Raw genomic sequence first — 56694 nt, 5'->3', positions numbered from 1 at the left:
ACCCCGGGCTACCAGGCCCGGAACCGGAACGTCGCCCTGTTCACCTCCGCTGGCCGCACGACCGGCTCGGACGCGATCACCGAGTCCTTCGCCGAGATCGAACTGCCGATCCTGCGCGCGGCTCCGTTCGCCGAGGACCTGACCCTGAACCTCTCGGGCCGCCTGTCGAACTACGACAGCTATGGTTCGAGCGAGACCTACAAGATCTCGGCGAACTGGCAGATCACGCCGGAATACCGCATCCGGGCCAGCCACGGCACCTCGTTCCGCGCTCCCGCGCTGTACGAACTCTACCTCGGCGCCCAGGTCGGCTATAGCGGTCAGTCGGCTGTCGACCCCTGCTATGACTACACCGACAGCGGCGTGGACACCGAGATCCAGACGGCTTGCGCGGCCCTCGGCATCCCCGCGCAATACACCGCCGTCGGCGGCAGCAGCGCGGCGGTCTCCTCGATCGGCGGCGCCGGCTACCTCGAGGCCGAAACGGCCGACAGCTTCAACGTCGGCTTCATCTGGACCCCGTCGTTCATCGACCTCAGCGTGGCGGTCGACTACTTCGACATCGCGATCCACGATCAGGTGGACCAGTTCGGCGGCTACAACATCATCGAGCAGTGCCTGCGTGGAAACACCGACTTCTGTTCGCTGTTCACTCGCGACCCGACGAACTTCTACATCCTGACCGTCGACAACAGCTACGTGAACATTGCGGAGCAGACGAGCCGCGGCATCGACCTGGCCTTCCGCTACAACCACGAGCTGCCGTTCGGCGACCTGACCATCGAGAGCCAGCACACCTGGAAGCTCGAGGATCACGTCAACCTGCTGGGCGGCGTCGAGGAAGACTACCTGGGCGACACGTTCAACTACAACGGCCCGGCCTATGCGGGGAACCTGAACTTCACCCTGCAACAGGGCGATCTCACCTGGTTCTACGGCATCGACGCCATCGGTCGCGGTTCGGACGTGGAGGAAGCGGGCGGCCATGTGTTCGCCAACTCGCGCTACGCCGATCTGACCAACGGCATCAGCAGCGCTGACTGCTCGGCGGCCAACAACTACTGCGCCTACTACAAGTACTATACCGAGTTCACGACCATCCACACGGCGTCGGTGCGCATGCGCGTCAACGACTGGACGTTCCGGGCCGGTATCCAGAACCTGTGGGACGAGCGGCCGCCGGCGGTGAACACCGGCGAGTTCCGCCTCGGCACCGCGGCGCTCAGCGGCTACGACATGCGCGGCCGTCGGGTGTTCTTCGGGATCGGCCGGACCTTCTGATCCGGACGACAGAACTGACTGGAGGGCGGCCCGCAAGGGCCGCCCTTTTTCTTTGCCTGCACCCCGGGGGCAGCCCGGCCGGAGGCGACGGCGGCCGTGAGGGGACCTCGGGCGAGGCCCCGGCGCAGCCGCTCGACGCGCCCTGCGGCTGTGCCGGCGCCGCCGCGGCCGGAATCTCCGGCCTGCGGGCGGGGCGGGTGCGGCCCCCGGACGAAGGGATTGCCGCCGCCGCGGATGAGGCGGCGCTGCCCGGCGCTGCAGGCGGCGCGAGAGCGGCGCCCTCCGGCGACGGTGACGCCGGGGGCGCAGACGGGCGGCGGGGACCGCCTGGTCGGCAGGCCGGGGCGCGACCGTGGCTGAGGCCCGCGGCGCAAAGAAAAAGGGCCCCGCTCCCGGAGGAGCGAGGCCCTTGTGGCGTTGGTCCGCCCGGGGGATCAGAGCCCGCCGGCGCAGCCCTCGCGGAAGTAGTCGTCGATCAGGCGCAGTTGCTGCGCCATGATCTCGCGGGTCCAGGCGTTGCCGTGGCCGTAGTCGTCCAGCCGGTTGAACTGCACGTCCTGGCCGCTCGCGCGCGCCGCATTGACGAACCACTCGGAGTGCTCGATCCGCGCGGTCTGGTCCCGTTCGCCGTGGTACAGCATGATCGGAATGCTGATCGATCCGGCGGCCTGGGCCGGGCTGAGTCCGGCGATGGTCTCGCGCTGGGCCTCGCGGGCGTAGGGGTTGGACAGGAGCTCGCGCGAAATCCGGCTCAGATCGGACACCCCGGCCCCCGAGATGGCGCACTTGTACAGCCCGTTGGGCCGCACCGCCGCGGCCATGGCCGCGTAGCCGCCGTAGGAGAAGCCGAACATCGCCACCCGCTCGGGCTGGGCGACGCCGTTCTGGATGGCCCAACGCACCGAGTCGTCGAGGTCGTCCTGCATCTTCTGGCCCCACTCGCGGTCGCCGGCCATCCACAGCCGCTTGCCCCAGCCGGAGGACCCGCGGAACTGCGGCTGGATCACCGCGTAGCCGCGGGAGGCGAGCAGCTGGGGCCACATCGAGCCGTCCCACTCGAGGTCGTCGCGCGACCACGGACCGCCGTGGGGCAGGACGACGAGCGGGTGCGGTCCCGGTCCGTACAGCGCCTCGGACGGGCGGGTCAGGAAGGCGGGGAAGCGAAGGCCGTCGCGCGCCTCGACGGTGACGACGGTGCTCGCACCGAGGCTGGCGGGATTGATCTCCTCATGCGGCCGCGCGAGGACGCTCAGATTGGTGCGGTTCTTGAGAAGGTAATAGGCGCCGGGATCGTTCGGGCCGCCGGCCCAGATGATGACGGTGTTCAGGTCGTCGGACGCGGTGACGATCCGGGCGTAGCGCCCGACGTTATAGGGGATCGTCCGCTCCTCGCCGCTCTCCGGGTCGACGATGGCGACCGGCGTCGGGCGGATGCCGAGCGTCCCCTCCACCGCCGTGCGGATCGCCTCCAGCTCGGGCATCACCGCGAAGCTCTCGTTGCGCAGGCCGGCGTACGAGAAGGACGCGACTTCCCCGAAATTCTCTCCGGGAATGCTCCACACCGAGACGCCGGTGGCCTCGAACAGCGGGTGCGAGAAGGCGATCTCGCCAAGCTGGCGCGTGGCGATGTTGTATTCGTAGATCGCCGCCTTGTCCCGTCCGCGGTTCGAGATGACGAAGGCGATGTTCGGATCCGCCGAGAAGCCGGCGACGGAGAAGACTTCCCGATCCTTCACATAGTTCCGGACGTGCTCGGTCCAGTTGCCGGCGCCGTCGCCGAACTCCGTGGCTACGTAGAAGCCCTGGCCGTCGCGGCCGGTCACGGACCGGGCCCGCGGCACGCCCTGCAGGTCGACGTCGTAGTCGTTCACACGGTCGCCGGAGCGCAGGATCCGCTCGGAGCGGTTGGTGCGGACGTTATACTTGTAGACGTCGCCCGCGACCATCATCAGGAAGTGGTCCGGATCGCCGGGGAGGGTGCTCAGGACCCGCGCGCTCGAGCGCTGCAGCTGCTCCTCCTCGCTGCGCGAGCGGGTGGGGACCGAAGTCAGCGGGTCGTTCCAGCCGCCCCGGCTCACATTGGTCAGGTAGAGCTTGCCGAGGAACGTCTTGGTCGAGCCCCAGTCGAACAGCTGGTAGGCCGAAACAGCCAGGATGTCGTTCTTGATGAAGCTGACGCCCTGCAGCTTCATGTGCCGCGAGCCGAGCACGCGCGGCGGCTTGCTCAGGTCCGCGGCGTCCCAGACGACCACGGCCCGCTCCTCGCCCCGCGACTGGATCGCGGCGATCTGGCGACCGTCGGGCGACACGGTGAAGTTGGAGAAGGTCGGGTAGGCCGCCAGCTGTTCGATGGTCGGCGGCGTCGGCGCCCCGGCGGATTGCGCGACGGCGATGGGCGCCGGCAGCGCGGCCAGCAAAGCCGCGGCGGCCACGCCCGCAAGTGTGGACAGTTTCATTGAATTTCCCCCTCCGGCGCGGCCGGTTCCGCGACCGTATGTGTCCCGACTATGAAACAAGAATTCTTCCGTTCTGCAACGGTTTGCAGCGGCGCCGAGGAGATTCCGGGCGGTCGTCCGCGCGCTCCTGCGCAGACGGTCCGCAGCGCCTGCGGGCGCGTCCCGGATCGGTGGCAAAGCTTAATCTTTTCCGTGTCCCGCCGGCCGACTCGGCCTATCCGGTAACACTCCCTTAAGCAGGAAGGGTGTTTCCTTAACGCGCTCATAACCAATGCGATTCGGCGGGGCTTTCGCATCGGTGACTGCAGGGCAGGGTCGGAATTCAAGGTCGGAACGAAATGTCTCTCTCGCTGGTGCGTCCGCAATCCACGGAACTGAAGCCCCGGATCGTCGTCTTCGGGGTCGGCGGCGCCGGCGGCAACGCCGTCAACAACATGATCGACGCCGGCCTTGAAGGGGTCGAGTTCGTCGTCGCCAACACCGACGCCCAGCACCTGTCGTTCGCCAAGACGGACCGCCGCATCCAGCTGGGCGAGACGATCACCCAGGGCCTCGGCGCCGGCGCCCACCCGGAAGTCGGCATGAACGCCGCCGAAGAGTCCGCGGAGGAGATCTTCAGCCACCTCGACGGCGCCCACATGGTGTTCATCACCTGCGGCATGGGCGGCGGCACCGGCACCGGCGCGGCGCCGGTGATCGCCAAGTGCGCCCGCGACCGCGGCATCCTGACCGTCGGCGTGGTCACCAAGCCCTTCACCTTCGAGGGCCGTCACCGCATGCGCCTGGCCGAGGCCGGCATCGCCGAGCTGCAGCGCTATGTCGATACCCTGATCGTCATCCCGAACCAGAACCTGTTCCGCGTCGCCAACGAGCGGACCACCTTCGCCGACGCCTTCGGCATGGCCGACCAGGTCCTGCACTCGGGCGTGCGCTCGATCACCGACCTGATGATCCTGCCGGGCCTGATCAACCTCGACTTCGCCGACGTGCGCGCCGTGATGTCCGAGATGGGCAAGGCGATGATGGGCACCGGCGAAGCCTCGGGCGACGACCGCGCCCTGATGGCGGCCCAGAACGCCATCGCCAACCCGCTGCTGGACGAGACCTCGCTGAAGGGCGCCAAGGCCGTGCTGGTGAACATCACCGGCGGCATGGACATGACCCTGCTCGAGGTCGACGAGGCCGCCAACGCCATCGCCGGCGAGGTGGACGCCGACGCCAACATCATCTTCGGCGCCGCCTTCGACCCGCAGCTCGAGGGCAAGATCCGGGTCTCGGTGGTCGCCACCGGCATGGAAGACCTGGCCGCCGCCAAGACCCCGCCGGTCGCCGGAACCGCCTTCGAGACCCGCCGCCCGGCCCCCGCCCCGCGCGCCGAGGCTCCGGCGCGCGCCGAAGCGCCCCGCGCCGAACCGGTCCGCGCCGAAAGCCCCCGTCCCGCGCCGCGGGTCGAGGAGCCGGCGCCGATCGTTCCGAGCTTCCAGCCCGCCCAGCCGACCTTCGGCGCGCGCACGGCCGCGCCGGAACCGCGCCCCGAGCCGGTGATCCACGTCGCCGAGGAGCGCAAGCTCGAGCCGATCGTCGATCCGTGGGTCGAGGAGTTCGAGGCCGCCCCGCGCCCCGCCGCGCGGACCGCCCTGCCGGAAGCCCAGGGCGAGCTCTATCTCGACCGTCCCGCGGCCGCGGCTCCGGCCCCGACGCCGGCGCGCGACGAGCCGGCGTATGACGAGTACGACGAGCGCGACCACCGCAAGAGCGGCTGGAGCCTGTTCGGCCGCAAGCGCCAGCAGTCCCAGCCGACCTACCCCTCCGCCCCGTCCCGCCAGACGGAGATGCGCTCGACCAGCCAGTATCAGCCGGCGCCGCAGCAGCCGGAGCCCGGCGAGGCCGAAGACGATCTGGAGATTCCTTCATTCCTGCGGCGACTGGCCAACTAGGGCCGACGTAGCCGACAGCCGACGACAGGGAAGGGCGGCCTCCGGGCCGCCCTTTTCGCTGACCGCCGCTCGAGGCGGACGCCGGCCTGCCGCGGGCGCCGGCGAAACAATCCGAAACCCGACTTTCATTTTCCGCTGGCGGACCGGCCGTTAAGGAAACCATGGGGCGAACTCCGCACGCAGAGGCGGGGCGCAAGCTGTAGTGAGTATGAGATTGTCGGTCCGGAACGACCATCACCAGAAGACCACCGTCGCGCCGGCGATCATCGCCGGCGTGGGCGTGCACACGGGCGACCGCGTGCGTCTGGCCGTCCGTCCGGCGCCGGTCGGAACGGGGATCGTCTTCGTCCGCGCCGATGTGACCGATCGCGACAACCGCATTCCGGTGTCCGGCGAGGCTGTGGTCGACGCGCGCCTGAACACCATGATCGAGAACGGCGCCGGGGTGCGCCTCTCCACGATCGAGCACCTGATGGCGGCCTTCGCCGCCCTGGGCGTGTCGAACGCCGTGGTCGAGGTGGACGGGCCGGAGCTGCCGATCCTGGACGGATCGGCCCTGCCGTTCGTCCGGTTGCTGGACCGGGCCGGCTTCCGCCGCCAGGAGGCGCCGGTCCGCTACATCGAGATTCTGGAGCCGATCCGGGTGGAGGAGGGCGACAAGTCGGCCGTCCTGCTGCCCTGCGACCGCTACGAGATGCGGTTCGAGATCGATTTCCCGACCCCCGTCATCGGCAACCAGGTGGTGGACTTCGTCGTCGACGAGCAGACCTTCCGCGACGAGATCATGGCCGCCCGCACCTTCGGTTTCGCCCATGAGGTCGAGGCCCTGCGCAAGGCCGGTCTGGCCCGCGGCGGTTCGCTTGAGAACGCGGTGGTCATCGACGGCGACCAGATCCTCAACCCCGGCGGGCTGCGCATGGAGCGCGAGTTCGTGCGGCACAAGGCGCTGGACGCCATCGGCGACCTGTATGTGCTGGGCGCGCCGCTGCTGGGCCGCTACGAGGGCGTCAAGGCGGGCCACGCCATCAACAACCTGCTGGTCCGCGCGCTGCTGGCCAATCCGCAGGCCTGGCGCGAGGTGACCCGCACGCCGGAGTTTGCCCTGGCCGGCTGATCAGCCCGCCCGGATCGCGCTCATCTGGCGGCCGAAGTCCGGCTCCCCCTCCAGGAAGGCCCGGCGGTTGGAGAAGAACCGCGCCGCGTCGCTCCGCGTGTCCTCGCCCGTCCACGCCGCCTCGCCGACGCCGGCCTGTTCCAGCCGCCACAGCACGAAGCCCGGCAGGTCGAACAGCCGTTTGTCGGCCGACGCCCCGGCTGTGAAGAACCGGCCGCTGCCCGGGGCCTGGTGCTCGAACCGCGCCTCGAAGTCGGCCCCCACCTCATAGCTGTCGCGGGCGATGCAGGGCCCGACGACCGCCGCCATCCGGGCCGGCCGGGCGCCGAGCGCCTCCATGGCCGCAACCGTGGCGGGGATGATCCCGCCCAGCGCCCCCTTCCAGCCGGCGTGCGCCGCGCCGACGACCCCGGCTTCGGGATCCGCCAGCAGGATCGGGGCGCAGTCGGCGGTCAGCACCGCGCAGATCACGCCGGCCGCGGCGGTGACGCTGGCGTCGCCCTCCGGGCGTTCGCCCTTCCAGCCGGTCTTCGCCACCCGCGCGACGGCGGAGTGGACCTGGTAGCAGGCGGCGAGGTCGTCCGCCGTCCCGCCGAGGTGGCCGGCGATCCGGCGACGGTTCTCGGCGACGGCCGCCGGATCGTCGCTGGAGCCGACCCCGGTGTTCAGGCTGTCGTACAGTCCGGTCGAGACGCCGCCGAGGCGGGTGAAGAAGCCGTGCCGGACGCCGGCGCGGTCCAGCAGCGGATGGGTGACGGGTTGGAGCGCCATCTCAGGACTCGAATCCGGGCACGGCCAGGCTGCGCGGGGAGAAGATCGCGCAGGCCTTGAACAGGGTTCCCATCTGGTCGTCCGCGGTCAGGCGGTCCAGCTGGCGGTCGATGACGGGGGCGGCGTCGGGGCGGCCCGCCTTCAGGGCCGCGGCCCGGTGCTCGATGCCCAGCAGCCGCAGGAACGCCCCCTGGTCGAGGCAGCCAGTGACATCCGCACCGGCGTGGAGAGCGGCCTCGAGCACGGTCGGGAAGTCGGCCCACTGGGTCAGATCGGCCTCGCCCGGGCTTTCGAGGGGATCGACCTTCCGGTGCCGGCGCAGGGCCTGCAGGGTGTCGCCGGCCTCGGGCCGCGCGCGGCCGTAGTCGATCAGCAGGGCGGCGCCGGAGGCGGCCTTGACCAGGGCCGCGACCTCGCGCCCGAACACGGCCTGCTGTTCGGAAATCTCCACGGTCCCGCCCGGGTCCACGGGGTAGGCGGGGCGGGTGAAGCCGCCGGTGATCCGGGACAGGCCGAAGACGAGGCCGCCGGCGTCATCGACGCCGACGCGCCGCTCCATCCAGCCGTCGCCGGTCTTCACGAACTGACGGGCCGGCAGGCAGTCGAGCACCTCATTGGCGATCAGGATGACCGGCGCGTCCGTCTCGACCCGGTCCAGGGAGGCCACCCAGCGGGGGTGGACGTCGCTGTCGGCCAGCATCCGGGCCTGGGCCTCGCGCAGGGGCGGGGACGGCTCGATCAGCACCAGGTCGGCGGCGCGCAGGAAGTCCGGGTCCAGCCGGGCCGCCCGCAGGGCGTCCGCCATCAGCGTGCCGTCGCCGGGGCCGACCTCGACCAGCCGCACCCGCTCGGGCGCGCCGAGGCGGCGCCACAGCTCGACCGCCCACAGACCGATCAGCTCGCCGAACATCTGGCTGACCATCGGCGCGGTGATGAAGTCGCCGCCGACTCCGATGGCGGGCCGCGTCGCATAGTAGCCGTCCTGCGGATCATGCAGGCAGCGCGTGACGAAGTCGGCCACGCTCATCGGGCCGGTGAGGGCGATCTCCCGCGCGAGACGCTGCTTCAGGCTCACCGGATCAGCCGCCGGCGCGCACCGGCGGACGGCTCCACGCCCGCCAGACCAGCCAGGCGCCGATCAGCATCATCGGGATGGACAGGATCATGCCCATGGTCAGGCCGAGCGGCAGGTTCTCGAGACCGGCGTCGGGCTGGCGCACGTTCTCGAGCGAGGCCCGGGCCAGGCCGTAGCCGAACAGGAAGATGCCGGTGACGTAGCCCGGCTTGGCCAGCAGCTTCGCCTTGTGGACGGCGAGCCAGAGCACGGCGAACAGGACGATCCCCTCGAGCCCGGCCTCGTAGAGCTGGCTGGGGTGGCGGACCACGTCGCCCGGGCCGACCACGTGGCCGCTGTCGGTGATGAACTGGCAGGTCTGGCCGTAGAGCTCCCGGGCCCGCTGGCTGCAGAAGTTGACGCCCCAGGGCACGGTCGTCTCGCGGCCCCACAGCTCGCCGTTGATGAAGTTGGCGAGCCGGCCGAAGGCGAGGCCGAGCGGCACCACCGGCGCCACCAGGTCGCCGAGGCTGAGCAGGCGAACGCCACTGCGGCGGGCGAACAGGACGATGGCCAGGGAGACGCCGATCAGGCCGCCGTGGAAGGACATGCCGCCGTCCCAGAGGCGGAACAGGGCGAAGCGCTCGGCGAAGCCGTCGCCGGTGAACAGCTGGCCGTACAGCGACGGCTGGTAGAACAGGCCGTAGCCCAGCCGTCCGCCGAGAATGATGCCGAGGGTGATCCACAGCACCAGGTCGTCCAGCTGGCGGGTCGTCACCGGGGGCCGGTTCGGCGCCCAGAGGGCCTCGGCCTTGGCCAGCCGGGCGGCGTACCACCAGCCCAGCACGATGCCGGCGACGTAGGCGAGGGCGTACCAGCGGATGTCCAGCGGACCGATGCTGAACAGCACCGGATCGAACTCGGGGAATTGCACGGGCGCTCCTGCGGCGGGTTCTCACGCGACGTTTAGCAAGCGTCTCTGCTCCAGTCCCCGAAAAATCCGTAGCGTTTCGGCGACGGCGAAGGCATGGACGGCAAGGTTTCGTTCACCATATCCGGCAACCATCCTTAACAGCGCCTTCGCGCGAGTCGGAGTCCCCATGCAGACGCGCAATCCCATCCTCGACGAGTTCGCCAAACTGACCACCGGGGCCATGGGCCTGGCGCAGGCCGCCGGCGAGGAGGCGAAGACGGCGTTCCGCGCCCAGGCCGACCGCTTCGCCGCCGAGATGGATCTGGTGCGCCGCGACGAACTGGACGCCCTGAAGGCCGAGGTCGCGGCGCTGCGCGCGGAGGTGGCGACGCTGAAGGCGGCCAAAACGCCCCGAAAGGGAACGTCCACAGCGGCCGTTCCCCCGCAGGACGCAGCCGGTTGAGCCGAATCTGCGAACCCGCCTACCGTTTAACGAGTGGGCGTGAGTCGCGCCCGGAGACGACTTGATGGACGCCGCCCGGCCCGAGGAAATCGACACGCCCCACGACCCGCTGGACGTGGTCGAGCATGTGCTGGTGGCGGAAAACCTGCCGTTCGACCGCACCGACGAGGGCGATCTCGCCTTCTCGCTGGCCGGGGACTGGAAGGACTATGAGCTGTGGTTCGCCTGGCGGCCCGAGGGGGACTGTCTGCAGCTGTGCTGCGCGCTGGACCTGCAGGCGTCGAAGGCGAAGCGGGCTGCGGCCTATGAACTGGTCGGCCTGATCAACCAGCGCACCTGGATGGGCCATTTCGAGGTGTGGGCCGAGGACGGCGAGATCGTCTTCCGTCACTCGCTGGCCCTGCCGCTCGGCGAGCGCCCGACGCTGGCCCAGGCCGCATCGATGATCGACGCCGCGGTCGAGGCGGCCGATCGCTACTACCCCGCCTTCGACTTCATGATCCGGGGCTCGAAGAGGCCGCAGGAGGCGATCGACGCCTGCCTGTTCGAGACCGTCGGCACGGCCTGATCCGGTGACCCCGTCCCGGAAGCCGCCGGTCGTCGCCCTGGTGGGGTGCGGCCGCCTCGGCTCCGCCATGCTGGAAGGCTGGCTCGCCACCGGCGCGGTCCGGGCCGCCGACCTGATCGTCCTGACGCCGTCGGAGAAGCCGGCCGCCGAAAGGGCGCGGGCCGCCGGCGCGCGGATCAACCCGGATCCGGCGGCTCTCGCCGGCGCGGACGTCGTGGCGCTCGCGGTCAAGCCGGCCGTCTGGGAAGCCGCCCTCGGGCCCCTCGCGCCTCACCTTGGCCCCGACGCCCGGATCGTGTCGGTGATGGCCGGCGTTCCGGCCGCCCGCATCGCCGCGGTCGCGGGTCGCCCGGTCGCGCGCGTGATGCCGACAACGGCCGTGGCGCAGGCGCGGGGCGTCGCCGCCCTCTGGTCCGGGGACGCAGGGGCGTCGGATGCGGCGCGCGCCCTGTTCGGGCCGGTGGCCGCGACGGTCGTCCTCGACGCCGAGGACCAGATGGACGCGGCGACCGCGGTGGCCGGCTCCGGACCCGCCTTCATCTACGCCTTTGTGGAGGCTATGGCTCGCGCCGGCGTCGCCGCCGGTCTCTCTCCCGACGCGGCGGCCGCCCTGGCCGGCGGCGCGCTGCGATCGGCGGGCGCGGGAGTGGAGACCGGGGCGTCGCTCGACCAGCTCATCGGGCGCATCGCTTCGCCCGGCGGGACGACGCGGGCCGGGCTGGACGCGATGCGCGAGTCCGGTGACCTGGAACGGGCGGCCGCCGCCGCGGTCCAGGCGGCCGTCAGCCGCGCCCGCAGCTTCTAGCGCTGGACGTAGCGTCCGGCTTCGAGATTGGCGGCGAGGCCGCGCCAGGCCCGTTCGGCGTCATGCCAGACTCCGACCCCGTAGACGTCCGAGAGACTGTCTGAATACCGCTCGTAGTGGACGGGCAGCTCGCGTCCGTCGGCGGTGACGATGCGGCCGTCGATCGTGGCCCCGCCGGTCGAGATGCTGCGGACCGGGTCCAGACCGGGACGGTCGCGGAGCTGGCCGGTGGTCGGCCGGTTGGGGCGAAGGTCTGTCAGCACCAGTTCGATGCGGGCGCCCGCGAGGTCGGGATCGTCGGCGAGGGCGCGGGTGACGACCTCGGCCAGTCGGTCCATCTGCGCCTGCACGTCGGCGCGGCCGAGGTCCTCGGCCGCGCTCTCGAACTCCGGGGCGAGGGTGACGGTGACGGCGGCCGGCTGCGCCTGAGCGGCGGCGGCCAGGGCGACGGCGAGCGTCAGCGGCGCGAGGAAGGCGAATTTACGCATGAGGCAGTTCCTCCTGACCCCCCGGTCAGGCGGAAAGATATGCCCGCCGCCAGGCTTCGCCAGAGGGGCCGCAAAATGTGATCAGCCGGGCAGGCGGATGATGGCCCGCAGCCCGCCAAGGTCGCTGCGCTCGAGGGTGATGTCGCCGCCGTGGCCGCGGGCGACGTCGCGGGCGATGGCGAGGCCGAGCCCCACGCCCTTGCGGTTCTGGTTGCGGGAGGCGTCCAGCCGGGAGAAGGGGCGGAAGGCCTCGTCGTGCATCTCCTCGGGAATGCCCGGACCGTCATCCTCGACCGCCACCTCGACGCCGCCGGAGGCCAGCGGCCGGGCGCTGAGGCGGACGTGCTCGCCGTGGGCGGCGGCGTTGCCGGCGAGGTTGGTCAGGGCGCGCTTGAAGGCGAGGGGCCGCACTGTGGCGGTCAGGCCGGCGGGAACGGCGACCTCGACCTCGGCGCCGGCGCGGCGGGCGTCGTCACCGGCCTGGGCGAGCAGGTCGGGCAGGGAGACGTCCTGGGCCGGTTCGCCGGCCTCCCCGCGGGCGAAGGCGAGGTACTCGTCGATCATGTGCTCCATCTCGTCGAGGTCGCCGCGCATGGCGGCGGCGCGCTTGAACGGCGGCGCGAGGGCCAGTTCGAGACGGAGACGGGTCAGGGGCGTTCGCAGGTCATGGCTGACCGAGGCGAGCAGGGCGGTGCGCTGGTCGATGTGACGCTGGATGCGGTCCCGCATGTCCATGAAGGCCTTGGCGGCGGCGCGGACCTCGCGGGCGCCGGAGGGCTTGAAGCGCTCCCGGGCCTCGCCGCGGCCGAAGGCTTCGGCGGCCTCGGCGAGGCGTTCGATGGCGCGCACCTGGTTGCGGATGAACAGGATGGCGACGCCCATCAGCAGGACGGTGGCGACGAAGAGCCAGAGCACGAAGATGTGGGCCTGGGTGGCGACGGCGCGCTCGCGCGGGGCGATGATGCGCAGCACCCCCTGGGGCTGCTGGACCCGGATGTCGACGTAGGCGGGATAGCGGGTGGTGTCGAACCAGAACGGCTGGTCCAGCCGGTTGGCGAGCGCCCTCTCCAGGGTGCGGTCGACGACGCCGATGGCGCCGCGGCGGGCCTCCTCCGGCAGCACGTCGCCCTCGCGCAGGTCCACCGACAGGGACATGGAGCGCTGGGCGCGCTCGGCGATGATCGCCAGGTTGGCGGGCGTCGGATCGTCGGCGTAGCTCTCGACCGCCCAGGCGATGTCGCCGGCGAGGCCGTCGGAGAGGCGCGCGGTGACGGTCTGCCAGTGGGCGTCGAAGAAGGCCCAGGTCACCGCCACCTGCATGACCAGCACCGGCAGGACGATGATCAGCAGCGACCGGCCCCAGAGCGAGGTCGGCAGGCGCCGCTTGAGGAACCGCGGCCAGAGGCTGGCGGGGAGCAGCCTCACGGCGGGATCAGTCCGGGGCCAGCATGTAGCCGACGCCGCGCACCGTCTGGAGGTAGCGCGGATTCTTGGGGTCGGCCTCCAGCTTGCGGCGCAGGCGGGTGACCTGGACGTCGACGGCGCGGCCGGTGATGTCGGCGGTGTCCGGCGAGAGGCTCATCCGTTCGACCGGGGCGTGGGCGTGAATCGCCAGGGTCTTCAGCAGCTGGGCCTCGGCTTCGGTGAGGCGCTGCAGCTTGCCGTCGCGGGACAGCTCCAGCCGCTCCATGTCGAACACCGCGTCGCCCAGCTTGATCTCGCGGGGCGTCAGGGGCTTGCCGCCGGTGCGGCGCAGGATCGCGTCGATGCGCAGGGCCAGCTCGCGCGGGTCGAAGGGCTTGGACATGTAGTCGTCGGCCCCGCGGGACAGGCCTTCGATGCGGTCGTCCGGGTCGCCCCGGGCCGTCAGCAGCAGGACCGGGGTCTTCGAGGTCTCGGCCTTGGCGCGGACCCAGCTGGTCAGGTCGAAGCCGCTCTCGCCGGGCATCATCACGTCGAGCACGACGAGGTCGAACTCGATCAGCTCCATCAGCCTCTTGGCCGCCGCGGCGTGGGCCGCGCCGGTGACGCGGTAGCCCTCGCGGGTCAGGAATTCCTTCAGCAGCTCGCGAATGCGGTCGTCGTCGTCGACGACCAGCAGGTGGCGGCCGGCGCCGGGCCCGGCGATCGGGCCGGAGCGGCCCTGCGGACGAACGTCGCTCATCCGGCGTTGACCTGGACGGTTGCGGCGGGTCTAACGCCGGAGATTGCGCGGGAGACGTTCTTCAATGGCCTTCGTTCCTTTCGACGATCGTGACGGCTGGATCTGGATGGATGGCGATTTCGTACCCTGGAGGGACGCGAAAACGCACGTTCTGACCCATGCCCTGCACTACGGCTCGTCGGTGTTCGAGGGTGAGCGTATGTATGGCGGCGAAATCTTCAAGCTGACGCCCCATTCGGAACGCCTCAAGCGGTCGGCGAACCTGCTGGATTTCGACCTTCCGTACAGCGTGGCCGAGATCGACGCCGCCTGCAAGGAAACCTGCGCCCGGATGGGGCTGGCGGACTGCTATGTGCGCCCGGTGGCCTATCTGGGGGCCGAACAGGTCAGCGTCACCGCCCGCAACAGCAAGCCGCATGTGGCCATCGCCGCCTGGGAGTGGCCCAGCTACTTCGACCCCGAAGTCAAGGCGAAGGGAATCCGGCTCGAGTGGGCGAAGTGGCGTCGGCCGGATCCGGCCACGGCGCCGTCGGCGGCCAAGGCGGCCGGCCTGTACATGATCTGCACCATGTCGAAGACGGCGGCCGAGAAGCGCGGCTTCGCGGACGCCATGATGCTGGACTGGCGCGGCTATGTGGCCGAGGCGACCGGCGCCAACGTCTTCTTCGTGCAGGACGGGGTGCTGCACACGCCGCCCGTCGACGCCATCCTCGACGGCATCACCCGTCAGACGGTGATCGAGATGGCGCGCACGAAGGGCATCGAGGTGATCGTGCGCCACATCCGCCCGGAGGAGCTGGCGACCTTCTCCGAGTGCTTCCTGACCGGCACCGCCGCGGAGGTGACGCCGGTGAGCGAGATCGGGGAGTACCGGTTCACGCCGGGAGCCCTGACGCTGGGGCTGATGGAGGACTACGGCCGGCTCGTGCGCGGCGGCTGAGACCGGTCTTCGCCGGGGGAGACGCAGACGCCTGCGTTTGTCCGCTTGCCACGCTTCCGGGGGCGGGTTCAAAGAGGCGGGTGCCGGGGGCGATGCCATCATGTTCAACCTGCTGAATCTCCAGAGCCTGCTCGGGCTGGTCGTGGTCATCGCCGCCTGCTGGGCGCTGTCGGAGAACCGGCGGGCGTTTCCGTGGAAGCTGGCGCTGGGGGCGATCGCGGTGCAGGCGGCGCTGGTGCTGGCGGTGTTCGGGATTCCCGGCTCGGACGTGGTGCTGAACGCCATCAACGGAGCCGTCGACGGGCTGGCGCGGGCGACCAACGAGGGCACGCGCTTCGTCTTCGGCTACCTGGCCGGGGGCGATCAGCCGTATGCGGTGACCAATGACGGGGCGCTGTTCACCTTCGCCTTCCAGGTGTTGCCGCTGATCCTGGTGATCTCGGCGCTGTCGGCCCTGCTGTGGCACTGGAAGGTGCTGAAGTGGATCACCCACGGCTTCGGCATCCTGTTCCAGCGCACCATGGGGCTGGGCGGGGCGTCGGCGCTGGCGGTGGCCGCCAACATCTTCCTCGGCATGATCGAGAGCCCGATCGTGATCCGCGCCTACCTCGACAAGCTGACGCGGTCGGAGCTGTTCCTGCTGATGGTGGTCGGGCTGGCGACGGTGGCCGGGTCGACCATGGTGGCCTATGCGGCGATCCTGTCGCCCGTGCTGACCAACGCCGCCGGGCACGTGCTGGTGGCGTCGATCGTCTCGGCGCCGGCGGGCATCCTGCTGGCGCGGGTGATGGTGCCGGAGAAGCCGGGCGAGGGCGGGGCGCACGCCGATTACGATTCGGCGCTGAAGTACGACAGCGCCATCGACGCCATCGTGAAGGGCACCGCGGATGGGCTGATGGTGGTGCTGAACATCTCGGCGGTGCTGATCGTGTTCGTGGCGCTGGTGGCCCTGGCCAATGTGATGCTGGGCGGCCTGTGGCTGTTCGACGGCCCGGTGACGGTGGAGCGGGTGCTGGGCTGGCTGTTCATGCCGGTGGCCTGGCTGACCGGGGTCGAGTGGTCGGAGGCCGGCCGCGCCGGCTGGCTGCTGGGGGTCAAGCTGACCCTGACCGAGTTCGTCGCCTTCATCGAGCTGGGTCGGGTTCCGGTCGCCGAGATGGGGGAGCGGACGCGGATGCTGATGACCTACGCCCTGTGCGGCTTCGCCAACATCGGCTCGGTCGGCATCACCGTCACCGGCCTGAGCGTGCTGATGCCCGAGCGGCGCGAGGAGGTGCTGGGGCTGGTGTGGAAGGCGCTGTTCGCCGGCTTCCTGGCCACCATCATGACCGCCTGCGTGGTCGGGGCCTTGCCGTCGGCGATCTACCGCTGATAGCGTTGCGATAAGCAACGGAGGCCGGAATGAAGCTCTACACCTCGAACCGCGCGCCCAACCCGCGGCGGGTCCGCTGGGTGATGGCGGAGAAGGGCGTCGAGGGGGTGGAGATCGTCGAGATCGACCTGCTCGCGGGGGAGCACCGCACGCCGGAGTACCGCGCCAGGGTGGGCGTGCCGCACGTGCCGGCGCTGGAGCTGGACGACGGCACGACGATCTCGGAGTCGCTGGCTATCTGCCGCTACCTGGAGTCGCTGCATCCGGAGCCGAACCTGTTTGGCCGGGACGCGCGCGAGCAGGCGGTGATCGAGATGTGGACCCGCCGCTGCGAGTTCTACCTCGCCAATCCGATCATGCTGAACGTGCGCCACTCGCACCCGGCGCTGGCGGCGCTGGAGGCGACGCAGCTGCCCCAGGTGGCGGAGTACAACCGGGTGTCGGCGGAGAAGTTCATGAAGTCGCTGGACCGGCGGTTGTCGGACCGGGAGTTCATCGCGGCCGAGCGCTTCACCATCGCCGACGTGGTGGCGGTGGTCGGGCTCGATTTCGCCCGGCTGATCCGCTACCGGCCGCCGGAGGAGCTGACCCATCTGGCGCGCTGGCTCGAGGCCAGCCGCGCCCGCCCCGCCGCCGCCGCGGGGGTCTGACGCCCGGGCGGCGGGGCGGGCCGCGCCTCAGTGCGCGGCCGAACCGCTGCGGGGCAGGCTCGCCAGGACGTCGCGGCAGGCGCGCTCGCACTCGCGGCAGGCCTCGGCGCAAATCCGGCAGTGCTCGTGCTTCTCCGCATGCTGCTCGCACTCGGCGGCGCAGCGGGCGCAGGCCAGTTCGCAGGCGCGCAGCTGGGCCTCGATCAGCGGCACGTCGCCGCCCGAACGGCGGGTGGCGATCAGGCCGGTGGTCAGGCAGACGTCGGCGCAGTCCATGTTCAGGCGGATGCACTGGACCAGTTCGGCGACCATTTCCTCGCCCAGACAGGCGTCGGCGCAGGAGGCGCAGACCTGGGCGCAGTCGAAGCAGGCCTCGACGCAGCGGGCGAGGGCGGTGTTGACCTCGCCGCGGACGTGGGGGTGGCTGGCGATCATCTGTTCGGCGCGCATGGCGATCTCCGGAGTTGAAGGGACGGGGCCCGCCGGGGCGGGCGCTCCTTCAACCGGGCGCGGGCGTCAAGGTTCGCGCCGGAGCCGGAATCGCCCTCGCAAGGAACCTTGGCCGCGCCTCGGCCCTTTCCCAAGAACGGCGAAATGGAGGCGAAGATGGCGACGCGAACCGGCGCGGGCGGCTGGGCGGTGCGGATTCTGGCCGTGGTGTTCCTGCTCATCGGCGTGGTGCTGACGGGCGGCGGGGCCTGGCTCGCGGCCCTGGGAGGCTCGCTTTACTACGTGCTGGCCGGGCTGGGGCTGATCGCCACCGGCGTCATGCTGTTCCGGCTGAAGCTGCTCGGGGCGTGGATCTACGGCGCGGTCTTCGTGCTGACGGTGCTGTGGGCGCTGTGGGAGGTCGGGCTGGATGGCTGGGCCCTGGTCCCGCGCGTGGTGGCCCCGGCGGTATTGCTGGTGCTGGTCATCGCCGCCCTGCCGGTGCTGGACCGCCGGCGCGGGGGCCGTCTGGCCCTGATCGGCGGCGGGGTGTTCGTGGCGCTGGCGGGAGTGTTCGGCTTCGCCGTGGCCCAGGCCAACCGGCCGATGACGCCGCGCGCGCCGGAGACAGCGACCGTGGCCGGAATGTCCGAACCGTCGCTGCGCGACGTAGGCGCGGACTGGCCGGCCTACGGCGGGACCCACAGCGCCCGGCGATGGTCGCCGCTGAGCCAGATCAACCGCGACAACGTCGACCAGCTGGAGCGGGTGTGGCTGTACCGCACCGGGGATCTGCCCGAGGACAAGTGGGGGGCCGAGACCACCCCGCTGAAGGTCGGCGACACCATCTACCTGTGCAGCGCCCGCAATGTGCTGATCGCCCTGGACGCGCGCACGGGCGAACAGCGCTGGCGCTACGACCCGCAGGTGTCCGACGAGTGGATCCCCTACACCGCCGCCTGCCGCGGCGTGGCCTATTACGACGTCGCGGACGCCCGCGCCGCGGCTCCGGAGCCGGCGAGCGCCGCCGGCCGCGCCGCGCCCGCCCGTCCGCAACCCCGGTCCGTCGCGGCCCCGGCGGCCGGGGCGACTGCGGCCTGCGCCCGGCGGATCATCGAGGGCACGCTGGACGGCCGGCTGATCGCCGTCGACGCCCGCACCGGGCGGCCTTGCGCCGACTTCGGCGAGAACGGCGCGGTCGACATCAAGGTCGGCATGGGCGAGGTCATCCCCGGCATGGTGTCGATCACCTCGGCGCCGACGATCGTGCGCGGCGTGGTGGTGACCGGCCACCAGGTGCTGGACGGCCAGTACAACCAGGCGCCCTCGGGAGTGATCCAGGGCTTCGACGCCGTGACCGGCGAGCTGCGCTGGGCCTGGGACATGACCCGTCCGGACCTGACCGGCCGTCCGGAGGAGGGCGACAGCTACACGCGCGGCACCCCCAACATGTGGACCACGGCCTCGGGGGACGAGGCGCTGGGCCTGGTCTATCTGCCGATGGGCAATTCGGCCGCCGACTACTACAGCGCGGACCGGTCGGAGGCGGAGAACCGGTACGCCACCTCGCTGGTGGCGCTGGACGTCACCACCGGCCGGCCGGCCTGGTCGTTCCAGACGGTGCACAAGGACGTCTGGGACTATGACCTGGGCTCGCAGGCGACGCTGATCGACTATCCGACAGCGGCGGGCCGGGTTCCGGCCCTGGTGCTGCCCAGCAAGCAGGGCGACCTGTACATCCTCGACCGGCGCACCGGGCGGCCGCTGACGCCGGTGGAGGAGCGGCGCGTGCCCGGCGGCGGCGTCGAGCCGCAGGAGCGCTCGCCGACGCAGCCGTTCTCCGGCTTCCACACCCTCGCCCGCCGCGACCTGACCGAGCGCGACATGTGGGGCATGTCGCCGATCGACCAGATGGTCTGCCGCATCGGCTTCCGGCAGGCGGCGTACGAGGGCATCTACACGCCGCCGACCACGGATCGCCGCTGGATCCAGTATCCCGGCTACAACGGCGGCTCGGACTGGGGCGGGGTGGCGGTCGATCCGCAGCGCGGCTGGATCATCGCCAACTACAACGACATGCCGAACTACAACCGGCTGGTGCCGCGCGACGAGGCCAACGAGAAGGGCTGGTTCCCCCGCGGCGATCCCCGGCTTGAAAACCAGACGCCGGAGTCGCGCGGCGGCGTGCCCGAGGGGGCGGAAGGTGCGGGCGACCCGCAGTGGGGCGTGCCCTACGCCATCGACGTCAACGCCGGCTGGCGGATGAAGTCGACCGGCATGCTGTGCAAGCAGCCCCCCTACGGCGGCATCCGCGCCATCGACATCCGCACCGGCCGCACCGTCTGGGACCGGCCGCTGGGCACGGCGCGCAAGAACGGCCCGTTCGGCATCCCGTCGATGCTGCCGATCGACATCGGCACCCCTAACAACGGCGGGGCGGTGGTCACCGCGGGCGGACTGATCTTCATCGCCGCCGCCACTGACGATCTGATCCGGGCCATCGACATCGAGACGGGCGAGACGGTGTGGTCGGAAGCGCTGCCGGCCGGCGGCCAGGCCGGACCGATGGTCTACGAGCAGGACGGGCGGCAGTATCTGGTCCTGATGACCGGCGGGCACCACTTCATGGAGACGCCGAAGGGCGACCAGGTGATCGCCTGGGCGTTGCCGCAGCGATGAGCGTCGGGACGGTCTGGCTGCCGTACTGCGGCCCGGCCCCCGCCGGGGGCGAGTGGCGCTGGAACCTCGATCCGGTGCTGATCGCGGTCCTGCTGGTCGCGGCGGGCGCGTTCGCCTGGCGGGCGCGCGGGCGCGAGCGGGCGCTGGGGCTGGCGGCCGTAGGCGTGCTGGCGGTCAGCTTCGTCTCGCCCCTCTGCGCGCTGAGCTCGGCCCTGTTCGCCGCCCGCACCGTGCACCACGTGCTGCTGGTGGCGGTCGCCGCCCCGCTTCTGGCCTGGGCCCTGCCGGCGCGCAGGGTCGGGCCGCTCGCCCTGGCGACGGCGGCGCAGGCGGCGGTGTTCTGGGTCTGGCACGCGCCGGGCGCCTACGCCTGGGCCCTGTCGCACGACGCGGCCTACTGGCTGATGCAGGCCAGCCTGCTGGGCTCGGCCGTGTGGTTCTGGGCCGGAGTCCGGCGGGCCTCGGTCCCGGCCGCGGTGGCGCATCTGCTGATCGCCATGGTCGCCATGGGTCTGCTGGGGGCGCTGCTGACCTTTACCGGCCAGCCTCTGTATGCGCCGCACTTCGCCAGCACGACGCCGTGGGGGCTGACGCCGCTGGAGGACCAGCAGACGGCCGGCCTGATCATGTGGGCCCCGGCGGCGGCGGTCTATCTGGCGGCGGCGCTGTTGATGCTCGGCCGCTGGATCGGGCCCGACGCGAGGGCCGGAGCCGGGGCGGCATGATCGCCCGGCTGTTCGGCCTCGTCCTCGAATGGGCGGCGGGCCACCACGACGAGGGCCGCTATTCGCCGGTGGCCATCGTCTTCCACTGGACCATGGCGGCCCTGGTCATCTTCCAGCTGTTCTGGGGCTGGTGGATGGGACGGCTGCCGGTCGGCGGCGAGAAGGTGGGGGCCCACGACCTGCATTATGCGATCGGGGTGCTGATGCTGGTGCTGGCGCTGGGCCGGGGGGCGTGGCGGACACTGGCGCCCGGGCCGATCAACGACGCTGACAAGCCCGGCTGGGAGAGCGCGGCGGCGCACATGACGCACTACGTCTTCTACGCCTGCCTGTTCGGCCTGCCGCTGAGCGGCTGGGCGATGATCTCGGCGACCGCGCGGGAGGAGGATCTGAGCCTGCTCGGGTTCGTGCCGTGGCCGCTGATGCCGCTGCAGAACCTCGACCTGGCGACCCGCTGGCAGGTGGAGGCGGTGGCCGAGTGGACGCACTGGGGACTGGTGCTGACGCTCCTGCTGATGATCCCGATCCACGTCGGGGCGGCGCTGAAGCACCACTTCATCGATCGGGACGATGTGGTCCACGGGATGCTGCCGGTCGTGCCGCAGCTGCCGCCGAAGCGGACGCGGTGGCAGCGGCGCTGGCTGGCGCTGGAGCAGTGGGTGCGCGCTCGAGCCAGGCGGCTATGGCGCGGATTTCGGGGTCTGACAGGCCGGCGACAGCGCCCGACATAACGCCGCGCGGATCGTTGCGCCGCTTGCCGGCCTGCCACCGCTGCAGCTGGTGGACGATGTAGGCGGCCGGCTGACCGGCCACGGCGGGGTTGCCGGCGCCCACCCCCTGACCGCGCTCGCCGTGACAGGCGGCGCAGGCCACGCCGCCGGCCTCCGGGCGCGGCTCGAACCAGACCGCCGGGGCCGGGCCCGCGGATCCGGAGCGGGGCGGCGTGGGCAGGCCGGCGTACCAGGCGGCGACGGCGCGCCGGTCGTCGTCGTCCAGCCAGCGGGCGGCCTCGTACATCCTCGGATCGTCGCGCAGCCGCGCGGCGTAGTCCTCGAGCTGCTTCTGCAGATAGCCGGCGTCCAGTCCCGCGAGACGGGGCGTGCTGACGCCGTCGCCCATGCCGTCGAGGCCGTGGCAGCTGAAGCAGGCGTTGGACGGGCCGCCGTCGCCGCCGCTCATGGCGATGACCTGTCCGTCGGCGCTGAAGGCTGCGGTCGAGCGGGTCTCCGGCTCGGCGCAGGCCGCGACGAGGAGAAGGATTCCGGCTGGAAGCAGGGCGCGCACGCGGATCGAACACCCGCCCACCTTGGCGGTTCCCGGAACCGTCACCTTGGCCGGAGGGTTAGGGTCCCGAGCAGGAACGGGGCGGACCTTTGCCGGCGAACGGGTGCGAGCGGACGTGAGGAGGCGGGCCATGGTGCTGGCGTTGCTGACCGCCGCCTGCGCGGACAAGGGCGGCGGACCCCGCGAGATCGCCGGGGCGGACTCCGCGCGCGGCTTCGCCCTGGCCGAGCGCGCCGGGTGCGCCGCCTGCCACGACCTTCCGGGAGTCGCCTGGCCCGCCGGCGCGGCGGGCCCGCCGCTGGAGGGCTTCGGCGGCCGCCCGCTGATCGCCGGACGGTTCCCCAACCAGCCTGACCTGCTGGCGCGCTGGGTGCGCGACGCGCCGTCCATGGCCCCCGAAACCGGCATGCCGCCGGCGCCCTTGACGGAAGCCGAGGCGCGCGACGTCGCCGCCTGGCTGTACACGCTCGAATGACCGCCTCCACCCCCCGCAGCATGGCCGGATGGCCGCCGCCGACGATGGACCCCGCCGGCCCCTTCGCAGATCCGCTGCACGTGCTGGCGTGGGTGCTGTTCGGCATGGCCGGGATCGTGCTGTTCCTCGTGCTCGTGGCCCTGGGCGTCGCCCTGTTCGGACCGCGGCGCTGGCGTGCGCGGCTGGGCGGCGAGCGGCTGATCTGGATCGGCGGTCTCGCCTTCCCGGTGGTCGTGCTGAGCGCCCTGCTGGTCTACGGGCTGAGCCTGACAGGCCGCCTGACCGACGAGCCGCGCCCCGACGAGATGCGCATCCGCGTGACCGGCGAGATGTGGTGGTGGCGCGTCGCCTATCTGGACCCGGACGGGCGCGAGGCGCTGCAGGACGCCAACGAGATCCACATCCCGGTCGGGCGGCCGGTGGTGCTGGAGCTGGAGTCCGCCGATGTCATTCACAGCCTCTGGGTCCCGCGGCTGAGCGGCAAGGTCGACATGATCCCGGGCCGCCGCAACCTGATGCGCATCCAGGCGGATGCGCCGGGCGCCTACGGCGGCCAGTGCGCCGAGTACTGCGGCGGCCCGCACGCCCTGATGGGCCTGGTGGTGGTGGCGCATGAGCCGGCGGACTTCGCCGCCTGGCGGAGCCGGCGCGCGGCCCCCGCTCCGGCGGCCGCGGCGGCCCACCCGGGGGCGGCCGTCTTCGCCCGGGCCGGCTGCGGCGCCTGCCACACCGTCGCGGGCACGGCGTTCAACGGCCTGGCGGGTCCGGACCTCAGTCATGTCGGGGCCCGGCGCACGCTGGGCGCGGGCATCCTGCCCAACAACCAGGGGACGCTGGCCGGCTGGATCGCCGACAGCCAGTCGATCAAGCCCGGCAACCGCATGCCGGCCTATCCGGTGCTGACGGGCCGGGAGCTGCGTGAGGTCTCCGCCTGGCTCGAGAGCCTCGAATGAAGAGCGAGACCGGATTCGATCCGGCCCTGTACGAGCGGTTCCCCACCCGGGAGCCGCGGCCGGAGGGCGAGCTGGAGGCGCTGGAGCAGGTCTGGTGCGGCCCGAAGGGCTGGCAGTGGATCACCGCCATCAACAACAACTACGTCGGGGTCTACTACGTCGGCGCGGCCATGCTGTTCTTCGTGCTGGCCGGGTCGCTGGCGGTGCTGATGCGCACCCAGCTGGCCGTGCCGATGAACGGCTTCCTGCCGCAGGAGACCTACAACCAGTTCTTCACCGTGCACGGCACGATGATGATGTTCCTCTTCGCCGTGCCGGCGGTGGAGGCGCTGGGCGTCCTGCTGCTGCCGCAGATGCTGGGCGCGCGCGACCTGCCGTTCCCGAGGCTCAGCGCCTACGCCTTCTGGGCCTATCTGATCGGCGGCCTGGCCTTCTTCTCGTCGCTGTTCTTCGGTCTCGCGCCGGACGGCGGCTGGTTCATGTACCCGCCGCTGACCTCGACCACCTGGTCGCCGGGGATCAACGCCGACTTCTGGCTGCTGGGCATCGGCTTCATCGAGATCTCGGCCATCGCCGGGGCGATCGAGATCATCGTCGGGGTGCTGCGCAACCGCGCGCCCGGCATGACCCTGGACAAGCTGCCGATCTTCGCCTGGGCGATGCTGATCTTCGCGGGGATGATCATCATCGCCTTCCCCTCGATCATCCTGTCGACCCTGCTGCTGGAGATCGAGCGGGCGCTGGGCTGGCCGTTCTTCGACGCCCTCAAGGGGGGCGATCCCCTGCTGTGGCAGCACCTGTTCTGGTTCTTCGGCCACCCGGAGGTCTACATCATCTTCCTGCCGGCGGCGGGCGCGATGTCGACCATCATCCCGGCCATGGCCCGCGCCCCGCTGGTCGGCTACCGGCTGGTGGTGCTGGCCATGCTGGCCACCGGCTTCATCAGCTTCGGCGTGTGGGCCCACCACATGTTCACCACCGGCATGCCGACCATCTCGACCAGCTACTTCTCGGCGGCGTCGATGGCGGTGTCGATCCCGGCCGGGGTGCAGGTGTTCGCCTGGATCGCCACGGTCGCCTCCGGCCGGATGCGGTTCACGACGCCGGGCCTGTTCGTGCTCGGGGCCCTGGTCATCTTCACCATGGGCGGCCTGACCGGGGTGATGGTGGCCATGGTGCCGTTCGACTGGCAGGCCCACGACAGCTACTTCATCGTCGCCCACCTGCACTATGTGCTGATCGGCGGCATGGTCTTCCCCCTGTTCGCGGCCATCTACTACTGGCTGCCGATGAGCTCGGCGCGGCCGCTCAGCGAACGGCTCGGCAAATGGGTGTTCTGGCTGATGTTCGCCGGCATGCACCTGACCTTCCTGCCGATGCACCTGACCGGGCTGATGGGCATGCCGCGGCGGGTCTACACCTATCTGCCGGACCGGGGCTGGGAGTGGCCGAACCTGCTCTCGACCGCGGGTTCCTTCCTGTTCGCCGCCGCGGTGCTGCTGTGGATCGTGGACATGGTCCGCAACTTCCGTCCGTTCGGGGCGCGCGAGGCGGGCGACGTCTGGGGCGGGCCGGGGATGGAGTGGATCCCGACCGGCCGCTACTCGGTGCGCTCGATCCCCGTGGTCCGCAGCCTGTATCCGCTCTGGGACCAGAAGAACCTGATCCGGGACGTGGTCGCCGGGCGCTACTTCCTGCCGAACACGGCCACGGGGGAGCGCGAGACGCTGGTGACCTCCACCCTGAACGCCGAGCCCCAGTACCTGCAGCGGATGCCGACCCCGTCGGGCTGGCACGTGTGGGCGGCGGTGTTCACCGCCGGCTTCTTCCTGCTGCTGACCGTGCAGGCGTACTGGCCCTCCGTCGTGTCGGGGGTGCTGGCGGTCTACTGCGTGCTGGCCTGGTGCTGGACCCTGGACCGCCCGCGCGTCGAACCGACCGTGGATATCGGCGCCGGCATCCGCGTGCCGACCTACGTCAGCGGCCCGTCGAGCCACGGCTGGTGGGCGATGGTGATCCTGCTGATCGTCGCCGGCATGGTCGGGGCGCTGCTGGGCTTCAGCTACGTCTTCCTGTGGAGCCGCAACCCCGGACTGTGGGCGCCGCCGCCGGGGCTGCCCTCGCTGGCGGCCGTCATCGCCGCCTATGCCGCGGCGGCGGGGCTGGCGTGGGGCGCCTGCCGCATCCTCAGGCTGGACCGGCCCCGCACCCCGGCGATCGCCACCCTCGCCATGGTCGCGGCCGTCGCCGCGGCCGCGGCCGGCTGGTGGATCGATCTGGACAGCTGGACGGCGACCGGGCTCAAGGCCTCGGCCAACACCCAGGGGGCGACGGTGTTCGCCCTGCTGGCCTGGCAGGGGATGTTCGTGGCCACGACCGGGCTGATGGCCCTGTACGCGCTGGCGCGGTGGCTGGGCCGACAGGTGGAGGCGGCGCGGCCGACCACCTTCGACCTGATCGCCCTGTTCCTGGTGTTCACGGCGGGGCAGGGGGCGATCGCCGCCCTGCTGGTCCGGCTGTTCCCCGGAGCCGCCGGATGAGGGCCTGGGCGTGGATGCTGGGCGGGCTGACCCTGTGGGGCGTGCACTTCGCGGGCGTCTACGCCATCTCCAGCGTCGGCGACGTGGTCGCCGAGGCCGACGATCCGTTGTGGCGCGGCCTCGCCCTCGGCTTCAGCGGCCTGTGCGTGCTGGCGGGCGCGGGGCTGGGCTGGGTCGCCTTCGTTCGCCGGCGCACGGCGGAGGACGAGGCGCAGCGCTTCCGCCGCGACCTCGCCGCCCTGGGCTTCGCCGTCGCCGTGGTGGCGATGACCTGGCAGGCGCTGCCCGCCCTCACCGGACACTAGGCGACGGCAGGCTCAGTCGCCGCCGTGGCCGTGGCTGTCGGTCTCCGTCGCGCCCGGGGCGAAGGCCTCGCCGTCGGCGCCGGCGAACCAGAACGGCCGGCGCGGCCGCTGGCGCGGGGCGATCTCGTTCATGCCGGAGTCGTACACGCGCCCGTTGGCCACGGTGTAGGCGATCGAGGTGGTGTTGCGGATGTTCTCCAGCGGGTTGGCGTCCAGCACCACCATGTCGGCCAGCTTGCCCGGCTCCAGCGAGCCGAGGTCGCGGTCCATGCCCAGGGCCCGGGCCCCGCTGAGGGTGCCAGCGCGGATCACGTCGAGCGGCGCCATGCCGCCCTGGGCGAGGCTCCACAGCTCCCAGTGGGCGGCCAGGCCCTCGCGCTGGCCGTGGGCGCCGATGAGGACGTCGACGCCTTCGGCGTTGAGCCGGGTCGCCTCGCGGGCCACGGAGATGTGGTTCCACTCATTGTCCGGCAGGGTGACCGGGCGGCGCGCGCGGGCGTCGAGCACCCGGCGCGGCACGTACTGCGTCAGGATCGGGTGATCCCAGACGTCGCTCTCCTGGTACCAGTAGTTTTCGCCGTAGCTGCCGCCATAGGCGACGACCAGGGTCGGGTTGTAGGCCACCTCCGTCTGGCGCCACAGCTGGTGCACGTCGTCGTAGAGCCGGGCCAGCGGGATCGAGTGCTCGATCGTGGTGTGGCCGTCGACGATCATCGACATGTTGTGCTGGAACAGCGAGCCGCCCTCGGGGACGACCATCATGCCGAGCTGGCGGGCCGCCTCAAGGATCTGCTGGCGCTGCTCGCGGCGCGGCTGGTTATAGCTCTTCACGCTCCACGCCCCGGCCGCCTGCATGCGACGCAGGGTGGACAGGGCGTCGTCGAGGTCGTCGACCTGGGCGGTGAAGGCGGTGGTGGCGCCGTACAGGATGGTGCCGGTGGAGAAGATGCGCGGGCCGACCACGCGGCCGGCGCGGGCCAGCTCGCTGTGGGCGAAGATCTCGCTGGTGTCGTTCGACGGATCGTGGATCGTCGTCACCCCGAAGGCGAGGGCGGCGTAGTTGATCCGGCTCTGCTCGGGGATGATCTCGTCCTCGCCCATCGAGCCGTGCCAGTGGGCGTCGATCAGGCCCGGCATGATGGTCTTGCCGGTCATGTCGAGGGTCGGGATGCCGGCCGGGATGGTGGTGCTGGCCATCGGCCCGATGGTCTCGATGCGGTTGCCGTCGATGACGATCACCCCGTTCTCGATGACCTCGGCCCCGTTCATGGTGATCAGCCGGGCGCCGGTCAGGGCCATGCGGCCTTCCGGCTTGTCGGCGGGCACGCTGAAGCCGAGGTTGATCCCCCGCTCGTCAGGCTTCGGCAGCTCCTCGGGCGCGCCCTCGACGAAGGCGAAGGACTGGTTGAGGTCGCGGGTGAACAGCTCCGGCCCCAGCGACCACTGCAGGCGGCGCGAGTCGCCCGACCAGCTGAGCCATTCGCCGGCGTCGCGGGTGACCCGGGCCTGGGGCAGGGACTTGCCCTCGGCGCTGATGGTCACCGGCCGCCCGGCGGCGACGAAGGGGGCGACATAGGCGTTGAAGCGCTCGGTCCAGCCGACCCAGTTGCCGTCCGGGGACAGGGCGAACTCGGCCGCCCATTCGGAGCGCAGGTGGGTGCGGGCGTCGTCGCCGTCGAGGTCGACGGAGAACAGGGTCCGGTGGTCGCCGTCGCGGCCGGTCAGGAACAGGCGGTCGCCGTCGGCGCCGAACTGCGGGGCGACCCCGTCGTCGGTCACGAACACCGGCTCGCCGCCGGCGGCGGGGATGCGATAGACGCCGGTGTCGCGGCTCCACAGGGCGCTGGTCAGGTCGCCGCCCGAGACGGTGCGGTAGACCACGGTGCGGCCGTCGGGCGAGAAGGTCGGCTCCACATAGTGGCCCGGGCGCGGGGTGATCGTGCGACCGGTCCCGCCCGAGGCGGGAACCACGCGGACCGAGCCCAGCGCCTCGTCGTCCCAGGTGGCGTAGACGATCGAGCGGCCGTCGCGGGACCAGTTCGGATAGAGCTCGAAGTGGTCGTTCTGGCGGGTCAGGCGGCGCGCCTCGCCGCTCGGCAGGTCGCGGATCCACAGGTGGCCGAGCGCCTCGAAGACCACGCGCGAGCCGTCCGGGGAGGGGCGGGCCCAGCGGATCATCTTCACGTCGAACGTGTCGGGCGCGACCTCGACCGGGAAACGCACGGCCTCCTGCACGCGGCGGGTGTCGGCGACGTGGAAGGGGATGTCGGAGACCTCGCCCGAGGCGACGTCGACACGCTGGATGCGGCCGTCGGCCCAGAACACGATCGAGCGGTTGTCCGGCGTCCAGCTGATGGCGGGATAGACGCCGTGGATCGCCCAGGTTTCCTGCAGGTCGCGGTCGAGGCCGCTGAAGACCGGAGTCTCGCGCCCGGACTGGATGTCCATGACGTAGAGCACCGACTGGTAGCGGACCCGCCGGATGAAGGCGAGCGACTTGCCGTCGGGGGAGGGGGTGGGGCGGATCGAGCCGCCGGGGCCGGTGACGTAGGGCTCGATCTCGCCCGTTTCGCGGTCGAGCCGGCGGATGACGTAGATCTGCTCGTTGACGTCCTTCGAGTATTCGAAGACGTCGCCGGGCGTGGCGTCGTCCGAGAAGTAGAGGTAGCGGCCATCCGGCGAGAAGGCCGGCTCGCCGGTGTCCTTCTGCTGGGTGCGGCGCTCGGTCATCTGCACCCCGCCGCCGCCGGAGCGGTGGTACATCCAGATCTCGCCGGCCCCCAGGGAGCGGGCCGAGGTGAAGTGTTTGCGGCCGACGATGAACTGGCCGTCGGGGCTCCATTCCGGCTGGTTGAGCAGGCGGAAGGACTCCTTCGACACCTGCACCGGGTTGGAGCCGTCGGCGTCCATGATCCAGAGATTGTCGCCGCCGCCCCGGTCGGAGGTGAAGGCGATCTGGCGGCCGTCGGGCGACCACTTCGGCTGCATCTCCCAGGCCACGCCCGAGGCGATGGCGCGGGCCTCGCCGCCCTCGATCGGCATGACGTAGATGTCGCCCAGCAGGTCGAAGGCGATCATGCGGCCGTCAGGGCTGACGTCGACCGACATCCAGGTGCCGCGCGTGACGTCGATGGGAATGTCGCGGGCCGGCCCGGGCGGGTTCTGCACGTCCCACTTCGCCTCCTCCTCGTCCGCGGCCTGGGCGGCCTCGGTCGGCGGCAGGGTCGGCGGCGCCGTCTGCGGATCGGGCGCCTGGGCGAAGGCCGGAGCGGCGAGCGCCATGGCGGCGACGGTGGTCAGGAAAACGCGCTTCATACGGAAAGCCCCCGAGGCTTCTGGAAGATGGGCCGGCCCGCCGTCGCGAGGCGACGGGCCGGGGATCAGGTCGACGGCCGGACCGGCCGCCGGGTCACTCGGCCTCGCGGACCTCGACCGGCAGGCCGAGGGCGTCGAGCTGCGGACGGACCACGTCAGCGTCGCCGACCACCACCCAGATGATGCCGCCCGGGTTGATGGCGGCGCGGGCGGCGCTGTCCAGGTCGGCGGCGGTCAGGGCGCGCGTGCGGCTGGCGACGGTCTCGTAGTAGTCGTCCGGGCGCTGGTAGAGGGCGTTGCCGCGCAGGGCGTTCAACAGCTGGAACGAGGTTTCGAAGCCGCCGGCCAGCGAACGGGTGTTGCCGTTGACGGTCCGCTCCAGTTCCTCCGGCGTCACGCCGCGGTCGGTGAGGAAGGCGTTGTACTGCTCCAGCAGGGCGGCGATCGACTCGCCGGTGCGGTTGGCCTGCACCGGGGCCGAGATGAAGTAGGGCGTCTGGTGCTCCAGCTGGTTGACCATGCCGCGCACCCCGTAGGACCAGCCCTTGGTCTCGCGCAGGTCGGCGTTGATCCGCGACAGGAAGTCGGTGCCCAGCACGGTGTTGGCCGTGTTCAGGGTCAGCAGGTCGTCGGTGCCCGACATCGGCAGCAGCACGCCGCCGTAGATCAGCGACTGCGGCGACTGCGGACGGTCGATCAGGACGATGCGGCTCTGGCCGGCCGGGATCGCCGGACCGAAGGTCTTGGTCCCGCGCGGCGCGGACGGCGCCGCCCAGTCTCCGAAGGCCCGGTTCAGCTCCGCCGTCACCTCTGACAGGGGCAGGTCGGAGACGACGAAGACCGTGGCGTTGTCGGGCCGGATCCAGGTCCGGTGCTCGGCCAGGATGTCGTCGCGGGTCAGGGCGCCGATGCTGGCCTCATCGCCGTTGCCCGACAGCGGACGGCCGTACGGGCTCTCCGGGCCGTACAGCAGGGGCGGCAGGGCGCGGGCGGCGATGGCTCCCGGCGAGGTGCGCTCGTTGGCGATGGTCGACAGGCGCTGGGCGCGGACCCGTTCGATCTCCGCCGGGGCGAAGGCCGGATTGCGCACCACGTCGGCCAGCAGGGCCAGCGACGGCCGCAGGTTGGTGGTCACCGTGGTCAGGCTGGCGCTGGAGCGGTCCATCGAGGCGCCGACGTTGATCGAGGCGCCGAGGGCCTCCTCCTCTTCCGCCAGCTGGTTGGCGTTCCGCGTCGTGGTGCCCTCCTCCATGAGGTTGAGCATCAGGCTGTGGGCGCCGAGACGGTCAGTGCGGTCGGCGGCGAAGCCGGCGTCGAACTCCACGGCCACGCGGGTCACCGGCACGGTGTCGCTCTGGGCGTAGACCACCTCGACGCCGTTCGACAGGCGTGCGCGCTCGATGGTCGGGAAGTCGAGGTCGGCCACCGCGCCGATGGTCGGCATCGGATCGCGGGCGACACGCTGGATCGGCGCGGCCTCGACCGGCGCCGCGCCGGACGGCGAGGCCGCGGCTTCCTCATAGGCTTCGCGCTCGCCGGGCTCGACGATCAGGGTGTAGGCGGGGCGGGTCAGCCACTTCTGCAGCGCCGCCCGGACCTGGGCCGGGGTGACGCTGGCGTAGGCCTCCAGCTCGCGCTTGTAGTGGTCGGGATCGCCGGCATAGAGCTGGCCCTCGGCCAGCACCGAGGCCTTGCCGTTGACCTGCTCGAGGCTCTGGATGGTGCGCGAGGCGTAGTTGGTGGCGACGCGCGAGACCTCCTCCTCGGTGGGTCCGTTGGCGATCAGGTCGTTGAGGATCTGATCCAGCCGGGCCTCGACCGCCGCCGGGTCCTGCCCCGGCTTCACGTTGACCGTGATCTCGAACATGCCGACGCGGTGGAAGGGCATCATCGAGGTGCTGACGGACACGGCGCTCTGGTCGCCGCGCACCAGCTCGTTGTCGAGGCGCGAGCTGGCGAGGCCGCCGAGGATGGAAGCGCCGACCGAGAGCGGGACGGACTCCGGATCCAGCAGGCCGGGGACGGCCCAGCTGCGCATCAGGCGGACGTTGGCGACGCGGTCGTGCATCGTCTCGCGCAGGGGCGCGTCCAGGGTCGGGACGTCGGCTTCGGCGGGGGTGTTCACCGGACCGCGCGGGATCGAGCCGAAGTAGCGCTCGGTGAGGGTGCGGGCGGTCGCCGCATCGATGTCGCCCGAGAGCACCAGCACCGCGTTGTTCGGGCCGTAGTTGTCGCGGAACCAGTTGCGCACGGTCTCGAGGCTGGCCGCGTCGAGGTCGGCCATCGAGCCGATGGTCGAGTGGCGGTACGGGTGGCCCTCGGGGAAGAGCGCCTCGAGCTGGGCGTATTCGACGAGGCCGTAGGGCTGGTTGTCGCCCTGGCGCTTCTCGTTCTGGACCACGCCCCGCTGCAGGTCGAGAACCTCCTGGCCCACCTGGCCCAGCAGGTAACCCATGCGGTCGCTCTCGAGGAACAGGGTCTGTTCCAGCGCCGGGGTCGGCACGGTCTGGAAGTAGTTGGTCCGGTCGAACCAGGTGGTGCCGTTCAGGCTGGTGGCGCCGGCGCCGCGCATGGCCTGGATGTGGCTGGTCGGCGAGTTCTCGGAGCCGCCGAACATGAGGTGCTCGAACAGGTGGGCGAAGCCCGTCGAGCCGGCCGGCTCGTCCTTGGAGCCGACATTGTACCAGATGGACACCGCCACCACCGGGGCCTTGCGGTCCTCGTGGACCAGCACGGTGAGGCCGTTGTCGAGGGTGAAGCGGGACCAGGGGATGTCGACCTGCGCCACCAGATCGGCCACCGACGCGGGCTGCAGATCCTGGACCGGCGCAGCGATCGCCGTGATGGCGGCGCCCCCCGTCGCGGGGGCTTCGAGCGCCAGGGCGGCGGAGACCGGGGCCAGGGCGGCGAGGAGGGCGGCGGCGGAGACGAGGCGAAGACGCATGAAGCAACGATCCGGAAGGGCCGCGCGGCCGCGGCGGGAGGGCGCATAGGACACAGCGTCGCCGCAGCCGTCAAACTCCGGATGAGGGCTTCAGCCTGCCCGGCCGTAGATGCGGTCGAGCACCCGCGAGACCTCCACGGTCGAGGCGACCTCCGGATCGAACCCCGTTCCGGCGCCGAGGCGTCTCGCCCAGTCGGCCGCGGCCCGGCCGCCCCAGTCGTCCGGCGGTCCGGCAAGCGCGCGGCGGGCCGGCCCGTCGAACCGCTCGGCGACGAAGTCGTAGAAGGAGCCGCCGACGTTGCGGAACTCTGCCCCGGCGCCCTCGCCGTAGAAGGCGGCCGAGATGACCGCCTCCTGGCCCGCGGGCAGTCGCCAGGAACAGGCCAGGCGGACGACGCAGCCGGTGTCCAGCACCAAGGTGGCGACGGCGTAGTCCTCCACCGCCCCGTCCCGCAGGGGGCGCCCGCCCGACTGGAGGGCGGAGGACACCTCGACCACCCGCGTCCCCGGCATCAGCCAGAGGCCGAGATCGACGAGGTGGACGCCCAGGTCCATGACGCAGCCGCCGCCGGACAGCTGCGGGTCGTAGAACCACGGCTTGTCCGGCCCCCAGGCGTTGTGGAAGGTGAGGTCCACGGCGTGGATCCGGCCGAGTTCGCCGCCGGCGAGTTGGTCGCGGAGGCGTTGCACGCCCTCGGTGAAGCGGTAGCTGAGGTCGACGCCGAGCAGCCGGTCGGCGCGGCGGGCGGCCTCGACGACCGCTCCGGCCTCCGCGGCGGTGCGGCCGAGCGGCTTCTGGCAGAAGACGGCGACCCCGCGCTCGAGCGCGCGGATCGACTGTTCGGCGTGCAGGGCGCTGGGGGTGGCGATGACGACGCCGTCGAGGCCGCTGTCCAGCAGGGCGTCGAGGTCGTCCAGCCGTGCGGCGGCGGGCGCCAGGGCGAGGGCGCCGGCGGCCATTTCGTCCGAGGGGTCCGCGACGGCCGCGGCCTCGACGGCCCCGGTGGCCAGCATGGCCTCCATCCGGTGGCGGCCGATCCAGCCGACGCCGAGGAAGCCGATGCGCGGCTTGCGCAGGGCCGCGGCGGCCGGGCGCTCGAGCAGGGCGTCCGTCATCGCATCACCACCAGCGCCTTGACGAAGTCGCCGGGCTTGTCGCGGGTGGCGTCGAGGGCGTCGCCGAGGCGGTCCAGCGGGTAGCTGTGGGTGTAGAGCGGCGCCGGATCGAGCCGGCCGGCGGCGACCGCCTCGACCGCCTCGCGGACGCCCTCGGCGTAGACGGCCGGGTCGCGCTCGTGGGCGTTGACCACGTCGAGCCCGCGCCAGTTCCACAGCTGCATGTTGACCTGCCGCGGGCCGTCCTGGTGATAGCCGGCGATGACCAGACGGCCGCGCTCCCGCGTCAGCTCGGCCGACAGGTCCAGCGGCCACTGCTTGCCCACCGCCTCGATGACCACGTCGCAGAAGGCGCCGTCGGTCAGTTCGCTGACCCGCGCGATGATGCCGTAGTGGTCCTCCAGCGGAATGGTTTCCGCCGCGCCCATGCGGCGGGCGAGATCCAGCGAGGAGGGGCGGCGGGAGATGGCGATGACCCGCGCCCCGGCCTCGGTGGCGAGGCGCGTCAGCACCGCCCCGAGGAAGCCGATCCCGACGATGGCGACGGTCTGGCCCGCCTCGATCCCGCTGCGGCGGAAGATGTTGAAGGCGCAGCCCAGCGGCTCCCCGGGGACCGGCTGGTCGTCAAGGCTGGCCGGCAGCTTCACCGCCGATCCCTCGTCGGCGACGTCGTATTCCGCATAGGCGTGGCCCGAGAGGATCGCGACCCGGTCGCCGACGGCGAGAGAGGAGACCCCGTCGCCGAGGGCGTCGACCACGCCCCAGCCCTCGTGCCCCATGCCCCCCGATTCCGTCGGGAAGGTCATCCACTCCGGTCCCGCCCACGGGGTCAGGTTGGAGGCGCAGACGCCGCAGCCCTCCAGGCGGACGCACACCTGACCGGGCCCGGGCTCCGGCAGCGGGACGGCGCGCAGCTCCATGCGGCCGGGGCCGGTGACGACCGCGGCCTGCATGGTCCGGGTGCGGTTCAGAACGTCAGTCATGCTTCTCCTGTCTGTGGCGGGCGCGCCCCGGCCGGGCGCGGGCGGGAGGTTGCGGGCGGCTCAGGCCACCACGGCGGCCGCGGCCTGCCGGCGGGCGGCGGCGGCGCGTTCCCGATCGAACCAGTCGATGGTGCGGCGCAGCCCGTCCTCCAGCGCCGTCTCCGGCCGCCATCCCAGCACCTCGGCGGCGCGGCCGATGTCGGGTCGCCGGCGGCGCGGATCGTCGACCGGCAGCGGCCGGTGGACCACCTCCGAGCCGGAGCCGGTGAGGTCGAGGACCACGTCGACCAGCTGGCGGACGCTGAGTTCGACCGGATTGCCGAGGTTGACCGGACCGGGCTGCGGCCCCTCGTGCTCCATCAGGGAGACCAGGCCGGCGATCATGTCGTCGACATAGCAGAACGACCGGGTCTGGCTGCCGTCGCCGAAGACCGTGATCGGGTCGTCCGCCAGGGCCTGGGTGACCAGGTTGGACACGACCCGGCCGTCGAGGGCCGACAGGCGGGGGCCGTAGGTGTTGAAGATGCGCGCCACGCGCACCTCGCCGCGGCCCGCGCGGTCGTAGTCGAACGTCAGGGTCTCGGCGGCCCGCTTGCCCTCGTCGTAGCAGGCGCGCGGGCCGATCGGATTGACGTTGCCGCGGTAGCTTTCCGGCTGCGGATGGACCTCCGGATCGCCGTAGATCTCGCTGGTCGAGGTCAGCAGGAAGCGCGCCCCGTTCGTTTCGGCCAGCTGCAGCAGGTGGCGCACGCCCAGCACGCAGGTGAGCAGGGTGTGCTCGGGGTCGGCCTGGTACTGCGGCGGCGAGGCGGCGCAGGCGAGATCGTAGATGCGGTCGAAGCGCCGCTCCTGCAGACGGGCGGGCAGGGGCTCGACGATGTCGTGGCGCACGAATTCGAAGTTCGGCCGCTTCATCGCCGACTCGAGGTTCGAGAGGTCGCCGGTCTGCAGGTTGTCGAGGCAGACCACGTGATGGCCGTCGGCGAGCAGGCGATCGCACAGGTGGGAGCCGAGGAAGCCGGCGCCGCCGGCGACGAGGATCGATCGGGTGGAGGGGGTACGCTTCATCGACGCCTCACGGACAGGAAGGGGATGGGGATGGTCGCGGTGGAGCACCGCGGCGGCGCGGAGCTCGCGCTCCACCACCCCGGCGCGGTGGGCCGGGGTGTGGTCGGCCAGGATGCGCTCGCGGGCGCGCAGGCCCATGTCGCGGGCGCAGCTGGGCGGCGACTGCAGGGCCGCCACGACGTCCTCGCCGGTGTGGGCCAGCAGGATCTCCTCGCCGGGCGCGAACAGCTCGTCGAGACCGGGCCAGACGTCGGAGATCACCGGCGCGCCGCAGGCGGCGGCCTCGAACAGGCGGATCGACGGGCTCCAGCCGGCCGCCACCATGTCGGCGCGGGTGACGTTCAGGGTGAAGCGGCTGGCGGCGTAGAAGGCCGGGTGGTCGGCCGGCGGCACGTGGTCGATGCGCTGGACGTTGGCCGGCCAGTCGATGTCGTCGGGGTACTGGGGGCCCGCCACCACGAAGCTGAGGTGCGGCAGACGGCGGGCCGGCTCGACCAGCAGGCGCTCCAGCACCGGCTGCCGGTCGGCGCTCCAGGTGCCGAGATAGGACAGGTCCCAGCGCCGCGGGGCCTCGACCGGACGATAGGCCTCGGGGTCGGCGGAGCAGAACAGGGCCCGGGCCGCCGGCGAGCCGTACGCGCGCTCGAGCCGCTGGAGGGTGGGGCCGCCGGTGAAGGAGAAATAGACGTCGTAGGCGGGGATCTGGCGGGCCGCGAGGTAGTCGCAGTCGTCGCGCTCCAGCCGGGCGAGGGTGACGGGAGTGTCGATGTCGTAGAAGGCGACGACGCCTCCGGCGGTGCGGCGGGCCCAGTCCCCGACCTCGATCCCGTCGGGGACGTAGGAGCCGACGATGACGGCGTCGGCGGCCGCAACCCGGTCCTCGAACCGGGCGAGCTCGTCGAGGCCGGCGTAGAACTGCAGTTCGCACCAGTCGACGCGGCCGAGGTCGCGGTGGGCGGCGTACCAGGGCGTCTCGCGCTCCAGGAACAGGATGCGGTGGCCGCGGGCGGCCAGCGCCTTCAGCAGCGCCCGGAAGGTGACGGCGTGGCCGTTCCCCCAGGAGGACGACAGGCTGAGCCCGAGCACGACGATGTCCATCAGGCGGCTCATGCGGCGCTCCTTTCGCGGCGGGCCGTCAGCGACTGGCGGAACAGGGCGTCGGCCTCCTCCGCCCTCTGGGCGTAGGTGTGGTCGGCCAGGACCCGGCGGCGGGCGGCCTCGCCGATGGCGCGGGCGCGCCCGGGCGTCAGCGCCTCCAGATGGCGGGCGACGTCCTGGCCGTCGCGGGCGACCAGCACCTCCTCGTCCGGCTTGAGGAACTGCTCGACGCCCTCCCAGTGGTCGGTGATCAGGCAGGCGCCGGCGCCGGCGGCCTCGAACACCCGGGTGGCGGGCGAGAAGCCGTTCTCGGCCATGCTGTCGCGGGAGACGTTGAGCACGGCCAGCGACGAGCAGTTGAAGGCGTTGTGGTCGGCGGTGCCGACGTGGCCGAGGCGGCGGACGTTCGGCGGGACGTCCTTGTCGTGCCAGCCGTTGCCGCCGAGCAGGAAGGGCCGCAGGGGCAGGGCGGCCGCCGGTTCGAGGAAGAACCGCTCGATGCGCGACTCCCGGTCCGGGAGGCGGTTGGCGAGCAGCGACAGGTCGGCGGCGAAGCGCGGGTCGGCGGGGACCGGGTGGTGGGTCGACGGATCGAGGGCGTTGTAGATCGGCCGGCAGGCGCGCGCGCCGAGGGTCGCGAAGGCCTCCACCACCGGGGGGCCGCCGCCGTAGGTCAGCACCTGGTCGACCTGCTTCAGGGCCCGGCGCAGCGGGTGGTCGGGCGCGGACCGGATCTCGGCGAGCGTCGCAGGGGCGTCGACGTCCCAGTAGACGGTGAGGGCGTCGGGGCGGGCGTGGTCGAAGACGGCGAGCAGCTCGTCGTCGAACACGCCGACGCCCGAGGCCTTGACCACCACGTCGGCCTCGGCGGCGCGCGCGACGACCTCCGCGCAGGCCTCCGGCGTGTTGTCCCACACCACGACCTTCGCCCAGGCGGGCGGTTCGATGTCGCGGTGCTGCTGCCGGTCGAAGGCGTCGGGCTCGTAGAAGGTCACCTCCCAGCCGCGCCTCGCCAGCTCGGAGAGCATGCCGCGGTAGTAGGTGGCGGCGCCGTTCCACCAGGCGGACAGCAGGCTCGATCCGTAGAAGGCGATCTTCATCAGACGGTCTCCAGTAGCGGGGAGGGTGCGAGGGCCGGGGCGCCGAGACGGCCGGCCACCGCCAGCAGCTCGTCGACCCGGTGGGCGCAGGTGTGGCGGGCGCGGATGGTCTCGAGGCCGTGTTCGACCAGCGAGCGCCGCAGGTCCGCGTCGGCGGCCAGATCGCGCAGGGCGGCGGTCATGGCCGCGCCGTCGCGGACCATCAGGAAGTCCTCGCCGACCCGGAACAGGCCCTCGCTGTCGGACCACGGGGCGCTGACCAGCGGGATGCCGCAGGCGAGGGCCTCGAACATCCGGATGGTCGGGATGCCGGGCAGCTGCTCGACGTAGAAGCGGCGCGGCACGTGCACGGTGGCGAGGCGGCGGGCGAAGGCGGCCGGGGCGGCGGCGTTGGCCAGCCAGCCGTGGTAGCGGACGCCGTAGCGTTCCAGCGTCGCCAGCGCCTCGGGCGGATAGCGCACGCCGTGGATGTCGAGGGAAAGACCGGCGGCCCGGGCGGGGGCGAAGAGGAAGCGCTCCAGCTCGTGCGTCCGCTCGCCGTCCCCCCAGTTGCCGATCCAGATCAGCCCGTCGCGCGAGCCTTCGGCCGCGGGCGGATGGAACAGGCGGACGTCGGCGGCCTCGTGCCAGACGAAGACCCGTCCGTCCCAGCCCCAGCGGCGATAGACGCCAGCGAGGGTCTCCCCGAAGGCGAGGACGCCGTCGTAGCCGGACAGGTCGAAGGCCCGGATGCCGTCCGGCTCGCTGACCGCGCGGTGGTGGGTGTCGTGGAACAGCAGGGTGAAGCGGCCGCCGCGCTTGCGGGCCTCGCCGACCGCCGCGACGAGGGCCGGCTCGTTCCACTCGTGGACGATGACCAGATCGGCCCCGTCCAGCGCGCGCTCGACCTCGTCCGGGCGCGAGAAGCGGGTGCTGGACAGCTCGGGATAGGCGCGGCGGTACGGCTCCAGCCCCGCCTCCCCGTGGTCGGCGACGAGATTGGCGCGGCTCCAGGCGTCGGCCGGCTCCAAGGCGGCGACCTCGTGGCCGCGGGCGACCAGCTCGCGCAGCACGCCGCGCAGGAAGTGGGCGTTGCCGTGGTTCCAGCAGGAGTCGAGGGAATGGGTGAGGTAGACGATCCTCATGCGGCCGCTCCGGCGCAGGCGGCGCGGTCCGCCAGGACCTCGCGCCACACGGCGAGGACGCCGTCGGCCATGGCTTCGGGCGTGAAGCGGGCGGCGCGCGCGGCGGCGGCCCGCCCCAAGGCCGCGGTCGCGTCCGGGTCGGCGAGCAGGTCGTCGAGGGTGCGGGCCAGCGCCGCCGCGTCGTCGACCGGCGCGAACGTCGCCGCCCCGTCCCACAGCTCGCGAAAGCTCGGAATGTCCGACAGGACCAGGGCGCAGCCGGCCTGGGCCGCCTCGAGCACCCCGAGGCCGAAGGGCTCGTAGAGGGCCAGGGAGGCGAACACCGACGCCCGGTCCAGCGCCTCGCGCAGGGCGGCGGCATCCAGCCGCCCCAGCGGGACGGCGTGCGCGAGGGCGACTCCGGCGCCGCCGGGACCCGTGAGGGGTCCGGCCGCGCGCACCGGGCGGACCATCCGCGCGGCGGCCCGGTCGAGACCGGCGACGTTCTTGCCCTCGTCCCACAGCCGGCCCGAGGTGAGCACGACGGCGTCGCGCCCGGTCGCGGACCGGGCGGCGGCGGGGGCGCGTCCGTTGTGCACCGCCTCGACCCGCACGCCGTACCGTTCGGCGGTCGCGGCGGCGAAGGCGGCGCTGGGGGCGATCAGGCGATCACAGGCGGCATAGCCCTCGGCCAGCATGGCGGTGCGCCAGCGGAAGGCCTCCGGCATCGGGGCGTCGCCGCGCACCGCCGACCACCAGGTGGCGAGGCAGGAATGGCAGCCGCCGACCACCGGAACCGGGAAGGCGGCCTCGGCGGCCAGGGCCGGGCTGTTGAGGTGCACGAGATCCACGCCGGCGGAGGCGGCGAGGGAGGCCAGGCGGCGGCCGGCCGCGGCCAGCCGCGCCGGATCGTCCTCGACCCAGTCGAGGGGCAAGCCCGTCTCGATCAGGGTCAGGCCCGGGATCGCCGCGGCGGCTCGCCGCTGCGCCGCGTCCGGGGGCGGACCGAGCACGGCCAGCGTCGTCGCCACCCCGCGACCCGCCAGGGCCGTGGCGAGATCGATCGCCCACGTCCAGACCCCGCCCACGGCGTCGGCGGTCAGCAGGACGTGGCGCGGCTGCGTCGGCGGCCTCATGCCGCCGCCGTGCGGGGCGCGGCGACGCCCTCGCTCTGCAGCCATTCGGCCAGACCCTCCACCCCCTCCCGCCAGGCGATCGGCTCGGCGAGGCCCAGGGCGGCGCGGGCCGCGCCGGCGTCGGCGACGAAGTAGCGCTGGTCTCCGGCGCGCCAGTCCTCGAAGCGCGTCTCGACCGGACGGTCGATGACCTCCTCCATGAAGGCGATCAGCCGCCGCAGGCTGACGGCGTTGGCCGGACCGCCGCCGAGATTGAAGGCCCGGCCGCTGACCTCGTCGATGCGCCGCCAGGCGGCCAGATAGGCGTCGACCGCGTCGGCGACGTTGAGGATGTCGCGGACCTGCCGCCCGTCGCCGAACAGGGTGATGGGCTCGCCGGCGAGGGCGCGGATCAGGAAATGGGCGACCCAGCCCTGGTCCTCGGTGCCCATCTGGCGGGGGCCGTAGATGCAGCTCATCCGCATCACGCAGCCCGGCAGGTCGAAGCTGCGGGCGTAGTCGAGGACGTACTGGTCCGCCGCGCCCTTGGAGCAGCCGTAGGGCGTGTGGAAGTCGAGCGGGCGCCGCTCGTCGATGCCGTGCGCGCGCAGCCCCGCATCCGTCGGCAGCCAGGCGCCGTCCACCAGCTGCATCGGGATGTCGGCGAGGTCGCCGTAGACCTTGTTGGTGCTGGCGAAGATCACCGGCGTGCCGCGCGCCCGGGCCCCCTCCAGCACGGCCATGGCCCCGCCGAGGTTGATCTCGAAGTCCTCGCGCGGGTCGGCGAGGCTGGTCGTCACCGCCACCTGGGCGGCCAGGTGGAAGACCACGTCCACGCCGTCCAGCGCCGCGGCGACGCCCGCGATGTCGCGGATGTCGACGGTCAGGTGGCGGATGCGCGCCCGGTGGCGCAGCAGCAGCCATTTGAGATTCAGCTCGACCCCCGGCCGCGCCAGGGTGTCGAGCACAAGGACCTCGCAGCCCATGCCGGCCAGCCGGTCGGCGAGATTGCTGCCGATGAAGCCGGCGCCGCCGGTGATCAGAACGCGACCGGAGGCCCCGCTCATGCGACCAGCCCCCGCATCTCCAGCTCCTTGCGGGCCTCGACGACGCGGTCCTCGGCCTCCTGGCGGGCCACCCACTCGGCGAGCTCCTCCAGCCCCTCGGCGAAGTCCTGCCGGGCCTCGTAGCCCAGCAGGTCGGCGGCCTTCGTCAGGTCGGGGATGTTGTGGCGGATGTCGCCGGCGCGGGCCTGCTGGGTGATCTCCGGAACAATGTCCGGACGGCCCATGGACTCCGCCTGCAGCCGCGCCACCTCCTCCACCGTGCGGTCGACGCCGGAGCCGATGTTGAACACCTCGCCGTCCGCCTCCGGCCGGTCGAGGGCCAGCAGGAAGGCGCGGGCGACGTCGGAGACGTGCACGAAGTCGCGCCGCTGCCGGCCGTCCTCGAACACCATCGGCGCCTGGCCGTTGGCGATCCGCGAGGCGAAGATGGCCAGCACGCCGGTGTAGGGATTTGAGAGCGCCTGTCCGGGCCCGTAGATGTTCCACAGGCGCAGGGCGCAGCTCTGCATGCCGTACTGGGCGGTCAGCGTGAGGGTGAGCCGCTCCTGCACGTACTTGTTGATCGCATAGACGCTCTTCAGCGCCGGCTGTTTGGTCTCGGGGGTGGGGACCGGGATGAGCGGCCGCCCGCGGGCGTCCAGCGGATCCCAGCTGCCGTCCGGATTGCGCGGGCCGCGGACCACGTCCTCGACCAGCTCGTCGTCCGAGGTCAGGTAGAGGCCCTCCCCGTAGATGCTCATCGAGGAGGCGACCACCACGCGCTCCACCGGGCGGTCGATCAGCTGCTGGAACAGCACGGCGGTGCCGTAGTCATTGACCGAGGTGTAGCGGTCGATGGCGTACATGCTCTGGCCCACCCCGACCTCGGCGGCGAGGTGGACGACCTTGTCGACGCCGGACAGGGCCGCCATCACGGCCGCCTCGTCGCGGATGTCGCCGACCATCAGTTCGACCTCGGGGTCGAGTTCAGCCGGCCGCGCGCGGGTCGGGTGAACCTGCTCGATCAGGCTGTCGAGGGCGCGAACGCGGTGCCCCTGCTCGAGCAGGGCGCGGGCGACGTGGCGGCCGACGAAGCCGGCGCCTCCGGTGATCAGGACCGTGCCGGGCATCAGGGGTTCTCGCCCCGGAAGCCGGATTCCCCGCGCTGATTCCTCATCGTGCTGCCGCTCCCGATTTGGTGAAGGTTCAGCGTGGCAACAGCTTCTTCTACCGGTTGGTTCCGAATTCCCTATGTCGGCAACTGATCACAGGGCGGCAACCGTCAGGAATGACTTGGTTTATGAGGTCGCAGGAACCGCAGTCATCTTGCCTAACGGCAAAGCTTACTACAGCAAGGCTCAAGCTGTACTGGAACCAGAAGCTTTGTAGATCCTTCTCTCACGGTCCGGCTTGCGCATCGCGGCCGGAGAACGGAGATGCTCATGGCCCGGAAGAAAGTGCGCGTCGGCGTGGTCGGCGTCGGCAATTGCGCTTCGTCGTTCGTGCAGGGCCTGACCCACTACGCCGAGGCCGCCGGCAACGAGCCGCCTCCGGGACTGATGAATGTGGAGTTGGGCGGCTATCACGTCGGCGACGTGGAGATCGCCTCGGCCTTCGACATCCATGCGGCCAAGGTCGGCTCGGACGTCTCGCGGGCCATCTTCGCCGATCCCAACAACACCCTCCGCTTCGCCACGCCCCCGGAGATCGGGGTGCCGGTGATGCGCGGCCCGACCCTCGACGGGATCGGCCAGTACATGGCGGGCGACATCCAGGAGTCGGAGGAGACGCCGGTCGATGTCGCCGAGGCGTTGCGGCGCAGCGGCACCGAGGTGCTGGTCTCGTGGCTGCCGGTGGGGTCGCAGCGGGCCACCGAGTTCTACGCCGAGGCGGCGCTGAAGGCCGGCTGCGCCTTCGTCAACTGCATCCCGGTGTTCATCGCCTCCGACCCGGACTGGGCGCGAAGATTCCGTCAGCGCGGCCTCCCGATCGTGGGCGACGACATCAAGAGCCAGGTCGGGGCGACCATCGTGCACCGGGTGCTGGCCAATCTGATGCGCGAGCGGGGCGTGCGCATCGACCGGATGTACCAGCTCAATTTCGGCGGCAACGCCGACTTCAAGAACATGCTGGAGCGCGAGCGGCTGTCGTCGAAGAAGGTGTCGAAGACCCGGGCCGTGACCAGTCAGCTGGACGTGCCCCTGCCGGCCGACGACGTGCACGTCGGGCCCAGCGACTTCGTGCCGTGGCTGAGCGACCGGAAGTGGGCGCACATCCGGCTGGAGGGCACCACCTTCGGCGACGCGCCGCTGAACATCGAACTGAAGCTGGAGGTGTGGGACAGCCCGAACAGCGCCGGGGTCGTCATCGACGCGGTGCGCTGCGCCAAGGTGGCGATGGACCGCGGCGTCGCGGGGCCCCTGATCGGGCCGTCGAGCTGGTTCATGAAGTCGCCGCCCGAGCAGTTCACCGACGAGGAGGCGCGGCTGCGGACCCTCGACTTCATCGACGGGCGCGACCAGCCCGCCCCCCGCCTGGTCTCGTGACGACGATCATCCACCTGGTGCGCCACGGAGTTCACGACCAGCTGCAGGGGCGGCTTTGCGGGCGGACGCCGGGCGTGCGGATGGGCGCCGCTGGACTGGCGCAGGCGGCCGCCGTCGGGCGGCGGCTGGCCGGCGCGGGCGTCCGGCTCGTCTGCACAAGCCCGCTCGAACGCACGCGGCAGACGGCCGAGGCGGTGGCGGCCGCGTCCGGCGCGCCCCTGGCGGAGGACGAGGCGCTGCTGGAGATCGACTTCGGCGCCTGGAGCGGCCTGCCCTTCGGCGAGCTGGACGGCGATCCGCACTGGCGTGAGTGGAACGCGCGCCGCGACGAGGTCCGGGCTCCCGGCGGCGAAACCATGGACGAGGTCGGCGCGCGGCTCGAGCGCTGGCTTCGCGGGCTCCCGGGCGACGCCGGCGTGGTGGTCGGCGTCAGCCATGGCGACGTCATCAAGGCCGCGGTCGGCCTGGCCACCGGCCTGTCGATGCGCGCCCACCACCGCTTCGAGATCAGCCCCGGCTCGATCACCACCCTCTCCGTCGGCGACGACGGCGACCTGAAACTCCAGACGATGAACGAGGTCCCTCATGGCTGAACTGACCCGGGAGCAGATCCGCGCCCGCGTGGCCGAGCTGGGCGACTGGTTCCACAACATGGACCTGAAGGGGGTGCGGACGGCGCCGAACCACTTCCTGTACGACTACCCGGCCAACAAGTTCGCCCGCTTCTCGCACGCCATCCCCGCCGACCTGACCGGGAAGACGGTGCTGGATATCGGCTGCAACGCCGGCTTCTATTCGCTGGAGATGAAGCGGCGCGGCGCCGAGCGGGTGCTGGGGGTCGACTTCGACGACCGCTACCTGGAGCAGGCGCGGTTCGCGGCCGAGGTCGAAGGGGCGGACATCGAGTTCCGCAAGCTGTCGGTCTACGACCTCGCGGCGCTGCGCGAGCGGTTCGACCTCGTGATCTTCATGGGCGTCCTGTACCACCTGCGTCACCCGCTGCTGGCGCTGGACCTGATCCACGAGCACGTCGCCGACGACCTGCTGCTGTTCCAGTCGATGCAGCGCGGCCCGGACGAGGTCCTGCCGGTGGCCGAGGACTATCCGTTCGAGGAAACGGCGCACTTCGACGCCCCCGGCTATCCGAAGCTGCACTTCATCGAGCATCGCTACGCGCACGACTGGACCAACTGGTGGGCGCCGAACGCCGCCTGCAGCGCCGCCATGCTGCGCAGCGCCGGGTTCGAGATCGTCGATCATCCGGAGAGCGAGGTCTTCCTGTGCCGGCGGGGCGCCACGCCGCCGCTGGGCGCGGCCTATCCGGCGCGGGGAGGGCCGACGAACGGACACGACAGCCAGGGAGGCAGGGCATGATCGAAGCGGTCAAGATCTGGAACGAACCGAACAACAAGTCCCACTGGGATCCGCTGCTGGACCCCGAATGGGACCGGTTCGCCGACATGGTCCGGCTGACCGGGGGGGCGATCCACGCCGCCAATCCGGAGCTGCCGCGGGTGCTGGGCGGCATGTCGCCGATCGATCCCTTCTTCCTGCAGCGGCTGGAGGCCAAGGGCGCGCTGGACCACGTCGACGCGGTCGCGGTGCACGGCTTCCCCCTGGACTGGAACCTGTGGGCCATCGACGCGTGGCCGGCCAAGGTGGCCGAGATCCGCGCGGTCACCGAGAAGCCGGTCTGGGTGACCGAGGTCGGGGTCTCCTCCTTCGGTTCGGAGGAGGTGCAGGCCTGGGGCGTGAAGAAGACGGCCGAACTGCTGGTCGGCCAGGCGCCGCGCATCCACTGGTACAGCCTCTACGACCTGCCCCGGGCGTGGGAGGCGACGACCCGGCACAAGGAGGCGGAGGGGTCGTCCTATTACCGGCATTTCCACATGGGCCTGCTGCGCGAGGACGGGTCGCCCAAGCCGGCGGCGGAAGCCTTCGCCCCCTGGGCCGGGCAGATGGGGCTGTGCCAATGGTTCCACTTCCACGATCACCGGCTCGACGAGGCGGTGCGGTGGTTCCGGCAGCTGGGCGTGCGCCACGTGCGCACCGGCCTCTCGTGGGCGGATCGCTATCGCGAGGGCGCGCTGGACTGGTTCGACCGGCAGATGGAGGCGCTGGCGGAATTCGAGACCACGGTGACCTTCTGCTTCACCCCGGAGCACCGGGGGATCGAGCCCCATCACACGAGTCCGCCGCAGGAGGCGCAGGAGTTCGCGGACTTCTGCGTCGAGATGGTCGAGCGCTACGCGCCGCGGCGCGCGGTCGCGCCGTCGCAGCAACCGGTTGAAGCGAGGGAAGTGGCATGAAGATCGGGGTGATCGGCGCCGGCTATGTGGGTCTGGTGACCGGAACCTGCCTGGCGGCGCTGGGGCACGAGGTGGTCTGCGTCGACACCTCCCAGGCCAGGATCGACCTGCTCAATTGCGGCGGATGCCCGATCTACGAGCCCGGACTGATCGAACTGATCGGCAGCCACCGGGGCGCCGGCCGGCTACGCTTCTCCACCGACCTCGCCGAGGCGGTGGTCGACCGGGCGGCGGTGTTCATCGCCGTCGGCACGCCCCCCGGCCCGGATGGCGCGGCGGACCTCAGCTACGTCCGCGCCGCCGCCGCCCAGATCGCGCCGCACCTGTCGGGCTTCACCGTGGTGGCGACCAAGTCGACGGTGCCGGTCGGGACCGGAGACGAGATCGAGGCCATCCTGGCCGCGGACGCGCCGGCGGCCGACGTGGCGGTGGTCTCGAACCCCGAATTCCTGCGCGAGGGCGCGGCGATCGGGGACTTCATGAAGCCCGACCGGATCGTGGTCGGGGCCGACGACCGGCGGGCGGCGGAGGTGATGCGCCGCGTCTATGCGCCGTTGACCGAGGCCGGAGCGCCGCTGCTGCTGACTGACCGGCGGACGTCGGAGCTGATCAAGTACGCCTCCAACGCCTTCCTCGCGGTCAAGATCAGCTACATCAACGAGATCGCCGACCTGTGCGAGGAGATCGGCGCCGACGCCGCGCGGGTGGCGGAGGGCATGGGGCTGGATGCGCGCATCGGGCCGCGCTTCCTGCAGCCGGGGCCCGGCTTCGGCGGCTCCTGCTTCCCGAAGGACACCGAGGCCCTGCTGAGCACCGGCGCGGCCGCGGGGCAGCCGCTGCGCGTTGTCAGCGCCGCGGCCGAGGCCAACCGGGAGCGCAAGCGCCTGCTGGCGGCGCGGGTGGCGGCGGTCGCGGGCGATCTGGAAGGCCGCACCGTCGGCGTGCTGGGCCTGACCTTCAAGGCCGGCACCGATGACATGCGCGAGGCGGCGGCGCTGGAGCTGATCCCCGGCCTGCAGCAGCGCGGCGCGCGGGTGCGGGCGTACGATCCGAAGGGGATGGAGGCGGCGCGGGACCTGCTGCCGGGCGTCGCCTTCTGCGACGATCCCTATGCGGCGGCGGAGGGCGCGGCCGCGGTGGTGGTGCTGACCGAGTGGGGCGTGTTCGGAACGCTCGATCTGGAGCGGCTGGCCCAAGGCATGGAGACGCCGCGCCTGATCGACCTGCGCAACCTGTTCGACCCGGCCGAGGCGGCCCGGGCGGGGCTGGACTACGTCTCGCTCGGCCGGCCGGCGGTGCAGGGCGCGGCGGCGACCGGACGGGTCCGCAGCCGTCCCGACGCCGAACGCCGCGCCAGCGCCTCGGCCTGAACCGGGCGCGGCGGCGGCGTCGGCGGGCGGCTCAGCGGCCGGGGAGGCCGGAGCCGCGACGGTCCTCGCCGACGGTTTCGCGGGTCATGGAGTCCGCGTCGACGTCCGGATTGGAGATCTTGTCGCCGCCGGGCTCGAAGGTCGAGGTGGCGGGGTCGTGTTCGCCCGGGGCGGCGGCGGCGCCGCGCAGCGACGGGGCCGTCCGTCCTGACAGATCGACGTCGGGTCGGGCGTCGGGGTCGCGGGCGGTGACGCCCTCCGCGCCGCCGCTGGTCGAAGGCGCGCCGGACGCGTTCGCCGCCCCCTCGCCCTCCACCTTGTTGCGATCGTGGTGTCCGGCCTTGCCGGTGTCGTTGATCATGCCCTGTTCGGCCATGTCCTGCTCCTTCAGATGATCGGCTTGCCGCCGGTGACCGCGACCGTCGCGCCGGAGACGTAGCTGGCCTCGTCGCCGGCCAGCATCACGTAGACCGGCGCCAGTTCGCGCGGCTGTCCCGGGCGCTGCATGGGGACCTGCTTGCCGAAGTTCTCGACCTTCTCCTTCGGCATGGTCGAGGGGATCAACGGCGTCCAGATCGGGCCCGGCGCGACGCAGTTCACGCGAATGCCGCGGTCGGCCAGCAGCTGCGCCAGGCCGCCGGTGAAGTTCTGGATCGCGCCCTTGGTGGTCGCATAGGCCAGCAGCTGGGGGCTGGGCGTGTCGGCGTTGACCGAGGTGGTGTTGATGATCGACGCCCCCTCCCCGAGGTGGGGCAGGGCGGCCTTCACCAGATAGAACATGGCGTGGATGTTGACCCGGAAGGTCCGGTCCCACTCCTCGTCGCTGATCTCCTCCGGCGCATCGAAGGTCATCTGGTGGGCGGCGTTGTTCACCAGGACGTCCAGCCGCCCGAAGGCGCCCACCGCCTCGTCGATGATGCGGCGGCAGTGGGCCGGATCGGCGATGTCGCCCGGGACCAGAACGCACTTTCGCCCCGCCGCCTCCACCAGCTGGCGAGTGGACTCGGCGTCGTCGTGCTCGTCGAGATAGGACACCAGCACGTCGGCTCCCTCACGGGCGAAGGCGATGGCGACGGCGCGGCCGATGCCGCTGTCCCCGCCGGTGATGATCGTCGCCTTCCCTTCGAGGCGGCCGGAGCCGCGGTAGCTGTCCTCGCCGTGGTCCGGGCGGGGCTCCATCTGCTCGGTCCGGCCAGGGACCGGCTGGGGCTGGTCGGGGAAGGGCGGGCGCGGGTCGTCGGTCACTCCGCCTCCTCCAGGTGATCGTTGAGCTTCTCGTTCATCTCGAACATGTCGAAGCGGTCCTTGCCGAACACCGCCTTCAGCCGCTCGTCGGCGCGGATCTCCTGGCCGTCCTGCAGGTCGTTCTTCTTGATGTAGTCCCACAGGCCGCTGACCACGTCGGCCCGGCCCATCGGGCCGTCGCCGACCACCTGCGAGAGTTCCGGGGACAGGTTCAGCGGACGGTGCAGGCCGTCGTTCTCCTCGCCGGCGCCGGGTCCTTGGTTCGGGCTCATCTTCGCGTCTCCCTGTTGCGCGGACGGCGCGGGAGGGCGCCGCCCGCCAGACCAACCACGCAGACGCGGCGACGTTCCCCCGCCGCCGGCGGGGCGCCGACGCTCAGGGGCGGCCCAGCTCCCGCGCCATGGCGGCGAGGACGCTGCGCTTGGCCGGCGGGAGCCGGCCGGCGATGCGGGCGATCTGGAGCACGGCCCCGGCGTCGGCGGCCTCTCCGGCCTCGCCGTCGAAGGTGTCGCCCAGCAGGGTGGTGAGCGGGACCCCGAGCGCTTCCGCCAGCCGCACGAGGCGACCGAAGGGCACCGCCATTTCGCCGGACTCATAGCGCTGGATCAGCTGCAGCCCGACGCCCGCCGATTCGGCCACGTCCGCGAGGCGCAGGCCGCGGGCGGCGCGGAACAGGGCCAGCCGTTGCCCGAGCAGGCGGTTGGAGTGGGCCTCGGCGGCGGCGTCGGTCTTGCGGGTCGCGGTCATCACCGCAGACCTAGCGCGGCCGTTCCACAGATTTGCGTCGGCCTGTCGTCGGTTCCTTGTCAGTTCGCCAACGGGTTTGCGACTGTCACAGGCCCGGCGGGCCGAGCAGCCAGACCAGCCAGCCGCCGAGGGCCAGGAAGATGCCGAACGGCACGCGATCCGCGGCCGCCATCGGACGACCGGCGGCGGCGCGGCCGAGCACGACCGCCAGTCCCGCGAGGGCCGCCCAGAGCAGGACGGCGGGCAGGCCCTGCCAGCCGGTCCAGGCCCCGAGGGCGGCGAGCAGCACCGGATCCCCGCCGCCGAGCCCTTCCCGACCGCGAACCGCCCGGTAGGCGCGCGCGAGCAGCCACAGCACCGCGAAGCCGGCGATCGCGCCGATCGCGGAATCGAGCAGGGTCAGCCGCTCCAGCGCCGCGGCCGCGGCGAACCCGGCGACGAGCAGGGGCAGGGTCAGCCGGTCCGGCAACCAGTAGTGCTCGCCGTCGACGAGGGCGATCAGCAGCAGATGCCAGCCCAGCAGGGCGGTCACCACCGCCGCCGACGCGGAGCTCTCCACCACGCCGGCGCCGACGCCGACGGCGGCGGCGACCGCGGCGGCGAGGAGGTAGCGCATCGGGAAGGCGTCCCTCTGCGCCGCCGCGCCCTGCGGCAGGCGACGGGCCGTCCAGGCGAGCCCGGGGCCGATCGCCAGACCGGCCAGGCCCAGCAGGGCCGCCGGCGGATATGCTGAGAGAAAGCCCATCGAACCTCCGTCGGCCCGGCTGTCAGCCGTGCCCGGCCGGTGCGCTACCGCAGGTTTGTGACGATCGCGCCGTACCGGGAGCGACTTTCACCGAACGGCGAAAACAACTTCACACAAGCGCGCGCCAACCGTCACCGTTCGGCGTCCTCGGTGTCACATGGTCCGTCTAGCCAAGGCCCGGGCAGGGGGCGATCTCAGTCGTCACGACGTGAATGTGCGTCGGGTCGCACCTGTCGAGCCATACCTCTGGACCAGACACGGTGAAAACGATGACCGGCCTCCGACTGACAACCCTTCTGGCGATCTCCGCCAGCGCCCTCGCCCTGGCCGCCTGCGGCGGCGGCGCCGAAGTGGCCTCGCCCGGCGAGGGCGACTTCGGCAACGGCGGCGGCGGCGGCGGCGGCGGCCCGACCACTCCGCCCCCGGGCACCCCGGCCGCGGATTGCCCGACCGGCTTCGCCAACGTCGGCCTCATCGCCAACAACACCCTGCGCGTCTGCCAGCTGCCGCAGCAGATCGACGGCAACCTGACGGTGCCGCTGCGCGCCGGCACCATCTACGCCATCAGCGGCCGCACCTCGGTCGGCACCGACCGCGGCGTCGATCCCGCCGCCCCGATCGCGGGCAGCACCCAGGGCATCCTGACCATCGAGGCCGGCGTCCGCATCTTCGCCTCGAGCGGCAACGACTACCTGCTGGTCAACCGCGGCTCGCAGATCTTCGCTGAAGGCACCGCCTCCAACCCGATCATCTTCACCAGCCGCCAGAACATCGAAGGCACCGCGACGGCGAACTCGCAGGGCCAGTGGGGCGGCATCGTCATCGCCGGCCGCGCGCCGCAGGCCAACTGCCAGCTGACCGCCCCGGTCACCTGCACCGGCCAGGTCGAGGGCACCAGCGCCTTCTACGGCGGCAACACCCCGGCCGATAACTCGGGCCGCCTGCGCTACGTCCAGATCAAGTACTCGGGCTTCGAGATCTCGACCGGCAACGAGCTGCAGGCCCTGACCCTGGCCGGCGTCGGCTCGGGCACGACCATCGAGTACGTCCAGTCGTACAACAGCTCGGACGACGGCATCGAAATCTTCGGCGGCAACGTCAACCTGCGCCACATCGTCATCAACGGCGCCGACGACGACGGTCTGGACACTGACACCGGCTGGCGCGGCGGCGCCCAGTTCGGGATCGTCACCCAGCGCGCCCCGAACTCGACCAGCCGCTCGGCCGGCTTCGAGTTCTCCTCGGCCCCGACCTCGATCCCGATCGCCTCGCGCTACAACTCGCAGCCGAAGATCGCCAACTGGACGCTGGTCGGCCGCAACGCCCCGTCCGACGCCCACACCGTCGCCCACTTCGACACCGGCACCGATCCGACGATCATCAACTCGGTGTTCACGAACGTCGCCGGTTCGGCCGCGGGCTGCCTCGCCATCGCCGACGCGGACACCCAGTCTGTGGCGCCGACCTTCACCTCGGTGTTCATGTCGTGCGCCATCCCGTACCGTCCCGGCAACGCGGCCGCCTCGCAGGCCGTCTTCACCGCCGGCACGGGCAACACCGCGAACGGGACCTCGACCCTGACCGCGCCGGCCTCGGGCACCTCGATCTCGAACCAGACGCTGACCTTCATCAACGGCGCCAACGAGGCGGCGGTGACGCCGACCAACGCGTCGGCGGTCTACAGCTGGTTCACGCCGACGACCTACATCGGCGCCGTCCAGAACGCCTCCGACACCTGGTGGCGCGGCTGGACCTGCGGCCTGACCGACGGTCAGCCCTGCTGATCACGGACATGTGGCGGCGGCCCTCCGGGGCCGCCGCCCGAGCCGTCGCGTCCCCCTCCGAACTCCCTTCAAGGCGTCGATCATGAAGACTCTCTCCCTGACCCTGAGCGGGGTCCTGCTGGCCACCAGCGCCCTGGTCGCGCCGGCCGCGGCCTTCGCCCAAACTCCGGCCGCCCAACAGGCGCCGGCCGCCCAGACCGCCGAGCCGCAGGAAGACGAGAGCTCGACCCTCGACGAGATCGTGGTGCTGGGCCGGAACATTCCGGAGCCGAACCGCGAAAGCTCCGAAGTCGCGGCCTTCCTCACCACCGAGGACCTGCAGCGGACGGGCGACAGCGACGCGGCCGGCGCCCTGGCGCGGGTCACCGGCCTGACCGTCGTCGACAGCCGCTTCGTCTATGTGCGCGGCCTCGGCGAGCGCTATTCGTCGGCCCTGCTCAACGGTTCGCCGCTGCCCAGCCCGGAGCCGCTGCAGCGGGTGGTGCCGCTGGACCTGTTCCCGTCCAGCATCCTGGCGGGCGTCACCGTCCAGAAGTCCTACTCGGCCAACTATCCGGGCGAGTTCGGCGGCGGGGTCCTTGACCTCGAGACCATCGACGCTCCCGCCGACAGCTTCTTCAGCTTCGGCGCCTCGGTCGGCGCCCACTCCGAGACCACCAACAAGGAGGGGCTGGTCTACTACGGCTCCGACTCCGACTGGACGAGCTTCGACGACGGCACCCGCGACGTGCCGGGTCCGCTGGCGCTGGCCTTCGCCTCGGGTCAGCAGATCGCCCCGGGCGCCTTCACCGCCAACGAGCTGCAGACCATCGGTCAGTCGCTGGTCAACGCGCCGCTGCGCCTGCTGCAGCGGCAGACCACCCCGGTCGACTTCGGCGTCGACCTCGCCGGCGGCCTGTCCTCGGACTCCAGCCTCGGCACGCTCGGCCTCGTCGTCGCCGCCGGCTACGACAACAGCTGGCGGCACCGCGACGGCGTGCGGGAGAAGGGCCAGTTCCAGGGGACCGACCTCGTGCCGGTGACGAGCTACGCCACCGAGTCGAACCAGAATGACGTGCAGCTGAACCTCCTGACCTCCCTGTCGCTGAGCCGGCCGGATCACGAGGTGAAGTGGACCAACCTGTTCGTCCGCAACACCACCAAGGAGGCCCGCACGGAAGCGGGGCCGGACTTCGACGCCGGCGGCGGCGTGATCCGCAACGACTACACCGAGTGGTTCGTGCGGCAGCTGTTCAGCACCCAGCTGGCGGGCGAGCACTGGTTCGCCGACGGTTCGCTGGGCCTCGACTGGCGGGTGGCCTGGGCGACGACCTCGCGCGACGCGCCGTACGAGACGCGCTTCCAGTACGGGGTCAACGCGGCCGGCGACTACATCCACAACGTCCAGGGCAACCTGATCTCGTTCTCCGAGCTGGACGACGACCTGCTGTCGGGCGGCGTGGACCTGAGCTATGTGCTGCCGCTGTCCGACGCCCGCGAGGCGGTGTTCAGCGTCGGCGTCGCCTCGATGGACAACAGCCGCGAGGCCGAGCGCCGCGACCTGCAGTTCGTGGCGGTCAACGGGCTGACGGACGAGCAACGGAAGTCCCGCGTCGACTTCCTGTTCTCGGACTTCAACATCAACCCGACCACGCTCGAAATCCGCGAGATCGCCGGCACCAACGGCGCCAGCGCCTATGACGCCGACCTGCAGGTCAACGCGGCCTACGCCATGGTCGACGCCGAGATCGTGCCGCTGGTCCGCACCACGGTCGGCGTCCGCTACGAGGACGGCGAGCAGTCGGTGACTCCGCGCGACCTGTTCGGAGGCGCGGCGCCCTACGCCCCGACGACCATCGAGGAGCAGTACTGGCTGCCGTCGGCGACGGTGACGTGGAACTTCGCCGAGGACATGCAGCTGCGTCTGGGCGCGTCGAAGACGATCGGCCGTCCGCAGTTCCGCGAGCTGGCGCCGCAGGCCTACACCGATCCCGAGTCGGACCGGACCTTCATCGGCAACCCCTACCTCGTCGACACCGAGATCCTGAACGTCGACGCGCGCTACGAATGGTACTTCGCCCAGCAGCAGTATCTGACGGCCGGCGTCTTCTTCAAGGATCTGGAGCGTCCGGTGGAGGCGGTGGTCGTCGACGTCGGCAACACCCGCCAGCAGTCCTACCTGAACGCGCCCAAGGCCCGCATCTTCGGGGCGGAGCTGGAGGCCAAGAAGTACTGGGAGTTCCCCGAGGCCGGCATGGCCTTCATCTCCGACAAGCGCTGGCTGGTGCAGGCCAACTACACCTGGTCCGACTCCGAGGTGATGGCCGGCGCCGACGACGTGGTCTACGACCTGTCGGGCGGCGGGGCCCCCTCGCCGGCGCAGTTCTTCGTCACCGACGGCAGCCGCCTGCAGGGTCAGTCGGAGCACGTCGCCAACCTGCAGCTGGGCTGGGAAGACGACGTGGCCCGGTCGCAGGCGACGATCATCGTCAACTACGTGAGCGAGCGGATCACCGCGCGCGGCGCCGGCCAGGGCGGGGTGCGCGAGCCGGACTACGTCCAGGAGCCGGGCGTCTTCCTCGACTTCGTCTACCGCCGCGACTTCGACGTCATGGGCCGCGAACTGGGCCTGGCGCTGGAGTTCCGCAACCTGCTCGGCACCGACTTCGACGAGCATCAGGAGCTGGGCAACAAGATCCGGATCAACAGCTACGATCTCGGTTCGAGCGTCTCGGCCAGCCTGACCGCGCGCTTCTGATCGCAGCCGGCGAGGGGGTGGCGAGCCCGCCCCCTCGCCGGCGACGTTTGCGCGACAATCGCTCCGTGTCCGGTGCAACCGTCACGGCAAGTTCTCTTCGGCGTCATCCGGCCGTGAAGCCCGGACACGGACGATCGTTCTAGAAGTCGGCCCGGGCCGTCGGGGCCCGCGGGGCGGCCCAGTGATCGGTGCGATACAGAACTGGAGCAGCGGGATCCGCCAGCAGCTGGCGGCGCGGCCGGACCGGCTCCGGCTGGCGGTCGAGGTCGCCCTCGTGCTGGCGCTGACCGTGCAGGCCGGGCGGCTGGTCTGGATCTTCCTCGAGCCGCCGCCGGCGGCGGCGACGGACGCGCCCCGGCCGTCGGCGAAGCCCGTCGACTACGCCGTCTTCCAACGCTTCGACGCCTTCTTCCGCACCGGCGCCCAAGGCAGCCTCGCCGAGGCGACGGCCGCGGGGGGCAGTCAGATGCGCCTGTACGGCGTGCGCGCCGACGGCGCCGGCGGCGGATCCGCGATCATCGGCCTGGCCGACGGCCGACAGGTTTCGGTGGCGACGGGGGAAGAGGTCGAGCCGGGGCTGGTGCTGCAATCGGTCGGCCCGGATTTCGTCACCCTCGCGCGCGGGGCCTCGGTCACGCGGCTGATCTTCAGCGACACCCCGGTGGGCGCGGCCCCGCCGCCGCCGCCGCCGGCGACCCCGCAGACGGTGACGCCCGAGCCGCCGGCGCCCGCGCCGGCCGCCGCCGCCGTCGATCCGGCGCGCGTCGCCGCCCAGGCCGGTCTGCGCCCGCGCATGAAGGGCTTGCGGGTGGACGGCTTCACCGTCACCGGCGCGCTTGACGGGCCGCTGGCCTCGGCCGGGCTGAGGACCGGCGACGTGGTCGTCGCCGTCGACGGCGAGCGACTGGACAATCCCGCCCGGATCGCCGGGCTGCGCGACCGGCTGGCCGGCGCGACCAACGTCGAGCTGCGCGTCGAGCGCGGCGGCGTCGAACAGACTCTGACACTGGGAACAGGCCGCTGATGCGACTTCGCCGCACACTCTCCCGTCTCGCCCTCGCGGCCGCCCTGGCGGCGCAGGGGCCGCTGTCGGCGGCGCCGGCCATGGCCCAGTCCGGGCGGCAGACCCTGAACGTGCAGGGCGCCGACATCCGCGCCTTCATCCAGGACGTCGCGCGCTCCACCGGCCGCACCTTCATCGTCGACCCCGCCGTGACCGGGACGGTGACGGTGACGAGCGAGCGGCCGCTGGGCCGGAACGAGCTGTTCGAGGTCTTCCTCTCGACGCTGCGCGCGAACGGCCTGGTGGTCACGCCGACGCCCTCGGGCGCCTACCGCATCAGCCCGGCGGCGACGGCGGCGCAGGGACCGGCCACGGTCGGGGCCGAGCGCTTCGCCACCGAGGTGTTCCAGCTCCGGCACATCGACGCGACCTCGGCGGCCGAGACCATCCGTCCGCTGGTCGGCGCCCAGGGTCAGGTGCTGCCCAACCCCGGCGCCAACAGCGTCGTCGTGGCCGACTTCGCCGACAACCTGGCCCGCATCCGCGCCCTGATCGGCCGCATCGACGTCGACCGGGCCAGCTTCGAGGTGGTGACGCTGGAGAACTCCTCGGCGCGCGAGATCGCGGCCGTGATGCAGGCCGTGCTGGCCCCGCCAGGCGGGCAGCCGGGCCAGGGCATGGTTTCGGTGACGCCGGTCGAGAGCTCCAACTCGGTGGTGCTGCGCGGCGACCCGGCGGCGGTGGCGCGGGTGCGGCCGCTGATCGAGGATCTCGACCGCCGCGCGGAGTCCGCCGACGACGTGAAGGTGGTGTTCCTCGAGCACGCCAACGCCGAGCAGCTGCTGCCGGTGCTGCAGCAGATCGTCGGCCAGCAGCCGACCCCGGCGACCGCCAACGCCAGCCCGGCCGCCGCCGACGGCGGCGGCCGGGCTGGCGTTGGCGGTCGCCGGGGTC

General features: G+C 71.8%; 48 protein-coding genes and 1 pseudogene (1 of these 49 only partly in view). 25 read left to right on the top strand and 24 right to left on the bottom strand.

From position 1 onward, the window contains the following. Positions 1 to 1281, top strand: the final stretch of a protein-coding gene (locus tag H2038_RS04490; protein WP_292109587.1) for a TonB-dependent siderophore receptor. It extends 1704 nt beyond the left edge of the window; only the last 1281 of its 2985 coding nucleotides appear in the window; its start codon lies off the left edge, out of view; its stop codon occupies positions 1279 to 1281. A 434-nt stretch (positions 1282 to 1715) separates the two neighbouring features. Here H2038_RS04490 and H2038_RS04485 read toward each other — a convergent pair whose 3' ends face one another. Beyond that, entirely contained in the window at positions 1716 to 3737 is a 2022-nt protein-coding gene (locus H2038_RS04485) for an alpha/beta fold hydrolase (RefSeq protein WP_292109584.1), read from the bottom strand. Between the two features lie 338 nt (positions 3738 to 4075). On the opposite strand from H2038_RS04485, the gene ftsZ reads away from it, so the two are divergent. Together ftsZ and lpxC are read left to right on the top strand one after the other, a co-directional pair. After that, a complete protein-coding gene (gene ftsZ / locus H2038_RS04480; RefSeq protein ID WP_292109581.1) occupies positions 4076 to 5674 on the top strand; it encodes a cell division protein FtsZ in 1599 nt (532 codons plus the stop codon). A 208-nt stretch (positions 5675 to 5882) separates the two neighbouring features. Next, positions 5883 to 6788 (top strand): UDP-3-O-acyl-N-acetylglucosamine deacetylase, encoded by a 906-nt coding sequence (gene lpxC, locus H2038_RS04475; RefSeq protein WP_292109578.1) that lies wholly within the window; start codon positions 5883 to 5885, stop codon positions 6786 to 6788. On the opposite strand, the gene pgeF is transcribed toward lpxC, so the two are convergent. The 3 genes from pgeF to lgt are packed head-to-tail and all read right to left on the bottom strand — an operon-like array spanning position 6789 to position 9547. Next, positions 6789 to 7559 (bottom strand): peptidoglycan editing factor PgeF, encoded by a 771-nt coding sequence (gene pgeF, locus H2038_RS04470; RefSeq protein ID WP_292109575.1) that lies wholly within the window; start codon positions 7557 to 7559, stop codon positions 6789 to 6791. A 1-nt stretch (position 7560) separates the two neighbouring features. Then, a complete protein-coding gene (locus tag H2038_RS04465) occupies positions 7561 to 8634 on the bottom strand; it encodes an SAM-dependent methyltransferase (protein ID WP_292109572.1) in 1074 nt (357 codons plus the stop codon). A 4-nt stretch (positions 8635 to 8638) separates the two neighbouring features. Beyond that, the gene (gene lgt / locus H2038_RS04460; protein ID WP_292109569.1) at positions 8639 to 9547 is read right to left on the bottom strand and encodes a prolipoprotein diacylglyceryl transferase; all 909 of its coding nucleotides are present in this window, start codon (positions 9545 to 9547) and stop codon (positions 8639 to 8641) included. 166 nt (positions 9548 to 9713) lie between these two features. On the opposite strand from lgt, the gene H2038_RS04455 reads away from it, so the two are divergent. The 3 genes from H2038_RS04455 to H2038_RS04445 all read left to right on the top strand — a co-directional run bounded on the left by H2038_RS04455 (position 9714) and on the right by H2038_RS04445 (position 11362). Next, positions 9714 to 9989, top strand: a complete 276-nt coding sequence (locus H2038_RS04455) for an accessory factor UbiK family protein (RefSeq protein ID WP_292109566.1) — start codon at positions 9714 to 9716, stop codon at positions 9987 to 9989. Positions 9990 to 10053: 64 nt separating this feature from the next. After that, positions 10054 to 10557 (top strand): YbjN domain-containing protein, encoded by a 504-nt coding sequence (locus H2038_RS04450; protein WP_292109564.1) that lies wholly within the window; start codon positions 10054 to 10056, stop codon positions 10555 to 10557. Between the two features lie 4 nt (positions 10558 to 10561). Next, a complete protein-coding gene (locus H2038_RS04445) occupies positions 10562 to 11362 on the top strand; it encodes a pyrroline-5-carboxylate reductase dimerization domain-containing protein (RefSeq protein WP_292109561.1) in 801 nt (266 codons plus the stop codon). Here the strand turns inward: H2038_RS04445 and H2038_RS04440 are convergent. The 3 genes from H2038_RS04440 to H2038_RS04430 form a co-directional block, all read right to left on the bottom strand. After that, entirely contained in the window at positions 11359 to 11850 is a 492-nt protein-coding gene (locus H2038_RS04440) for a hypothetical protein (RefSeq protein WP_292109558.1), read from the bottom strand. The two genes, H2038_RS04445 and H2038_RS04440, sit on opposite strands and share 4 nt — an antisense overlap. Before the next feature lie 81 nt (positions 11851 to 11931). Then, positions 11932 to 13275 carry an ATP-binding protein gene (locus H2038_RS04435; RefSeq protein ID WP_292109556.1) on the bottom strand — a complete coding sequence of 448 codons (1344 nt, stop codon included), beginning with the start codon at positions 13273 to 13275 and terminating at the stop codon, positions 11932 to 11934. 7 nt (positions 13276 to 13282) lie between these two features. Next, positions 13283 to 14014: a response regulator transcription factor gene (locus H2038_RS04430; protein WP_292109553.1), complete on the bottom strand. Its 732-nt coding sequence runs from the start codon at positions 14012 to 14014 to the stop codon at positions 13283 to 13285. 64 nt (positions 14015 to 14078) lie between these two features. On the opposite strand from H2038_RS04430, the gene H2038_RS04425 reads away from it, so the two are divergent. The 3 genes from H2038_RS04425 to H2038_RS04415 all read left to right on the top strand — a co-directional run bounded on the left by H2038_RS04425 (position 14079) and on the right by H2038_RS04415 (position 16976). Then, entirely contained in the window at positions 14079 to 14954 is an 876-nt protein-coding gene (locus H2038_RS04425; RefSeq protein ID WP_292109551.1) for a branched-chain amino acid aminotransferase, read from the top strand. 100 nt (positions 14955 to 15054) lie between these two features. Further along, a complete protein-coding gene (locus tag H2038_RS04420; protein WP_292109548.1) occupies positions 15055 to 16326 on the top strand; it encodes a nucleoside transporter C-terminal domain-containing protein in 1272 nt (423 codons plus the stop codon). A gap of 29 nt (positions 16327 to 16355) precedes the next feature. Further along, positions 16356 to 16976, top strand: coding sequence for a glutathione S-transferase (locus H2038_RS04415; protein ID WP_292109546.1), 621 nt, complete (start codon positions 16356 to 16358; stop codon positions 16974 to 16976). Positions 16977 to 17003: 27 nt separating this feature from the next. Here the strand turns inward: H2038_RS04415 and H2038_RS04410 are convergent, their stop codons facing one another. After that, positions 17004 to 17426, bottom strand: coding sequence for a four-helix bundle copper-binding protein (locus H2038_RS04410; protein ID WP_292109544.1), 423 nt, complete (start codon positions 17424 to 17426; stop codon positions 17004 to 17006). Between the two features lie 156 nt (positions 17427 to 17582). On the opposite strand from H2038_RS04410, the gene H2038_RS04405 reads away from it, so the two are divergent. Genes H2038_RS04405 through H2038_RS04395 form a run of 3 tightly spaced genes read left to right on the top strand, consistent with a single transcriptional unit; the run spans position 17583 to position 21540 of the window. Further along, entirely contained in the window at positions 17583 to 20084 is a 2502-nt protein-coding gene (locus H2038_RS04405; RefSeq protein WP_292109541.1) for a membrane-bound PQQ-dependent dehydrogenase, glucose/quinate/shikimate family, read from the top strand. Further along, positions 20081 to 20809 carry a cytochrome c oxidase assembly protein gene (locus tag H2038_RS04400; RefSeq protein ID WP_292109538.1) on the top strand — a complete coding sequence of 243 codons (729 nt, stop codon included), beginning with the start codon at positions 20081 to 20083 and terminating at the stop codon, positions 20807 to 20809. Before H2038_RS04405 ends, H2038_RS04400 begins: the two co-directional genes overlap by 4 nt. Then, positions 20806 to 21540, top strand: coding sequence for a cytochrome b (locus tag H2038_RS04395; RefSeq protein ID WP_292109535.1), 735 nt, complete (start codon positions 20806 to 20808; stop codon positions 21538 to 21540). Before H2038_RS04400 ends, H2038_RS04395 begins: the two co-directional genes overlap by 4 nt. Here H2038_RS04395 and H2038_RS14845 read toward each other — a convergent pair. Further along, positions 21536 to 21988 (bottom strand): annotated as a pseudogene (locus tag H2038_RS14845) (c-type cytochrome); the annotation flags it as partial. The gene H2038_RS04395 and the pseudogene H2038_RS14845 sit on opposite strands and share 5 nt — an antisense overlap. 235 nt (positions 21989 to 22223) lie before the next feature. Here H2038_RS14845 and H2038_RS04385 point away from each other — a divergent pair. From H2038_RS04385 to H2038_RS04370, 4 genes are read left to right on the top strand one after another with little or no spacing between them, the layout of a single operon-like run. Next, a complete protein-coding gene (locus H2038_RS04385; RefSeq protein ID WP_292109532.1) occupies positions 22224 to 22568 on the top strand; it encodes a c-type cytochrome in 345 nt (114 codons plus the stop codon). After that, positions 22565 to 23521 (top strand): c-type cytochrome, encoded by a 957-nt coding sequence (locus tag H2038_RS04380; protein ID WP_292109531.1) that lies wholly within the window; start codon positions 22565 to 22567, stop codon positions 23519 to 23521. The genes H2038_RS04385 and H2038_RS04380 overlap by 4 nt, the downstream gene beginning before the upstream one ends. Beyond that, on the top strand, positions 23518 to 26061 hold the full coding sequence (locus H2038_RS04375) for a cbb3-type cytochrome c oxidase subunit I (protein ID WP_292109530.1): 2544 nt from the start codon (positions 23518 to 23520) through the stop codon (positions 26059 to 26061). The genes H2038_RS04380 and H2038_RS04375 overlap by 4 nt, the downstream gene beginning before the upstream one ends. Continuing rightward, positions 26058 to 26366 carry a hypothetical protein gene (locus H2038_RS04370; RefSeq protein ID WP_292109528.1) on the top strand — a complete coding sequence of 103 codons (309 nt, stop codon included), beginning with the start codon at positions 26058 to 26060 and terminating at the stop codon, positions 26364 to 26366. The genes H2038_RS04375 and H2038_RS04370 overlap by 4 nt, the downstream gene beginning before the upstream one ends. Before the next feature lie 12 nt (positions 26367 to 26378). Here H2038_RS04370 and H2038_RS04365 read toward each other — a convergent pair whose 3' ends face one another. From H2038_RS04365 to H2038_RS04320, 10 genes are all read right to left on the bottom strand, one after another. Continuing rightward, entirely contained in the window at positions 26379 to 29681 is a 3303-nt protein-coding gene (locus tag H2038_RS04365; protein ID WP_292109527.1) for an amidohydrolase family protein, read from the bottom strand. Positions 29682 to 29775: 94 nt separating this feature from the next. Then, complete coding sequence (locus tag H2038_RS04360; RefSeq protein WP_292109525.1) at positions 29776 to 32625, bottom strand: pitrilysin family protein; 2850 nt, start codon at positions 32623 to 32625, stop codon at positions 29776 to 29778. A gap of 90 nt (positions 32626 to 32715) precedes the next feature. Beyond that, positions 32716 to 33741 (bottom strand): Gfo/Idh/MocA family oxidoreductase, encoded by a 1026-nt coding sequence (locus tag H2038_RS04355; RefSeq protein ID WP_292109522.1) that lies wholly within the window; start codon positions 33739 to 33741, stop codon positions 32716 to 32718. Next, a complete protein-coding gene (locus H2038_RS04350; RefSeq protein ID WP_292109519.1) occupies positions 33738 to 34724 on the bottom strand; it encodes a zinc-binding dehydrogenase in 987 nt (328 codons plus the stop codon). Before H2038_RS04350 ends, H2038_RS04355 begins: the two co-directional genes overlap by 4 nt. Before the next feature lie 60 nt (positions 34725 to 34784). After that, a complete protein-coding gene (locus tag H2038_RS04345) occupies positions 34785 to 36902 on the bottom strand; it encodes a bifunctional glycosyltransferase/UDP-glucuronate decarboxylase (protein ID WP_292109516.1) in 2118 nt (705 codons plus the stop codon). Further along, complete coding sequence (locus H2038_RS04340) at positions 36899 to 37990, bottom strand: glycosyltransferase (RefSeq protein ID WP_292109513.1); 1092 nt, start codon at positions 37988 to 37990, stop codon at positions 36899 to 36901. Before H2038_RS04340 ends, H2038_RS04345 begins: the two co-directional genes overlap by 4 nt. Further along, entirely contained in the window at positions 37990 to 39114 is a 1125-nt protein-coding gene (locus H2038_RS04335) for a glycosyltransferase (protein ID WP_292109511.1), read from the bottom strand. Before H2038_RS04335 ends, H2038_RS04340 begins: the two co-directional genes overlap by 1 nt. Further along, positions 39111 to 40229, bottom strand: coding sequence for a glycosyltransferase (locus H2038_RS04330; RefSeq protein ID WP_292109509.1), 1119 nt, complete (start codon positions 40227 to 40229; stop codon positions 39111 to 39113). The genes H2038_RS04335 and H2038_RS04330 overlap by 4 nt, the downstream gene beginning before the upstream one ends. Beyond that, positions 40226 to 41275, bottom strand: coding sequence for an NAD-dependent epimerase/dehydratase family protein (locus tag H2038_RS04325; protein ID WP_292109507.1), 1050 nt, complete (start codon positions 41273 to 41275; stop codon positions 40226 to 40228). Before H2038_RS04325 ends, H2038_RS04330 begins: the two co-directional genes overlap by 4 nt. Continuing rightward, positions 41272 to 42384, bottom strand: coding sequence for an SDR family NAD(P)-dependent oxidoreductase (locus H2038_RS04320; protein ID WP_292109505.1), 1113 nt, complete (start codon positions 42382 to 42384; stop codon positions 41272 to 41274). The genes H2038_RS04325 and H2038_RS04320 overlap by 4 nt, the downstream gene beginning before the upstream one ends. Before the next feature lie 312 nt (positions 42385 to 42696). On the opposite strand from H2038_RS04320, the gene H2038_RS04315 reads away from it, so the two are divergent. The 5 genes from H2038_RS04315 to H2038_RS04295 are packed head-to-tail and all read left to right on the top strand — an operon-like array spanning position 42697 to position 47479. Continuing rightward, a complete protein-coding gene (locus H2038_RS04315; RefSeq protein ID WP_292109504.1) occupies positions 42697 to 43800 on the top strand; it encodes an inositol-3-phosphate synthase in 1104 nt (367 codons plus the stop codon). Further along, positions 43797 to 44393 carry a histidine phosphatase family protein gene (locus H2038_RS04310; protein ID WP_292109502.1) on the top strand — a complete coding sequence of 199 codons (597 nt, stop codon included), beginning with the start codon at positions 43797 to 43799 and terminating at the stop codon, positions 44391 to 44393. Before H2038_RS04315 ends, H2038_RS04310 begins: the two co-directional genes overlap by 4 nt. Further along, on the top strand, positions 44386 to 45174 hold the full coding sequence (locus H2038_RS04305; protein ID WP_292109499.1) for a TIGR04290 family methyltransferase: 789 nt from the start codon (positions 44386 to 44388) through the stop codon (positions 45172 to 45174). The genes H2038_RS04310 and H2038_RS04305 overlap by 8 nt, the downstream gene beginning before the upstream one ends. After that, positions 45171 to 46109: a beta-xylosidase gene (locus H2038_RS04300; protein WP_292109497.1), complete on the top strand. Its 939-nt coding sequence runs from the start codon at positions 45171 to 45173 to the stop codon at positions 46107 to 46109. The genes H2038_RS04305 and H2038_RS04300 overlap by 4 nt, the downstream gene beginning before the upstream one ends. Then, positions 46106 to 47479 (top strand): UDP-glucose/GDP-mannose dehydrogenase family protein, encoded by a 1374-nt coding sequence (locus H2038_RS04295; protein WP_292109495.1) that lies wholly within the window; start codon positions 46106 to 46108, stop codon positions 47477 to 47479. Before H2038_RS04300 ends, H2038_RS04295 begins: the two co-directional genes overlap by 4 nt. A gap of 31 nt (positions 47480 to 47510) precedes the next feature. Here H2038_RS04295 and H2038_RS04290 read toward each other — a convergent pair whose 3' ends face one another. From H2038_RS04290 to H2038_RS04270, 5 genes are all read right to left on the bottom strand, one after another. Then, complete coding sequence (locus tag H2038_RS04290; RefSeq protein WP_292109493.1) at positions 47511 to 47855, bottom strand: hypothetical protein; 345 nt, start codon at positions 47853 to 47855, stop codon at positions 47511 to 47513. An 11-nt stretch (positions 47856 to 47866) separates the two neighbouring features. Beyond that, positions 47867 to 48724, bottom strand: a complete 858-nt coding sequence (locus H2038_RS04285) for an SDR family oxidoreductase (RefSeq protein ID WP_292109491.1) — start codon at positions 48722 to 48724, stop codon at positions 47867 to 47869. Then, positions 48721 to 48996, bottom strand: coding sequence for an SWIB/MDM2 domain-containing protein (locus H2038_RS04280; RefSeq protein WP_292109490.1), 276 nt, complete (start codon positions 48994 to 48996; stop codon positions 48721 to 48723). The genes H2038_RS04285 and H2038_RS04280 overlap by 4 nt, the downstream gene beginning before the upstream one ends. A 103-nt stretch (positions 48997 to 49099) precedes the next feature. Beyond that, positions 49100 to 49471, bottom strand: a complete 372-nt coding sequence (locus tag H2038_RS04275; RefSeq protein ID WP_292109488.1) for a helix-turn-helix transcriptional regulator — start codon at positions 49469 to 49471, stop codon at positions 49100 to 49102. 85 nt (positions 49472 to 49556) lie between these two features. Next, positions 49557 to 50216 carry an A24 family peptidase gene (locus H2038_RS04270; protein WP_292109486.1) on the bottom strand — a complete coding sequence of 220 codons (660 nt, stop codon included), beginning with the start codon at positions 50214 to 50216 and terminating at the stop codon, positions 49557 to 49559. Between the two features lie 269 nt (positions 50217 to 50485). On the opposite strand from H2038_RS04270, the gene H2038_RS04265 reads away from it, so the two are divergent. The 4 genes from H2038_RS04265 to H2038_RS04250 all read left to right on the top strand — a co-directional run. Further along, positions 50486 to 52000 (top strand): hypothetical protein, encoded by a 1515-nt coding sequence (locus H2038_RS04265; protein ID WP_292109484.1) that lies wholly within the window; start codon positions 50486 to 50488, stop codon positions 51998 to 52000. Positions 52001 to 52082: 82 nt separating this feature from the next. Then, a complete protein-coding gene (locus H2038_RS04260) occupies positions 52083 to 54737 on the top strand; it encodes a TonB-dependent receptor (protein ID WP_292109482.1) in 2655 nt (884 codons plus the stop codon). A gap of 181 nt (positions 54738 to 54918) precedes the next feature. Beyond that, positions 54919 to 55761, top strand: coding sequence for a type II secretion system protein N (locus tag H2038_RS04255; protein WP_292109480.1), 843 nt, complete (start codon positions 54919 to 54921; stop codon positions 55759 to 55761). Beyond that, positions 55761 to 56694, top strand: a 934-nt coding sequence (locus H2038_RS04250; protein WP_292109478.1) for a secretin N-terminal domain-containing protein, incomplete at its 3' end; no start/stop codon positions are given. The genes H2038_RS04255 and H2038_RS04250, both read left to right, overlap by 1 nt.

The sequence above is a fragment of the Brevundimonas sp. genome (genome assembly GCF_013912005.1).
In the GTDB taxonomy this organism is placed as follows: domain Bacteria; phylum Pseudomonadota; class Alphaproteobacteria; order Caulobacterales; family Caulobacteraceae; genus Brevundimonas.
This window is presented reverse-complemented; position numbering and strand designations above follow the sequence as displayed.

What these genes read in the sequence shown, in the direction of transcription:
- H2038_RS04485 (WP_292109584.1), bottom strand. Translation starts at nt 3,737, where the DNA reads ATGAAACTGTCCACACTTGCGGGCGTGGCCGCCGCGGCTTTGCTGGCC.
- ftsZ (WP_292109581.1), top strand. Translation starts at nt 4,076, where the DNA reads ATGTCTCTCTCGCTGGTGCGTCCGCAATCCACGGAACTGAAGCCCCGG.
- lpxC (WP_292109578.1), top strand. Translation starts at nt 5,883, where the DNA reads ATGAGATTGTCGGTCCGGAACGACCATCACCAGAAGACCACCGTCGCG.
- pgeF (WP_292109575.1), bottom strand. Translation starts at nt 7,559, where the DNA reads ATGGCGCTCCAACCCGTCACCCATCCGCTGCTGGACCGCGCCGGCGTC.
- H2038_RS04455 (WP_292109566.1), top strand. Translation starts at nt 9,714, where the DNA reads ATGCAGACGCGCAATCCCATCCTCGACGAGTTCGCCAAACTGACCACC.
- H2038_RS04450 (WP_292109564.1), top strand. Translation starts at nt 10,054, where the DNA reads ATGGACGCCGCCCGGCCCGAGGAAATCGACACGCCCCACGACCCGCTG.
- H2038_RS04440 (WP_292109558.1), bottom strand. Translation starts at nt 11,850, where the DNA reads ATGCGTAAATTCGCCTTCCTCGCGCCGCTGACGCTCGCCGTCGCCCTG.
- H2038_RS04430 (WP_292109553.1), bottom strand. Translation starts at nt 14,014, where the DNA reads ATGAGCGACGTTCGTCCGCAGGGCCGCTCCGGCCCGATCGCCGGGCCC.
- H2038_RS04425 (WP_292109551.1), top strand. Translation starts at nt 14,079, where the DNA reads ATGGCCTTCGTTCCTTTCGACGATCGTGACGGCTGGATCTGGATGGAT.
- H2038_RS04420 (WP_292109548.1), top strand. Translation starts at nt 15,055, where the DNA reads ATGTTCAACCTGCTGAATCTCCAGAGCCTGCTCGGGCTGGTCGTGGTC.
- H2038_RS04415 (WP_292109546.1), top strand. Translation starts at nt 16,356, where the DNA reads ATGAAGCTCTACACCTCGAACCGCGCGCCCAACCCGCGGCGGGTCCGC.
- H2038_RS04410 (WP_292109544.1), bottom strand. Translation starts at nt 17,426, where the DNA reads ATGCGCGCCGAACAGATGATCGCCAGCCACCCCCACGTCCGCGGCGAG.
- H2038_RS04405 (WP_292109541.1), top strand. Translation starts at nt 17,583, where the DNA reads ATGGCGACGCGAACCGGCGCGGGCGGCTGGGCGGTGCGGATTCTGGCC.
- H2038_RS04400 (WP_292109538.1), top strand. Translation starts at nt 20,081, where the DNA reads ATGAGCGTCGGGACGGTCTGGCTGCCGTACTGCGGCCCGGCCCCCGCC.
- H2038_RS04395 (WP_292109535.1), top strand. Translation starts at nt 20,806, where the DNA reads ATGATCGCCCGGCTGTTCGGCCTCGTCCTCGAATGGGCGGCGGGCCAC.
- H2038_RS04385 (WP_292109532.1), top strand. Translation starts at nt 22,224, where the DNA reads ATGGTGCTGGCGTTGCTGACCGCCGCCTGCGCGGACAAGGGCGGCGGA.
- H2038_RS04380 (WP_292109531.1), top strand. Translation starts at nt 22,565, where the DNA reads ATGACCGCCTCCACCCCCCGCAGCATGGCCGGATGGCCGCCGCCGACG.
- H2038_RS04375 (WP_292109530.1), top strand. Translation starts at nt 23,518, where the DNA reads ATGAAGAGCGAGACCGGATTCGATCCGGCCCTGTACGAGCGGTTCCCC.
- H2038_RS04370 (WP_292109528.1), top strand. Translation starts at nt 26,058, where the DNA reads ATGAGGGCCTGGGCGTGGATGCTGGGCGGGCTGACCCTGTGGGGCGTG.
- H2038_RS04365 (WP_292109527.1), bottom strand. Translation starts at nt 29,681, where the DNA reads ATGAAGCGCGTTTTCCTGACCACCGTCGCCGCCATGGCGCTCGCCGCT.
- H2038_RS04360 (WP_292109525.1), bottom strand. Translation starts at nt 32,625, where the DNA reads ATGCGTCTTCGCCTCGTCTCCGCCGCCGCCCTCCTCGCCGCCCTGGCC.
- H2038_RS04355 (WP_292109522.1), bottom strand. Translation starts at nt 33,741, where the DNA reads ATGACGGACGCCCTGCTCGAGCGCCCGGCCGCCGCGGCCCTGCGCAAG.
- H2038_RS04350 (WP_292109519.1), bottom strand. Translation starts at nt 34,724, where the DNA reads ATGACTGACGTTCTGAACCGCACCCGGACCATGCAGGCCGCGGTCGTC.
- H2038_RS04345 (WP_292109516.1), bottom strand. Translation starts at nt 36,902, where the DNA reads ATGAGCCGCCTGATGGACATCGTCGTGCTCGGGCTCAGCCTGTCGTCC.
- H2038_RS04340 (WP_292109513.1), bottom strand. Translation starts at nt 37,990, where the DNA reads ATGAAGATCGCCTTCTACGGATCGAGCCTGCTGTCCGCCTGGTGGAAC.
- H2038_RS04335 (WP_292109511.1), bottom strand. Translation starts at nt 39,114, where the DNA reads ATGAGGATCGTCTACCTCACCCATTCCCTCGACTCCTGCTGGAACCAC.
- H2038_RS04330 (WP_292109509.1), bottom strand. Translation starts at nt 40,229, where the DNA reads ATGAGGCCGCCGACGCAGCCGCGCCACGTCCTGCTGACCGCCGACGCC.
- H2038_RS04325 (WP_292109507.1), bottom strand. Translation starts at nt 41,275, where the DNA reads ATGAGCGGGGCCTCCGGTCGCGTTCTGATCACCGGCGGCGCCGGCTTC.
- H2038_RS04320 (WP_292109505.1), bottom strand. Translation starts at nt 42,384, where the DNA reads ATGCCCGGCACGGTCCTGATCACCGGAGGCGCCGGCTTCGTCGGCCGC.
- H2038_RS04315 (WP_292109504.1), top strand. Translation starts at nt 42,697, where the DNA reads ATGGCCCGGAAGAAAGTGCGCGTCGGCGTGGTCGGCGTCGGCAATTGC.
- H2038_RS04305 (WP_292109499.1), top strand. Translation starts at nt 44,386, where the DNA reads ATGGCTGAACTGACCCGGGAGCAGATCCGCGCCCGCGTGGCCGAGCTG.
- H2038_RS04300 (WP_292109497.1), top strand. Translation starts at nt 45,171, where the DNA reads ATGATCGAAGCGGTCAAGATCTGGAACGAACCGAACAACAAGTCCCAC.
- H2038_RS04295 (WP_292109495.1), top strand. Translation starts at nt 46,106, where the DNA reads ATGAAGATCGGGGTGATCGGCGCCGGCTATGTGGGTCTGGTGACCGGA.
- H2038_RS04290 (WP_292109493.1), bottom strand. Translation starts at nt 47,855, where the DNA reads ATGGCCGAACAGGGCATGATCAACGACACCGGCAAGGCCGGACACCAC.
- H2038_RS04280 (WP_292109490.1), bottom strand. Translation starts at nt 48,996, where the DNA reads ATGAGCCCGAACCAAGGACCCGGCGCCGGCGAGGAGAACGACGGCCTG.
- H2038_RS04275 (WP_292109488.1), bottom strand. Translation starts at nt 49,471, where the DNA reads ATGACCGCGACCCGCAAGACCGACGCCGCCGCCGAGGCCCACTCCAAC.
- H2038_RS04270 (WP_292109486.1), bottom strand. Translation starts at nt 50,216, where the DNA reads ATGGGCTTTCTCTCAGCATATCCGCCGGCGGCCCTGCTGGGCCTGGCC.
- H2038_RS04265 (WP_292109484.1), top strand. Translation starts at nt 50,486, where the DNA reads ATGACCGGCCTCCGACTGACAACCCTTCTGGCGATCTCCGCCAGCGCC.
- H2038_RS04260 (WP_292109482.1), top strand. Translation starts at nt 52,083, where the DNA reads ATGAAGACTCTCTCCCTGACCCTGAGCGGGGTCCTGCTGGCCACCAGC.